General features: G+C 71.9%; 50 protein-coding genes (1 of these 50 running past the window's edge). 35 read left to right on the forward strand and 15 right to left on the reverse strand.

The window, feature by feature from the left end; all coding sequences use genetic code 11:
- The first annotated feature begins 65 nt into the window (after window positions 1–65).
- The 9 genes from ACZ6QO_RS03855 to dapB all read left to right on the forward strand — a co-directional run bounded on the left by ACZ6QO_RS03855 (window position 66) and on the right by dapB (window position 9,519).
- Window positions 66–365, forward strand: coding sequence for a DUF503 domain-containing protein (locus ACZ6QO_RS03855; RefSeq protein ID WP_465847392.1), 300 nt, complete (start codon window positions 66–68; stop codon window positions 363–365).
- Between the two features lie 67 nt (window positions 366–432).
- Window positions 433–930 carry a 30S ribosome-binding factor RbfA gene (rbfA, locus tag ACZ6QO_RS03860; protein WP_465848067.1) on the forward strand — a complete coding sequence of 166 codons (498 nt, stop codon included), beginning with the start codon at window positions 433–435 and terminating at the stop codon, window positions 928–930.
- Window positions 927–1,952, forward strand: a complete 1,026-nt coding sequence (locus ACZ6QO_RS03865) for a DHH family phosphoesterase (RefSeq protein ID WP_465847393.1) — start codon at window positions 927–929, stop codon at window positions 1,950–1,952. Before rbfA ends, ACZ6QO_RS03865 begins: the two co-directional genes overlap by 4 nt.
- Window positions 1,953–2,000: 48 nt before the next feature.
- Window positions 2,001–3,032, forward strand: a complete 1,032-nt coding sequence (gene truB / locus ACZ6QO_RS03870; RefSeq protein ID WP_465847395.1) for a tRNA pseudouridine(55) synthase TruB — start codon at window positions 2,001–2,003, stop codon at window positions 3,030–3,032.
- A 211-nt stretch (window positions 3,033–3,243) separates the two neighbouring features.
- Window positions 3,244–4,197 (forward strand): bifunctional riboflavin kinase/FAD synthetase, encoded by a 954-nt coding sequence (locus ACZ6QO_RS03875; RefSeq protein ID WP_465848069.1) that lies wholly within the window; start codon window positions 3,244–3,246, stop codon window positions 4,195–4,197.
- A gap of 178 nt (window positions 4,198–4,375) precedes the next feature.
- On the forward strand, window positions 4,376–4,645 hold the full coding sequence (rpsO, locus tag ACZ6QO_RS03880) for a 30S ribosomal protein S15 (protein ID WP_189163363.1): 270 nt from the start codon (window positions 4,376–4,378) through the stop codon (window positions 4,643–4,645).
- A 406-nt stretch (window positions 4,646–5,051) separates the two neighbouring features.
- The gene (locus tag ACZ6QO_RS03885; protein WP_465847397.1) at window positions 5,052–7,385 is read left to right on the forward strand and encodes a polyribonucleotide nucleotidyltransferase; all 2,334 of its coding nucleotides are present in this window, start codon (window positions 5,052–5,054) and stop codon (window positions 7,383–7,385) included.
- A complete protein-coding gene (locus tag ACZ6QO_RS03890; protein ID WP_465847398.1) occupies window positions 7,382–8,692 on the forward strand; it encodes a M16 family metallopeptidase in 1,311 nt (436 codons plus the stop codon). The genes ACZ6QO_RS03885 and ACZ6QO_RS03890 overlap by 4 nt, the downstream gene beginning before the upstream one ends.
- A gap of 89 nt (window positions 8,693–8,781) precedes the next feature.
- Window positions 8,782–9,519: a 4-hydroxy-tetrahydrodipicolinate reductase gene (dapB, locus tag ACZ6QO_RS03895; protein ID WP_465847399.1), complete on the forward strand. Its 738-nt coding sequence runs from the start codon at window positions 8,782–8,784 to the stop codon at window positions 9,517–9,519.
- A 96-nt stretch (window positions 9,520–9,615) separates the two neighbouring features.
- On the opposite strand, the gene ACZ6QO_RS03900 is transcribed toward dapB, so the two are convergent.
- The 4 genes from ACZ6QO_RS03900 to ACZ6QO_RS03915 all read right to left on the reverse strand — a co-directional run bounded on the left by ACZ6QO_RS03900 (window position 9,616) and on the right by ACZ6QO_RS03915 (window position 13,579).
- Window positions 9,616–10,485: a 1,4-dihydroxy-2-naphthoate polyprenyltransferase gene (locus tag ACZ6QO_RS03900; protein WP_465847401.1), complete on the reverse strand. Its 870-nt coding sequence runs from the start codon at window positions 10,483–10,485 to the stop codon at window positions 9,616–9,618.
- Window positions 10,486–10,775: 290 nt separating this feature from the next.
- Window positions 10,776–11,396 carry a GNAT family N-acetyltransferase gene (locus ACZ6QO_RS03905; RefSeq protein WP_465847403.1) on the reverse strand — a complete coding sequence of 207 codons (621 nt, stop codon included), beginning with the start codon at window positions 11,394–11,396 and terminating at the stop codon, window positions 10,776–10,778.
- A 157-nt stretch (window positions 11,397–11,553) separates the two neighbouring features.
- Complete coding sequence (locus tag ACZ6QO_RS03910; RefSeq protein WP_465847405.1) at window positions 11,554–12,114, reverse strand: CGNR zinc finger domain-containing protein; 561 nt, start codon at window positions 12,112–12,114, stop codon at window positions 11,554–11,556.
- Window positions 12,115–12,160: 46 nt separating this feature from the next.
- Window positions 12,161–13,579: an aminotransferase-like domain-containing protein gene (locus tag ACZ6QO_RS03915; RefSeq protein ID WP_465847406.1), complete on the reverse strand. Its 1,419-nt coding sequence runs from the start codon at window positions 13,577–13,579 to the stop codon at window positions 12,161–12,163.
- A gap of 217 nt (window positions 13,580–13,796) precedes the next feature.
- Between ACZ6QO_RS03915 and ACZ6QO_RS03920 the strand changes: the two genes are divergently transcribed.
- Entirely contained in the window at window positions 13,797–14,666 is an 870-nt protein-coding gene (locus ACZ6QO_RS03920; protein WP_465847408.1) for an EamA family transporter, read from the forward strand.
- A gap of 229 nt (window positions 14,667–14,895) precedes the next feature.
- Here ACZ6QO_RS03920 and ACZ6QO_RS03925 read toward each other — a convergent pair whose 3' ends face one another.
- A complete protein-coding gene (locus tag ACZ6QO_RS03925) occupies window positions 14,896–15,636 on the reverse strand; it encodes a GntR family transcriptional regulator (protein ID WP_465847409.1) in 741 nt (246 codons plus the stop codon).
- A gap of 484 nt (window positions 15,637–16,120) precedes the next feature.
- Here ACZ6QO_RS03925 and dapA point away from each other — a divergent pair, with 484 nt between their 5' ends.
- Window positions 16,121–17,035 carry a 4-hydroxy-tetrahydrodipicolinate synthase gene (gene dapA / locus ACZ6QO_RS03930; protein ID WP_465847411.1) on the forward strand — a complete coding sequence of 305 codons (915 nt, stop codon included), beginning with the start codon at window positions 16,121–16,123 and terminating at the stop codon, window positions 17,033–17,035.
- 253 nt (window positions 17,036–17,288) lie between these two features.
- The gene (locus tag ACZ6QO_RS03935; protein ID WP_465847412.1) at window positions 17,289–18,974 is read left to right on the forward strand and encodes a ribonuclease J; all 1,686 of its coding nucleotides are present in this window, start codon (window positions 17,289–17,291) and stop codon (window positions 18,972–18,974) included.
- A gap of 87 nt (window positions 18,975–19,061) precedes the next feature.
- Here the strand turns inward: ACZ6QO_RS03935 and ACZ6QO_RS03940 are convergent, their stop codons facing one another.
- The gene (locus ACZ6QO_RS03940; RefSeq protein ID WP_465847414.1) at window positions 19,062–20,444 is read right to left on the reverse strand and encodes a pectate lyase family protein; all 1,383 of its coding nucleotides are present in this window, start codon (window positions 20,442–20,444) and stop codon (window positions 19,062–19,064) included.
- Window positions 20,445–20,564: 120 nt separating this feature from the next.
- Window positions 20,565–21,485, reverse strand: a complete 921-nt coding sequence (locus tag ACZ6QO_RS03945) for a 5-dehydro-4-deoxyglucarate dehydratase (RefSeq protein WP_465847416.1) — start codon at window positions 21,483–21,485, stop codon at window positions 20,565–20,567.
- A 248-nt stretch (window positions 21,486–21,733) separates the two neighbouring features.
- On the opposite strand from ACZ6QO_RS03945, the gene ACZ6QO_RS03950 reads away from it, so the two are divergent.
- The 9 genes from ACZ6QO_RS03950 to ACZ6QO_RS03990 all read left to right on the forward strand — a co-directional run bounded on the left by ACZ6QO_RS03950 (window position 21,734) and on the right by ACZ6QO_RS03990 (window position 30,333).
- A complete protein-coding gene (locus ACZ6QO_RS03950; RefSeq protein WP_465847418.1) occupies window positions 21,734–22,636 on the forward strand; it encodes a carbohydrate ABC transporter permease in 903 nt (300 codons plus the stop codon).
- A gap of 11 nt (window positions 22,637–22,647) precedes the next feature.
- Window positions 22,648–23,529, forward strand: coding sequence for a carbohydrate ABC transporter permease (locus ACZ6QO_RS03955; protein WP_465847419.1), 882 nt, complete (start codon window positions 22,648–22,650; stop codon window positions 23,527–23,529).
- A gap of 27 nt (window positions 23,530–23,556) precedes the next feature.
- Window positions 23,557–24,873: an ABC transporter substrate-binding protein gene (locus tag ACZ6QO_RS03960; protein WP_465847420.1), complete on the forward strand. Its 1,317-nt coding sequence runs from the start codon at window positions 23,557–23,559 to the stop codon at window positions 24,871–24,873.
- Window positions 24,874–24,981: 108 nt separating this feature from the next.
- Window positions 24,982–26,133, forward strand: a complete 1,152-nt coding sequence (locus ACZ6QO_RS03965; protein ID WP_465847422.1) for an enolase C-terminal domain-like protein — start codon at window positions 24,982–24,984, stop codon at window positions 26,131–26,133.
- Complete coding sequence (locus tag ACZ6QO_RS03970; protein ID WP_465847423.1) at window positions 26,127–26,894, forward strand: NAD-dependent epimerase/dehydratase family protein; 768 nt, start codon at window positions 26,127–26,129, stop codon at window positions 26,892–26,894. Before ACZ6QO_RS03965 ends, ACZ6QO_RS03970 begins: the two co-directional genes overlap by 7 nt.
- 41 nt (window positions 26,895–26,935) lie before the next feature.
- The gene (locus ACZ6QO_RS03975) at window positions 26,936–27,739 is read left to right on the forward strand and encodes an IclR family transcriptional regulator (protein ID WP_465847425.1); all 804 of its coding nucleotides are present in this window, start codon (window positions 26,936–26,938) and stop codon (window positions 27,737–27,739) included.
- Between the two features lie 109 nt (window positions 27,740–27,848).
- The gene (kduI, locus tag ACZ6QO_RS03980; protein ID WP_465847427.1) at window positions 27,849–28,667 is read left to right on the forward strand and encodes a 5-dehydro-4-deoxy-D-glucuronate isomerase; all 819 of its coding nucleotides are present in this window, start codon (window positions 27,849–27,851) and stop codon (window positions 28,665–28,667) included.
- Complete coding sequence (kduD, locus tag ACZ6QO_RS03985) at window positions 28,667–29,413, forward strand: 2-dehydro-3-deoxy-D-gluconate 5-dehydrogenase KduD (RefSeq protein ID WP_465847429.1); 747 nt, start codon at window positions 28,667–28,669, stop codon at window positions 29,411–29,413. Before kduI ends, kduD begins: the two co-directional genes overlap by 1 nt.
- Before the next feature lie 155 nt (window positions 29,414–29,568).
- Window positions 29,569–30,333: an IclR family transcriptional regulator gene (locus ACZ6QO_RS03990; RefSeq protein WP_465847431.1), complete on the forward strand. Its 765-nt coding sequence runs from the start codon at window positions 29,569–29,571 to the stop codon at window positions 30,331–30,333.
- A 47-nt stretch (window positions 30,334–30,380) separates the two neighbouring features.
- On the opposite strand, the gene ACZ6QO_RS03995 is transcribed toward ACZ6QO_RS03990, so the two are convergent.
- Window positions 30,381–31,367 (reverse strand): sugar kinase, encoded by a 987-nt coding sequence (locus ACZ6QO_RS03995; protein WP_465847433.1) that lies wholly within the window; start codon window positions 31,365–31,367, stop codon window positions 30,381–30,383.
- Between the two features lie 57 nt (window positions 31,368–31,424).
- On the opposite strand from ACZ6QO_RS03995, the gene ACZ6QO_RS04000 reads away from it, so the two are divergent.
- Window positions 31,425–31,628 carry a tautomerase family protein gene (locus tag ACZ6QO_RS04000; protein WP_465847434.1) on the forward strand — a complete coding sequence of 68 codons (204 nt, stop codon included), beginning with the start codon at window positions 31,425–31,427 and terminating at the stop codon, window positions 31,626–31,628.
- An 81-nt stretch (window positions 31,629–31,709) separates the two neighbouring features.
- Here ACZ6QO_RS04000 and ACZ6QO_RS04005 read toward each other — a convergent pair whose 3' ends face one another.
- Entirely contained in the window at window positions 31,710–33,221 is a 1,512-nt protein-coding gene (locus ACZ6QO_RS04005; protein WP_465847436.1) for a sodium:solute symporter family protein, read from the reverse strand.
- Between the two features lie 276 nt (window positions 33,222–33,497).
- On the opposite strand from ACZ6QO_RS04005, the gene ACZ6QO_RS04010 reads away from it, so the two are divergent.
- From ACZ6QO_RS04010 to ACZ6QO_RS04035, 6 genes are all read left to right on the forward strand, one after another.
- Complete coding sequence (locus ACZ6QO_RS04010; RefSeq protein WP_465847437.1) at window positions 33,498–36,050, forward strand: FtsK/SpoIIIE family DNA translocase; 2,553 nt, start codon at window positions 33,498–33,500, stop codon at window positions 36,048–36,050.
- A gap of 99 nt (window positions 36,051–36,149) precedes the next feature.
- On the forward strand, window positions 36,150–36,896 hold the full coding sequence (locus ACZ6QO_RS04015; protein WP_465847439.1) for a helix-turn-helix domain-containing protein: 747 nt from the start codon (window positions 36,150–36,152) through the stop codon (window positions 36,894–36,896).
- Window positions 36,897–37,022: 126 nt separating this feature from the next.
- Complete coding sequence (gene rimO, locus ACZ6QO_RS04020) at window positions 37,023–38,435, forward strand: 30S ribosomal protein S12 methylthiotransferase RimO (protein WP_465847441.1); 1,413 nt, start codon at window positions 37,023–37,025, stop codon at window positions 38,433–38,435.
- Window positions 38,432–39,037 carry a CDP-diacylglycerol--glycerol-3-phosphate 3-phosphatidyltransferase gene (gene pgsA / locus ACZ6QO_RS04025; RefSeq protein WP_465847443.1) on the forward strand — a complete coding sequence of 202 codons (606 nt, stop codon included), beginning with the start codon at window positions 38,432–38,434 and terminating at the stop codon, window positions 39,035–39,037. Before rimO ends, pgsA begins: the two co-directional genes overlap by 4 nt.
- Window positions 39,034–39,531: a CinA family protein gene (locus ACZ6QO_RS04030; protein WP_465847444.1), complete on the forward strand. Its 498-nt coding sequence runs from the start codon at window positions 39,034–39,036 to the stop codon at window positions 39,529–39,531. Before pgsA ends, ACZ6QO_RS04030 begins: the two co-directional genes overlap by 4 nt.
- Before the next feature lie 253 nt (window positions 39,532–39,784).
- Complete coding sequence (locus ACZ6QO_RS04035) at window positions 39,785–40,150, forward strand: helix-turn-helix domain-containing protein (RefSeq protein WP_465847446.1); 366 nt, start codon at window positions 39,785–39,787, stop codon at window positions 40,148–40,150.
- 93 nt (window positions 40,151–40,243) lie between these two features.
- On the opposite strand, the gene ACZ6QO_RS04040 is transcribed toward ACZ6QO_RS04035, so the two are convergent.
- From ACZ6QO_RS04040 to ACZ6QO_RS04050, 3 genes are read right to left on the reverse strand one after another with little or no spacing between them, the layout of a single operon-like run.
- Window positions 40,244–41,035, reverse strand: coding sequence for a DNA-formamidopyrimidine glycosylase family protein (locus tag ACZ6QO_RS04040; RefSeq protein ID WP_465847448.1), 792 nt, complete (start codon window positions 41,033–41,035; stop codon window positions 40,244–40,246).
- Between the two features lie 7 nt (window positions 41,036–41,042).
- Entirely contained in the window at window positions 41,043–41,492 is a 450-nt protein-coding gene (locus ACZ6QO_RS04045) for an RrF2 family transcriptional regulator (RefSeq protein ID WP_465847450.1), read from the reverse strand.
- A gap of 20 nt (window positions 41,493–41,512) precedes the next feature.
- Window positions 41,513–43,396 (reverse strand): endonuclease/exonuclease/phosphatase family protein, encoded by a 1,884-nt coding sequence (locus tag ACZ6QO_RS04050; protein WP_465847452.1) that lies wholly within the window; start codon window positions 43,394–43,396, stop codon window positions 41,513–41,515.
- Between the two features lie 234 nt (window positions 43,397–43,630).
- Between ACZ6QO_RS04050 and ACZ6QO_RS04055 the strand changes: the two genes are divergently transcribed.
- On the forward strand, window positions 43,631–44,809 hold the full coding sequence (locus ACZ6QO_RS04055; RefSeq protein WP_465847454.1) for an ROK family transcriptional regulator: 1,179 nt from the start codon (window positions 43,631–43,633) through the stop codon (window positions 44,807–44,809).
- Window positions 44,810–44,976: 167 nt separating this feature from the next.
- Here the strand turns inward: ACZ6QO_RS04055 and ACZ6QO_RS04060 are convergent, their stop codons facing one another.
- Window positions 44,977–46,455, reverse strand: a complete 1,479-nt coding sequence (locus ACZ6QO_RS04060) for a glycoside hydrolase family 3 protein (protein ID WP_465847456.1) — start codon at window positions 46,453–46,455, stop codon at window positions 44,977–44,979.
- A 404-nt stretch (window positions 46,456–46,859) separates the two neighbouring features.
- Here ACZ6QO_RS04060 and ACZ6QO_RS04065 point away from each other — a divergent pair, with 404 nt between their 5' ends.
- A complete protein-coding gene (locus tag ACZ6QO_RS04065; RefSeq protein ID WP_465847458.1) occupies window positions 46,860–47,525 on the forward strand; it encodes a M15 family metallopeptidase in 666 nt (221 codons plus the stop codon).
- Between the two features lie 359 nt (window positions 47,526–47,884).
- Here ACZ6QO_RS04065 and ACZ6QO_RS04070 read toward each other — a convergent pair whose 3' ends face one another.
- Window positions 47,885–52,762: an ATP-dependent helicase gene (locus ACZ6QO_RS04070; protein ID WP_465847460.1), complete on the reverse strand. Its 4,878-nt coding sequence runs from the start codon at window positions 52,760–52,762 to the stop codon at window positions 47,885–47,887.
- A 152-nt stretch (window positions 52,763–52,914) separates the two neighbouring features.
- Here ACZ6QO_RS04070 and ACZ6QO_RS04075 point away from each other — a divergent pair, with 152 nt between their 5' ends.
- The 5 genes from ACZ6QO_RS04075 (at window position 52,915) to ACZ6QO_RS04095 (ending at window position 57,082) form a co-directional block, all read left to right on the forward strand.
- Entirely contained in the window at window positions 52,915–53,403 is a 489-nt protein-coding gene (locus ACZ6QO_RS04075; protein WP_465847461.1) for a VOC family protein, read from the forward strand.
- Window positions 53,404–53,500: 97 nt separating this feature from the next.
- A complete protein-coding gene (locus ACZ6QO_RS04080) occupies window positions 53,501–53,695 on the forward strand; it encodes a DUF3046 domain-containing protein (protein WP_465847463.1) in 195 nt (64 codons plus the stop codon).
- Between the two features lie 465 nt (window positions 53,696–54,160).
- Window positions 54,161–55,249 carry a recombinase RecA gene (gene recA / locus ACZ6QO_RS04085; RefSeq protein WP_465847465.1) on the forward strand — a complete coding sequence of 363 codons (1,089 nt, stop codon included), beginning with the start codon at window positions 54,161–54,163 and terminating at the stop codon, window positions 55,247–55,249.
- 16 nt (window positions 55,250–55,265) lie between these two features.
- Complete coding sequence (recX, locus tag ACZ6QO_RS04090; RefSeq protein WP_465847467.1) at window positions 55,266–56,267, forward strand: recombination regulator RecX; 1,002 nt, start codon at window positions 55,266–55,268, stop codon at window positions 56,265–56,267.
- A gap of 236 nt (window positions 56,268–56,503) precedes the next feature.
- The gene (locus ACZ6QO_RS04095) at window positions 56,504–57,082 is read left to right on the forward strand and encodes a Uma2 family endonuclease (RefSeq protein ID WP_465847469.1); all 579 of its coding nucleotides are present in this window, start codon (window positions 56,504–56,506) and stop codon (window positions 57,080–57,082) included.
- Here the strand turns inward: ACZ6QO_RS04095 and ACZ6QO_RS04100 are convergent.
- Window positions 57,075–57,091 carry the final stretch of an LLM class F420-dependent oxidoreductase gene (locus ACZ6QO_RS04100; protein WP_465847470.1) on the reverse strand. It continues 952 nt past the right edge of the window, so the window shows 17 of its 969 coding nt (coding positions 953–969); the start codon falls outside the window, past its right edge — the gene reads right to left on this strand; it ends in the stop codon at window positions 57,075–57,077. The genes ACZ6QO_RS04095 and ACZ6QO_RS04100 overlap by 8 nt on opposite strands.

Below are 57,091 nucleotides of genomic sequence, written 5' to 3' on the forward strand. Positions count from 1 at the left end.
GGTGTCCGCGGGTACGACCCGCGGACACCCCCGGCTTTCCATCGCCCCCGGCCGCGACGACAGCCATGTACATAGGTGCTCTGACTCTGGACATCCTGCTCGGCGACGTTCACTCGCTGAAGCAGAAGCGCTCAGTGGTGCGTCCTCTCATCGCCGAGGTGCGCCGCCGGTTCCCGGCGGTCGCGGTGGCCGAGACCGGCCATCTCGACCTGCACCGGCGCACCGAGATCGGCGTCGCCGTGGTCTCGGCCACGGCGGTCAACTGCGGTGAGGTGCTCGAAGCCTGCGAGCGGCTCGTGGCGTTCCATCCGGAAATCGAGCTGCTGTCCGCGAGGCGGCGGCTGTACAACGAGGACGAAGATTAGAGGCCCGCGGGAAGTAGTGTTTCCCGCGGGCCGTTAAGCGATTAAAGCGACAAAGAGGGGGAGCGCGATCGTGGACGCAGCACGCGCCCGTAAACTTGCGGACCGCATTCAGCAGATCGTCGCCGAGATGCTGGAGCGCCGGATCAAGGATCCGCGCCTCGGCTTCGTGACGGTGACCGACACCCGCATCACCGCCGACCTTCGAGACGCGACGGTCTTCTACACGGTGTTCGGCTCCGAGGCCGAGCGCGCCGACACCGCCGCCGCCCTTGAGAGCGCCAAGGGGATCATCCGTGCCGAGGTGGGGCGCCAGACCGGCGTGCGGTTCACCCCGACCCTCACCTTCAGCCACGACCCGCTCCCCGACAGCGCCCGCCACCTCGACGAGCTGCTCGCCGAGGCCAAGGCCCGCGACGAGGAGATCGCCGAGCGGGCGCGCAACGCCGTGCACGCCGGCGAGCCCGACCCCTACCGCAAGCCGGGCGACGAGAGCCCCGACGGCCAGGAGCCGCCAGGGGGGTTGGAGACCGAGTCGCACGACCGGGCGGGACGTTCCGCACAGTGACCCCCACCACCCCCACCGAGCCTCCCGCGCTCGCCGTGCACGAGGACGACTGGCGCCGCGCCGTCCGGCTCGTCCAGGACGCGCGGGAGGTGGCGCTGGTGTGCCACGTGGCGCCCGACGGCGACGCCCTGGGGTCCATGCTCGGCTTCGGCATGGCGCTGCGGCGGGCCGGCAAGCACGTCGCGGCCTCCTTCGGCGACCGCCGGTTCGCCGTGCCCCGCCTGCTGCGCTTCCTGCCCGGCCAAGATCTGCTGGTCGAGCCGGCGTCCTACCCCGCCGAGCCCGACCTGATGATCAGCTTCGACGTGCCGACGATCGACCGTCTCGGCCTGCTCGCCCCCCACGCGGGCAAGGCCACCGAGCTGATCGTCATCGACCACCACCCCTCCAACACCGGGTTCGGCAGCGTCCCCATCGTCGACCCCCACGCCGCGTCGACGTCCATGCTGGTGGAGGCGCTGATGGCCCGGCTCGGCTACGAGGTCGACCGCGACATCGCCACCTGCCTGTACACCGGCCTGGTCACCGACACCGGCTCGTTCAAGCACTCTTCGACCACGCCGGCGGTGCACGAGATGGCGGCGCGGCTGGTGGCGACCGGCCTGCGCACCGACGAGATCGCCCGCGAGCTGTGGGACCGCTCCCCGTTCTGCTACCTGAAGCTTCTCGGCACGGTTCTCGGCCGCGTCCGGCTCGACCAGGAGGCCGCCGGCGGCGCGGGCGTGGTGTGGACGTACGTGTCCCACGCCGACCGCGCGGCGCACTGCCTGCCGTACGAGGAGGTCGAGGGCATCATCGACGTCATCCGCCGCACCGACGAGCCGGACGTCGCGGTCGTGCTCAAGGAGGACGACGACGGGGCGTGGCAGGTCTCCACCCGGTCCAAGGGGCGGGTCGACGTCGGCCGGGCCTGCACGGCCATGGGCGGCGGCGGGCACGTGCGCGCGGCGGGCTTCACCTCCCACGACACTCCCGAGGTGACCGTCGCCAAGTTCTGCGCCCTCCTCGGCCCGCCGTGCTGAGCGGCGCCTTTCCCGTCCACCCGCAGACCAGACTTCGAGGATGTGCCGATGAGTACGGCCGGCAGTGAGCCGAGCGCCCCGGCGGACAGCGATCGCGGCACCGCCACGAACGGCGAGCCCGGCGCCGGGACGAACGGCGAGCCGAGCGTCGAGGACGCCCCCGGGCAGGGAACCCGGGCCGGAGGCGGGACGCGGGTGAGGCGTCCGGCGCCGCCCAGCGGGCTGATCATCGTGGACAAGCCGTCCGGCTGGACCTCCCACGACGTCGTCGGCAAGCTGCGGCGCCTGGCCGGCACCCGCCGCGTCGGCCACGCCGGCACCCTGGACCCGATGGCGACCGGGGTGCTGGTCGTGGGCGTCGAGAAGGCCACCCGGCTGCTCGGCCACCTGGCGCTCACCGTGAAGGGCTACGACGCCACGATCCGCCTCGGGGTCACCACCAACACCGACGACGCCGAGGGCGAGATCCTCGCCGAGGTGCCGGCGGGCCAGGTGGGCGACGAGGCCGTTCGCGCGGGCGTGGCCGCGCTCACCGGCCGCATCGAGCAGGTCCCCCCGCAGGTCAGCGCCATCAAGGTGAACGGCGAGCGCGCCTACAAGCGGGCCAGGGCCGGCGAGGAGGTCGAGCTGCGGGCCCGGCCGGTCACCGTGCACGCCTTCGAGGTCACCGCCGTGCGCCGCGACGGCGACGCGGTCGAGGTGGACGCCTCGGTGAGCTGCTCCAGCGGCACCTACATCCGCTCGCTGGCCCGCGACCTCGGCGCCGCGCTCGGCGTCGGCGGCCACCTGACCCGCCTGCGCCGCACCCGCGTCGGCCCGTACGACCTGTCGGCGGCGCGCACCATCGACGAGCTCGCGCAGGACTGCGCGATCCTGCCGATGGCCGAGGCGGTGGCGGCGGCGTTCCCCCGCATGGACGTCTCGGCGGAGGACGCCAAGCTGATCGGCCACGGCGGACGGCTGGCCTCGGCCGGCCTGGGAAGCGGTCCCATCGGCGTCTTCGGCCCCGACGGCGCCCTCCTCGCCCTCGTCGAGGAGCGCGGCCGCTCGGTCAAGCCCCTGGCCGTCTTCGTCCCCTGAGGCGCCCCCTTGACGCCCGGCCTCCCCGACCCCACATGTGCGCCCGCGGGCACCCCGTGGCGCCCGGGTTCGCGGCCGCCCGCGGCGGCCGGGGCCGGGGCCCGCGCCCGGCGGGCCCGTCGCTGGGCTACCCTCGTCCCCGTACGGGGAAAAGGCCGCCGCATGGCAGGCTTGGATGAGCGCGACCATCACCACAAGGAGCGAGGTCGAGGTGCAGGGCTGGCACGGACTCGACGACGTGCCCACTGACTGGGGCAGGTCCGTCGTCACGATCGGGGTGTTCGACGGTGTGCACCAAGGTCATCAGCGCATGGTCGAACGCGCCGTCGCGATGGCGGCCGACCTGGGGGTGGCCTCCGTGGCGATCACCTTCGACCCCCATCCGGACGAGGTGGTCAGGCCGGGCGCCCACCCTCCCAAGCTGACCACGGCGCGGCACCGCATCGAGCTGCTCGGCGCGCTGGGCGTGGACGCCGTCTGCGTGCTGCCGTTCACGCTGGAGTTCTCCCAGATGACCCCGGACGAGTTCGTCCAGGCGGTCCTGGTCGACCGGCTGCACGCCGCCGGGGTCGTGGTGGGGGAGAACTTCCGGTTCGGCCACAAGGCGGCGGGCGACGTCGAGACCCTGCGCCAGCTCGGCGAGAAGTACGACTTCGTGGCCGAGGGGGTCCCGCTGGTGAGCAACGGTGAGGCCATCTCGTCGAGCATGATCCGCGAGCTGCTCGCGGCGGGCGACGTCGAGGGCGCCGCGACGGCGCTCGGCCGCCCGCACCGCGTCGAGGGCGTCGTCGTCCGCGGCCACCAGCGGGGCAGGGCGCTGCTCGGCTTCCCGACGGCGAACGTCGAGTCGCCGGCGTTCAGCGCCATCCCGGCCGACGGGGTCTACGCGGGCTGGCTCCAGTGCACCCAGTCGCCCTCCCCCTACGAGGGCGAGCGGTGGCCCGCGGCGATCTCCATCGGCACCAACCCGACGTTCGAGGGCGTCGAGCGCACCGTCGAGGCGTACGCGCTCGACCGCGACGACCTCGACCTGTACGGGGCGCACGTCGTGGTCGACTTCACCGACCGCCTGCGCGACACGCTGAAGTTCGACTCCATCGAGGCGCTCATCGTCCAGATGCGCCACGACGTCGACGAGGCCCGCCGCCTGCTGGCCGGAGCCTGACCCCGCGCGCGAGGCCCGTCGGCGCATTGAGCGCGCCGGCCTCGCGGCGATGGTAACCTGACGTGTCGGTTCGGTATCGGCTTCGCGCTGCCGCCGACCTGTTACGGCGACTGTAGGCACACACGGTCGTGCGTAGTCCACCATCTGATGTGTGCCCGTAGACAGTTGAAGGAGAGCCGTGTCGCTCGACACCGCCGCCAAGAAGCAGATCATCGACGAGTACGGGACCGGAGACGGTGACACCGGATCCCCCGAGGTGCAGATCGCGCTGCTCAGCAAGCGCATCAGCGAGCTCACCGAGCACCTCAAGACCCACAAGCACGACCACCACAGCCGCCGAGGGCTGCTGCTGCTGGTCGGCCGCCGCCGCCGCCTGCTCAAGTACCTCATGAGCAAGGACATCACGCGCTACCGCACCCTGATCGAGCGGCTCGGCCTGCGCCGATAGTCTGGGAGGGAGCGGCTCGGCGCCGCTCCCTCTCTCATATCAGGGCAAAGGCCGCCTGATATGGAGAAACGGGTCGGCGCGTCCCGCGCGACGCGCGCCGTTTCCGAGCACACTGGCCTGACAGACAACTGAACAGCCGAGAAAGTGCCCCGCGTCCGCACAGCACAGCAACGCGCGTCCCGTGACGCCTGCGGGCCGGTCCTCGGTAGTGGCTTCCGGATGCCGACGGCGAGTACGCCGCGCAGTCCGGGTGCTTCGATCGAAGACCGGCGCTGCACATGACGGGGAGCCGGCATAACGGAGCCGGGCACGAGCCCGCCGATCGCGACGAGTACCCGGTCGGCCGGTGAGTGCCCGAGCAGTGCGACAACAGCACGGACGCGGGCGACCGAAGAGGAGGTCCCCCGTGGAGGGTGTCCACAGCACGGAAGCCGTGATCGACAACGGCTCTTTCGGCACGCGTACCATCCGGTTCGAAACCGGACGGCTCGCGCGCCAGGCGGCCGGAAGCGCCGTCGTCTACCTCGACGACGACACGATGGTCCTGTCCGCCACCACCGCGTCCAAGCATCCCAAGGAGAGCCTGGACTTCTTCCCGCTCACCGTCGACGTCGAGGAGCGGATGTACGCGGCGGGCCGCATCCCCGGCTCGTTCTTCCGGCGTGAGGGCCGGCCGTCCGAGGACGCCATCCTCACCTGCCGCCTGATCGACCGCCCGCTGCGCCCGTCCTTCGTCAAGGGCCTGCGCAACGAGGTGCAGGTCGTCGCGACGATCATGGCGCTGAACCCCGACCACCTGTACGACGTGGTGGCGATCAACGCGGCCAGCCTGTCCACCCAGCTCGCCGGGCTGCCGTTCTCCGGCCCGATCGGCGGCGTGCGCGTCGCGCTGATCAACGGCCAGTGGGTGGCGTTCCCGACCCACTCCGAGCTGGAGGGCGCGACCTTCGACATGGTCGTGGCCGGCCGGGTGCTGCCCGACGGCGACGTCGCGATCATGATGGTCGAGGCCGAGTCCACCCGCGACACCCTCAAGCTCGTCGGCGACGGCGCCGTCGCGCCGACCGAGGAGACCGTCGCCGAGGGCCTTGAGGCCGCCAAGCCGTTCATCAAGGTGCTCTGCGAGGCGCAGGCCAAGATCGCTCAGGTCGCCGCCAAGGAGACCGCGCAGTTCCCGATCTTCTTGGACTACCAGGAGGACGCCTACGAGGCCGTCACCGGGGCCGTGAAGAGCGAGCTCGCCTCGGCGCTGACGATCGCCGGCAAGAAGGAGCGCGAGACCGAGCTCGACCGGGTCAAGGCCCTCGCGCTGGAGAAGGTCGGCCCCGACTTCGAGGGGCGCGAGAAGGAGATCTCCGCGGCGTTCCGCTCGCTGACCAAGAAGCTCATGCGCGAGCGGGTCATCAGCGAGGGCGTCCGCATCGACGGCCGGGGCACCAAGGACATCCGCCAGCTCAGCGCCGAGGTCCACGTGGTCCCGCGGGTCCACGGCTCGGCCCTGTTCGAGCGCGGCGAGACCCAGATCCTGGGCATCACCACGCTGAACATGCTGCGCATGGAGCAGATGATCGACACGCTCAACCCCGAGCGCACCAAGCGGTACATGCACAACTACAACTTCCCGCCCTACTCCACCGGTGAGACCGGCCGCGTGGGCTCGCCCAAGCGCCGCGAGATCGGCCACGGCGCGCTCGCCGAGCGGGCGCTGCTGCCGGTGCTGCCCACCCGCGAGGAGTTCCCGTACGCCATCCGGCAGGTGTCGGAGGCGCTCGGCTCCAACGGGTCGACCAGCATGGGCTCGGTCTGCGCCTCCACCATGGCGCTGCTGGACGCCGGCGTCCCGCTGAAGGAGATGGTCGCGGGCATCGCCATGGGTCTCATCGGCGAGGGCGACCAGTTCGTCACGCTGACCGACATCCTCGGCGCCGAGGACGCCATGGGCGACATGGACTTCAAGGTCGCCGGCACGCGTGAGCTCATCACCGCCCTGCAGCTCGACACCAAGCTCGACGGCATCCCCGCCTCGGTGCTGGCCGGCGCGCTCAAGCAGGCCAGGGCGGCGCGGCTGGCGATCCTCGACGTGATGCAAGAGGCGATCGACTCCCCGGCGGAGATGAACCCGACCGCGCCGCGCATCATCACCATCAAGGTCCCGGTCGACAAGATCGGCGAGGTCATCGGCCCGAAGGGCAAGATGATCAACCAGATCCAGGACGACACCGGCGCCGAGATCACCATCGAGGACGACGGCACGATCTACATCGGGGCGACCGACGGCCCGTCGGCCGAGGCGGCGCGCACGACGATCAACTCGATCGCCAACCCGCACATGCCCGAGATCGGCGAGCGCTACCTGGGCACGGTCGTCAAGATCGCCGCCTTCGGCGCGTTCATCAGCCTGCTGCCCGGCAAGGACGGCCTGCTGCACGTCTCCCAGATCCGCAAGCTGCACGGCGGCAAGCGCATCGAGAACGTCGAGGACGTCATGAACGTCGGCGACAAGATCCAGGTGGAGATCGCCGAGATCGACTCGCGCGGCAAGCTGTCGCTGGTGCCCGTCGAGGTCATCGAGAAGGAGGCCGCGGCCAAGGTCGAGAGCGGCGGCGACGCCGAGGACGCTCCTCAGGCCGACGCCGAGCCGCGCGAGGAGCGTGCGGAGCGCGGCGAGCGGTCCGAGCGCTCCGGCGACCGGCCGCGCCGTTCCCGCACCCGAGGCGGACGGGACGACCGCAACTCGTGACGACCACCACTGTGCACCCCGGCAGGGACGGCGCCGGGGTCGTGCGGCGCACCGTCCTCCCAGGTGGGCTCCGGGTGGTGACCGAGACCATGCCGACCGTGCGTTCCGTCGCGGTCGGCATGTGGGTCGGCGTCGGCTCGCGCGACGAGGCCCCCGAGCACACGGGGGCCACCCACTTCCTCGAGCACCTGCTGTTCAAGGGCACCCCCACGCGTGACGCGCTGGAGATCTCCGCCGCCATCGAGGGCATCGGCGGCGAGATCAACGCGTTCACCGCCAAGGAGTACACCTGCTACTACGCGCGGGTGCTCGACGAGGACCTCCCGCTGGCCATCGACGTGCTGGCCGACGTGGTCACCTCCTCCCTGGTCACCGCCGAGGACGTCGAGTCCGAGCGCGGGGTGATCCTGGAGGAGATCGCCATGCACGACGACGACCCGTCGGACGTCGTGCACGAGCAGTTCTCCGCGGAGCTGTACGGCGACACCCCGATCGGCCGGCCCATCCTCGGTTCGGTCGAGTCGATCAACGAGCTGTCGCGCGACCGCATCGCCGAGTACTACCAGAGCTACTACCTGCCCCCGCACACCGTCGTCTCGGTGTGCGGCAACGTCACCCACGAGCGGGTGGTCGAACTGGTGGCCGCGGCCTACCAGCGGGCGGGCGCGCTGGGCGGCTCCGCCGAGCCGGTACCGCCGCGCCTGACCGGCCCGGGGGCCGCGCCGCGCGCGGGCGTCCGGGTGGTCGACCGGCCGACCGAGCAGGCCAACCTGGTGCTCGGCACCACGGCCTACTCCCGCACCGACGACCGCCGCTTCGCCCTGGGCGTCCTCAACGCCGCCCTCGGCGGTGGCATGTCGTCGCGGCTGTTCCAGGAGATCCGCGAGAAGCGGGGCCTGGCCTACTCGGCGTACAGCTACACGGCCCAGTACGCCGACACCGGCCAGTTCGGCATCTACGTCGGCTGCCTGCCCGGCAAGATCGACGACGTGCTGAAGATCTGCCGCGAGGAGATCACCCGGGTGGTCGCCGACGGCATCACCGAGGAGGAGATCCAGCGCGGCAAGGGCCAGATGCGCGGCGGCCTCGTCCTCGGCCTGGAGGACACCGGCTCGCGCATGTCGCGCATCGGCAAGAGCGAGCTGGTGTACGACACGCTGATGCCGGTGGACGAGGTGCTGGCCCGCATCGAGGCCGTCACCCCCGACCAGATCGACGCGGTGGCCAAGGAGATCCTGACCCAGCCGCTGGCCCTCGCCGTCATCGGCCCCTACGGCGACAAGGACTTCACCTCCTTCATCGCCTAGCACCGGCCACACGAGGATGCCCCGCCCGCACACCGCGGACGGGGCATCCTCGTCATTGCTCAGCGAGGTTGGCGCTACGCTTGGGGGTCGTGATCAGGGTTGGGGTTCTGGGCGCCCGCGGGCGCGTCGGTGTGGAAGTCTGCAAGGCCGTGCACGCGGCCGACGACATGGAGCTCGTCGCCGCCGTCGACGCCGGCGACGACATAGAGGCACTCTCGGCCGCTGAGGTGGTCGTCGACTTCACCCATCCCGACGTGGTCATGGGCAATCTCAAGTGGTGCGTCGAGCACGGCGTCCACCCGGTCGTCGGCACGACCGGCTTCGACGCCGCCCGCCTGGCGACCGTCCAAGGCTGGCTCGACGCCAACCCCGGCGTCAACGCCCTGATCGCTCCCAACTTCGGCATCGCCGCCGTGCTGATGATGCACTTCGCCCAGCAGGCCGCGCGCTACTTCGAATCCGTCGAGATCGTCGAGCTGCACCACCCCAACAAGGCCGACGCCCCCTCCGGCACCGCCCGGCGCACGGCCGAGCTGGTCGCCGCCGCCCGGCGCGAGGCGGGTCTGGACGCCATGCCGGACGCCACGACCGCCGAGCTTCCCGGCGCGCGCGGGGCCGACGTCGACGGGGTGCGGGTGCACGGGGTCCGGCTGGCGGGCCTGATCGCCCACCAGGAGGTCCTGCTCGGTGGCGACGGCGAGATCCTGACGATCCGCCACGACACCATGAACCGCTCGTCGTTCACCCCGGGCGTCCTGCTCGGCGTGCGCCGCGTCCGCGAGCTGCCGGGCCTCACCGTCGGCCTGGAGCATCTGCTCGACCTCTGAGACCGGCCTGCGTGGCCCTCCAGGCGGCCCACAGGGGCATTTGTCCCTTGAGTGATGAATGACGGCCCATGGCGGGCCATACGCCGTTGAGAGGGCTTACAGCGCGAGCCCGATCGTGAACAGCAGGCCGAAGGCCAGCTGGAGGCGCCCGGTCTGCTGCAGCGTGGTGATCAGCGCCGGCCCCGTCGCGCCGCCGCGCACCGCCCGCGCCGGTCCGAGCGCGAGCGGCAGCGCCAGCACCGTCAGCGCCGCGTACGGGCGCACGAACGCCAGGGCGAGCGCGATGACGAACGGCAGCAGCAGGCAGCCGACGTACAGGACGCGGGTGCGCGCGTCGCCGAGCACGACGGCGAGTGTGCGCTTGCCGGCCGGGCCGTCGGTGGCGATGTCGCGCAGGTTGTTCACCACCAGCAGCGCGCACGCGAGCAGCCCCACCGGCACGGCCGCCGCGACCGCCGGCCACGGCAGGTCCTCCAGCTGCACGTACGTCGTGCCGGCGACCGCCACCAGGCCGAAGAAGACGAACACCGAGATCTCGCCGAACGCCCGGTAGCCGTACGGGCGCGAGCCGCCGGTGTAGAACCACGCGGCGGCGATCGCCAGCGCCCCGACGGCGAGCAGCCACCAGGCGCCGGTCGCCACGACGAGCACCAGGCCGGCGACGGCCGCCGTCAGGAAGCATCCGAGCGCGGCGAGCAGCACCGACCGCGGCGCGGCGACGCGGGAGCCGACGAGCCGGAGCGGGCCGACGCGCCGCTCGTCGGTGCCGCGCACACCGTCGCTGTAGTCGTTGGCGTAGTTGACGCCCACCTGGAGGATCAGGGCGACGAACAGGGCCACCAGGGCCCGCCACCAGACCGCTCCACCGTAGGAGATCGCCACGCCCGTGCCGACGGCGACGGGGACCACCGCCGCGGGGAGGGTGCGGGGCCGTGCCCCCGCGAGCCACTGAGCGGGTGTCGCCAACGTCGCCTCTTCCACGAATCCGGTCCTGCGCGGCTCCGGCGGTACACGGTGGTACACGCTCGGCTCGGACGCCCAGGAAATTGCCTATGCAGGGTAAGTCATGACCGCCCCATGACCCGACCCGGGGCCACCGGCCGGACACGCACCGCGCGCCGGCCGACGCCGGTATCAGGCAGATGTCCATGTCCGCTCTGCGCCGGTGCCGGGCCGGCGTCCGAAGGCAGTGGACTTCGGTGGTCGAGCCGCTGCCCGCGAACGGCCGGCGCCCTGTGGACGCCCGGCGCCTGAGGTCAGCCGGCCGGAGGCGGGGTGATGTCGGTGGTCAGGCGGATCATGCGCACGGCGCGGTCCATGTCAAGGATGCGCTCGGCGTCGTCCGGACCCCAGCCCGCCGAGGTGAGGAAGTCGACCATCGCCTTGTCCTCGGCGAAGACCCAGGTGACGACCGTGGCGAAGCCGTCCTCGCGGAGATGGTCCACGGTGGCGTTCAGCAGCCTGCTGCCGTGCCCGCGGCGGGTGTGGCCGGGGTCGACGAGCAGCGTGAGCAGTTCGGCGGTGGTCTCGGCGTCGAGGTCGTCATCGTCGGCGGGCGCGTGGGAGGCCAGCCCCACCACGCGCTGGACCCCCGGCTCGCCGTGCCCCTCGGCCAGCGACGTCAGCGGGTCCGCCATGGAGGTCGCCGGGTCGTCGCTCTCGACGGCGACCAGGAGACGGTGGTGCGGCGAGGGAGGCGTCGCGATGGCCTGCTCCCATTGGCGGCTCCAGACCTCCCGCGCGGACGGGTCGGTCATCTGCTCCAGCGGCCCCTCGGGCAGGACGTCGCGGTAGGCGGCCTTCCACGCCCGGATCTGGGTGGCCGTCACCGCCGGGACGTCCTCGCGCCGTGCCGCGCGCACCCCCACGTCAGCCATCTGGCCGCCCCCTTCCGCTGTGGTCCCCAACACCGTATCGGGACCCGCGTCCGCCGCTGACCCACAGGCACCCTCTGACGACGCGACGTCCCAGAACCGCGAGCCGCCCCAGGCTTCAGGAAGGAGCAGCAGGGGCTCAGGAAGGGGCGGCCGGGGCTCAGGAGGGGAGTGGGACGTGCCGGCGGCGCCTGGCCCGGTAGGCGCGGGTCTTGGTGCGGTTGCCGCAGACGCGCATCGAGCACCACGACCGCGACCGGTTCTTGGAGGAGTCGATGAACGCCCACTGGCAGGAGTCCTCCGCGCAGACCTTCAGGCGCGGCCAGACGCCCTCGGCGTGGGCGGCAAGGATGGCCGCGGCGAGCAGGCCGACTCCCCTGGCAGCGCCGGTGCCGAACGGCTCTGGGACGGGTGTGCGCCCCGCCATCAGCCTGACCCGCAACGGCAGCGCGGCCAGGGCTGCGTCCAACTCGGTGGCCGTGCCCGCCGGGCCGGAGGTCCCGTCCACCGTGGCGGACCTCTGGCGCAGCGCCGAGCGCAGCCCTTCACGGAGGTTGATCGCCAGAGCCCAGTCGTCGTCCACCGCGCGGTCGGTCGCGGAGATCAGCTCGCGTTCGCGCAGCCAGACGGCGAGTTCGGCGGGAGAGGCCAGCTCGTCCGTGTCCCCTTCGACGTCGTAGGTGTTCACGAAGTCGCGGAGCAGCTCCGCCGGCCCGTCCATGTCACCACTGTAGGGCAGTCGGGGGTTCGCGTCGCGGTCGTCGGCCTCAGCCCGGCCCCGGTCCGAGCTGGGCCTCCAGGGCCGCGCCGAGGCGGCGTGCGCCCTCGGCGAGCTCGGCGACATGGGTCGCGGCGATGTGCGTGACGCGGATGTGGGGCGCGGGCGGTTCGGCGGGGTGGTAGATCGCACCCGGGCTGACCAGGACGCCGGCGCGCTGGGCCCCCTCCACCAGCGCGGTCTCGTCGACCTCGCCAGGGAGTCGCACCCACACGTGCAGCCCGCCCACGGGCATGAACGGCACCCGCCCGGCGGGCAGGTGGCGGGCCAGGGCGGCCGCGAGCGCGTCCCGTCGGGCCGCGAGCTCGGCCGTCACCGTGGCGCGGTGGCGCCGCCAGGCCGGCGAGCCCAGGAACTCCAGCGCGGTCTCCTGCAGAGGGCGGGCGACGAAGAACGACTCCACGAGCTGGACCGCCCGCAGCCGCCGCGCCGCGGGACCCCTGGCGATCACCCCGGCCACCCGCATGCTCGGTGCGGTGATCTTGCTGAGCGAGTTGACGTGGACGACGGTGCCATGGGTGTCCAGGCTGACCATTGACGGCGGGACGGGGCCCGTCGCCAGGTAGCGCGCGTAGTCGTCCTCCACCACGAACGCCCCGGCCGCCCTGGCCACGGCGAGGACCTGTTCGCGGCGCCCGGCCGACAGCGTGACGCCGGTGGGGTTCTGCAGGGTGGGCTGGCAGTAGAAGACCCGTGCGCCGGTGACGGCGAACGCCTCGGCGAGCAGGTCGGGCCGTACGCCGTCGTGGTCCACCGGCACCGCGACCGCGCGCAGCCCGGCCGCGCGGGCGGCGGCCAGCGCCCCGGGGTAGGTCGGCGTCTCGACCAGCATCGCGGCGCCGGGGGCGGACAGCGCGCGGAACGCGTGGGTGAGCGCGGCCTGGCCGCCGCTGACGACGAGCACGTCCGCGTGCGTGACGCCGCCGCCCACCTCGGCCGCGAACCAGCGCCGCAGCTCGGCCAGGCCGTTCAGCGGCGGCAGGGCCCAGGCGTCCGGGCGGCGCACGGCGCGGGAGGCGGCGTCGGACAGGGCCTTGGACGGGCGCAGGCCCGGGTGGAGATAGCCGCCGGCGAGCGGGATGACGCCCTCGGGCGGCGGGGTGAGCAGCCCGCCCACCGCGGAGTCGTCTGTCGACCGGTCGCCGAGGGCCACCGTCTGCCAGGAAAGGTCGGCCGCCTCACGGGTCGCCGTGGCGACAGAGGGCGCGACGAAGGCGCCGCTGCCCGGACGGGTGATCACCCTGCCTTCGGCGGCCAGTGCCGCGAGCGCCCGAGACACGGTGACCGGGCTGACGCCGTGCCGCCGCACGAGCTCCCGGCTGGACGGCAGCCGGTCGCCCGGCCGCAGCCGCGCGGCCTCCTCGCGCAGCGATGCCGCGATGCGGACGATACTGCTATCGTCATTCATGAAAGATGACAGTAGCGCTACTGTCCGCTGGACGGTAGCGGTCCCCCTCACCCGCAGATTCCGGCCCCGTCCTCGGCCCGGGGCTGCCGTCGCCCCAGTGCCCGACACCGCCGCGCACGACGCCTCCGACAGAACCCCCAGGGCGACTGCGGGGATCGGCCGTCCTGCCGGCGACTCCACGCGGGTCGGTCCCTCCGGAGGCTCCCACGCGCAGGCTGTGGGCGAGGGGCGATGGGCGGGCACGCTGCTGGCCGGGGTCGGCGTTCTCGCCTTCTCAGGGACCTTCCCCGCGACCGCTCTGGCTCTGCGGGGCTTCGACCCCTATCTGCTGGCGGTCGGGCGGGCGGCCGTGGCCGTGTTCGCGGCGGCGGCCTGCCTGCTCGCCGCCGGCGCTCCACTGCTGCCGCCCCGCGCCCACCTGCGGTCGTACGCCGCCATCGCGCTGGGCGTGGTGTTCGGCTTCCCGCTGTTCAGCGGGCTGGCGCTGGACGCAGGAGCGAGCGTCTCGCACGCGGCCGTCGTGGTCGGGCTGCTGCCGGCCGCCACCGCCGTCTTCGCCGTCCTGCGGGCGGGGGAGCGGCCTCGTCCGCTGTTCTGGGCCGCGAGCGCGGCCGGGGCCGTCGCCGTCACGGTGTTCACGGTCACCAGGGGAGGCGGGCGGCTCGCCGCCGCGGACCTGCTCATGCTCGCCGCGCTGGTGTGCGCGGCGGTCGGCTACACCGAGGGCGGACGGCTCGCGCGGCACACTCCCGGGTGGAAGGTCATCTCGTACGCCCTCGTGGTCGCGGCCCCGGTCTCCGTGCCCGTCGCCGTCGTCCTGGGGTTCACGACCGCCCACCAGGTGACGCCGGGGGCCGTGGCGGGGTTCGCCTACGTCTCGCTGGTGTCGATGTTCCTGGGCTTCATCCCGTGGTACGCGGGCCTGGCCAAGGGCGGCATCGCCCGTGCCGGGCAGACGCAGCTGCTCCAGCCGCTGCTGGCGCTCGGGCTGGCCTGGCTGCTGCTCGCCGAGACCGTGGACGCCGCCACCCTGGCCGGCGCACTCGCCGTTTTGGTCTGCGTGGCCCTCACCCAACGCACCCGCTGACCGACCCCGCGCGCCCAACCTGCGCGCCGTACGGCGGCGCCGGTTTCACCGTCCCACTCCCCGCCGACGCGGTGCCGAATGGGAGGAGTCCCCCGGAGGGAAGGCCGGATGGGCGGAGGCCTACGGCGGGATGAGGGGCTCCGCTCGCCGGGGGGTGGTACGGCTCGTGCCGGAGTTGGGGCGGGCGTCAGGGGGGTGGGGTTGGGGCGGGCGCCGGGAGGATGGTGGGTCAGGCGCCTAGGGGGACGGAGTAGACGAGGCGGAAGCGGTCGCCGGGGACGACTGTGTCGCTGGTCTCGACGGGGCGGTCGCCGGACCAGTGGGTGCGCTCGATGTGCAGGACGTGGACGCCGGTGGGCAGATCGAGCAGATCGCTCTCGATCGGCTGGGGCACGCGGGTGTGGACGCTCTCGCGGATGTCGGTGATCTTGATGCCGGCGGCGGACATGCGGGCCAGGAGGCTCTTGCGCCCGTTGGTGCCCTCCTCGGGCAGGGTGTGGACGCGGCCGAACTCGACGGGCTCGTAGGAGGTGGCGAGCTGCATCGGCTTGCCGTCGGTGCGGAACACGTAGCGCGTGCGGACGACCGGGTCGGCCGTTTCAAGCCGGAGGCGGCGGGCGATCTCGGGCCCGGCCTTGACCGGCTCGCTGCGCCAGTCCCACGTGGCGCGGCGGCCGCCGGCCTGCATGTCGGCGGCGAACGGGGCGTCGTGGTCGGTGTTGCGGCAGCGCTGCAAGGGATAGAGCACGGACTTCTCGCGGACGTAGTGGCCAGAGCCGACCCTGCCGATGATCAGGCCTTCGGCGGCGAGGACGCGCAGGGCGTGCCGGGCGGCGGTCTCGCCGACGCGGAAGCGCTGGGTGAGCTGCGCGCGAGACGGGATGGGCGCGCCGGGCGGCAGGGTGCCGTCGACTATCTGCGCCCGCAGCTCTTCGACCACACGGAGGTACACCGGGTCGTTGCCAGTCATCCGTCCAGTCCATCCCTCAGGGTGTTCGAGATCGTTTCCTTATCTTGCCGTAATCGAAGGACAACTAGGAGTAATGGACAAGACTTGGAGTCCCAACTTTACGAAACGTGATTCTACGGCGACATTGCGTTCTGTTCGACGGACGGCGGGCCGGGAGCGGTCCAGAGGACAGGCCCGCCACCTGGGCCGGTATGCGAAGAGGTGAGACGGGGGACGCCCGGAGGGCGTGGCCGGAACCCCCGCCGGCGCCGCCCGCGCGGACGATCGGAAAATTCTTCTCAGATGTGTGTAACGCCTTCGTAAGCGGGGCCGATTGCACGGATAGAGGTCGTCGATGTGTGTACCCCCGAGCACATATCGACGGCCTCTATCCATGTCCGGCGATCTCCGCCGCAACCGGGACGCACCCGGATCGGCCGCCGTGCCATCATGAACCGGGGTGGCGGGGTCCACCGTCCACGCGGATCCGGGTACCGTTCCGTCTATGGCATCGCCGACCGGAACCTCCGACGCGCCCTTCGGGCGCATGCTGACCGCGATGGTCACGCCGTTCACCGCCGACGGCGCCGTGGACACCGAAGGTGTTCAGCGCCTGGCCACCTATCTCGTCGACGAGCAACGCAACGACGGCCTCGTCGTGAGCGGCACGACGGGAGAGTCCGCCACGACCTCCGATGCCGAGAAAGACGTCATCCTGCGAGCGGTGCTGGAGGCGGTCGGCGACCGGGCCACCGTCGTGGCCGGGGCGGGCACCAACGACACCCGCCACTCGGTCGAGCTCGCCAAGGCGGCCGAGCGCGCCGGCGCCCACGGCCTGCTCCTGGTGACGCCGTACTACAACAAGCCACCCCAAGAGGGCCTGTACCGGCACTTCACCGCGGTCGCCGACGCCACCGGCCTGCCCGTCATGCTCTATGACATCCCAGGACGCACGGGCACGCCGATCGCCGCCGAGACGCTGCTGCGCCTGAGCGCCCACCCGCGCATCGCCGCCGTGAAGGACGCCAAGGGCGACCTGTTCGACGGCTCGCGGGTCATGGCCTCCACCGATCTCGTCTATTACTCGGGGGACGACGCGCTCAACCTGCCCTGGCTGTCGGTCGGCGCCGCGGGCTTCGTCAGCGTGGTCGGCCACGTGGTCGGCGCCGAGCTGGCCTCCATGATCCAGCTCTTCCAGTCCGGCCATGTCGAGGGCGCCCGTTCCGTGCACCAGCGCCTGCTGCCGGTGGTCACCGGCATCATGACCCGCACCCAGGGCGTGATCATGACGAAGGCCGCGCTCGGCCTCCTCGGCAGGCCCGTGGGCCCGGTGCGCGCGCCGCTGGTCGACGCCACCGAGCAGCAGACCGCGACCCTGCGCGAAGACCTGGTCGCGGGCGGCGTGAAGTTGTCCGACTGACATGCCGCACGCACCCGGTCCCCTGAGAATGCCGCGCGTCCTGCCGGACGCGCGAGAATTGCCTGACTTGCCCGTCGCGCGTCCATCGTGAGCGGCGGAGAAACCCACCCGGACCTATCGCCGCGCTCTGTCCGCGGCGGGGAGGAACAGAGAGTTTGAGAGAGAGATACGACGATTTCGGCACGCGACGCGCCGGACGGCTCGGCGAGGGAGCCGTCCAGGCGCGGCGGGCCGACGCACACGGGGGTAGAGCATGAGTCATCCGCATCCCGAGCTCGGGCCGCCTCCGGCACTGCCGGAGCACGGCCTGCGCATCGTCGCGCTCGGCGGGCTGGGTGAGATCGGCCGCAACATGGCGGTCTTCGAGTTCGACGGCCGGCTGCTCGTGGTCGACTGCGGCGTGCTGTTCCCAGAGCCCGACCAGCCCGGCGTGGACCTGATCCTGCCGGACTTCGAGTACATCCGCGGCCGGCTCGACGACATCGAGGCGGTCGTGCTCACCCACGCCCACGAAGACCACATCGGCGCCGTGCCGTACCTGCTGCGCGAGCGCCGCGACATCCCGCTGGTCGGCTCGCGGCTGACCCTCGGCATGATCGAGAGCAAGCTCACCGAGCACCGCATCCAGCCGGTCAAGGTCGAGGTGGCCGAGGGCCAGAGGCAGCGGTTCGGGCCGTTCGAGTGCGAGTTCTTCGCGGTCAACCACTCCATCCCCGACGCCCTCGCCGTCGCCATCAGGACGCCCGCCGGCCTCGTGCTGCACACCGGCGACTTCAAGATGGACCAGCTCCCGCTCGACGGGCGGCTGACCGACCTCGGCGGGTTCGCCAGGCTCGGCGCCGAGGGCGTCGACCTGCTGATGTCCGACTCCACCAACTCCGAGGTGCCCGGCTTCGTGCCGAGCGAGGCCACCATCGGACCGGTGATCGACGAGGTCTTCCGCAGCGCCAGCAAGCGCATCATCATGGCCTGTTTCGCCTCGCACGTGCACCGCGTGCAGCAGGTGTTCGACGCCGCCGAGCAGAACGGCCGCAAGGTCGCGCTCATCGGGCGCTCGATGGTCAGGAACATGGGCGTGGCGCGCGAGCTCGGCTACCTGCGGGTGCCGCCGGGCCTGCTGGTGGACGCCCGCGAGATCGAGGAGTGGCCGCCGGAGGACGTCGTGCTGATCTGCACGGGGTCGCAGGGCGAGCCCATGGCGGCGCTGTCGCGCATGGCCAACCGCGACCACCCCATCCGGGTCGCCGAGGGGGACACGGTCGTGCTGGCGTCCTCGCTGGTGCCCGGCAACGAGACGGCCGTCAACAAGGTCATCAACGGGCTCACCCGCTGGGGCGCCCGCGTGGTCCACAAGGGCAACGCGCTGGTGCACGTCTCCGGTCACGCCGCCGCGGGCGAGCTGCTGTACGTCCTGAACGCGACCAAGCCGTCCAACTTCATGCCCGTGCACGGAGAGTGGCGCCACCTGCGGGCCCATGCCAAGCTGGCGGCGCTCACCGGCGTGCCCGACGACCACATCGTCATCGCCGAGGACGGCGTGGCGGTCGACCTGGTCGACGGCAGGGCGCGCATCGTCGGCGCGGTGCCGTGCGGCTACGTCTACGTGGACGGCTCGTCGGTCGGCGGCATCACCGACGTGGCGCTGAAGGACCGCCGCATCCTCGGTGACGAGGGTTTCATCTCGGTGGTCGTGGTCGTCGACTCCACCACGGGCAAGGTCAGCGGCGGCCCCGAGGTGTACGCGCGGGGCTCCGGCATCGAGATCGACGCCTTCGACGCGGTGATCCCGCTGATCGAGAAGGCGCTGCAGGACTCCGCGGCCGACGGCGTGGCGGACATCCAGCAGATGCGCCGCGTGACCCGCCGCATCGTCGGGCGCTGGGTCAACGAGACCTACCGCCGCCGCCCGATGATCGTCCCGGTCATCGTCGAGGTCTGACGGGCGCCCCCGCGAGGGGACGCGGGGACCGCCCCGCCGCCGGCGCCGGCGGCGGGGCGGTCCTTCTCCGGTGGGCGGCCGTCCCCGTCAGCGCAGGCGGCCGGCCCCCGCCAGCAGGGGCACCTTCACCGGCACCAGCACGGTGGGGTCCACCCGCGTGTGCAGGACCGGCGTCCACCCCACGTCGCCCGACAGGTCGGGGTCGTGGGTGGCGTTGTGCGCGGCGAGGAGGTCCACCGGCCTGATCCTGCCGCCGGCGCTCACCAGCGTGCCGGTCGCGTGCAGGGCGGTGCCGCCCCAGTTGTAGATGATCGTGCCGGGGTCCACCCCGTCGCCGAGGCGGAAGAAGTTGTTCTCGGCGTAGATCTTCGACTGCACGCCCGCGCCGAAACTGTAGACGTAGTCGCCGCCGGCCGGGATGTCGTAGAAGTTGTCGTACACGTGCACCTGGCCGAACCGCACGCGCGGCGCCCGCTGCAAGATGGTGTCGAACACGTTGTGGTGGACGGTCACGTTCAGCTTGCCGCTGTCGGTCGCCGGGTTGTTGGTCGAGCCGATCAGCATCGTCTTGTCGTGGTCGGCGAAGCGGTTCCACGAGACGGTGGCGAGGTCGGAGCCGCTGGTGATGTCGAGCTCGCCGTCGTGCACCTGGTACGGCCGTCCGAAGTACAGCGGCTGGGCGGAGTCGGGGTTGCCGCCGTCGTCGAAGCTGTTGTGGTCCACCCAGATGTGCGTGGAGCCGGTGACCGAGATGTTGTCGTACAGCGAGTTCCAGTTGCCCGTGTCGCCGTCGGTCGGGTCCCACTGCGGGAAGCAGTCGTGGGCGTCCTGGAACCTGATGTTCCTGATGATGACGTTGTCGGCCTTGTCGACGTGCAGGTTCAAGCCCCTGATCACCGCGTTGCCGATGCCCGCGATGGTGGTGTTGGAGCCGACCTTCGGCTTGATCCGGGCGGTCTGCCGCGCGGCCGAGGCGGCGCGCGCGTTCTCCAGCGGCCCGGACGGCTCGGCGTCGCGGCCCCACACCGCGGGGTCGTAGGCGGCCAGGTAGGCCGGCAGCGTGTAGCCGTCCACGGCGTAGTCGTCGCAGTCGAGCCGGGCGCCGGTGTCGTCGGTGTCGCCGTCGATGACGCCCCTGACATAGATGATCTTGGGGGTGGGGTCGGCGTCGCCGAGGGCGGCGATGAGTCCCTTACGGTCGCGGACGGTGTACACGTGGGCGGCGTCGGCGGCGGATCCGCCGGTGGTGCCGGTGGTCGCGGACGCCCAGCCGTCGCCGGCGGGCAGCGTGCGCCGGCCGAGGGGGACGTCGTGGCCGGTCGTGGTCGTGTTCGCCACCGAAGCCGAAGCCGAAGCCGAAGCCGAAACCGGGGCGGACGCGGCGGCTGAGGCCGAGGCCGGGGCCGTGGTCAGCGTCGCGGCGCACAGGGCCGCGGCCAGGACGGCCGCGGTCGTGGAAGGTGCTGGCAAGGGGATACCTCCTGGGTCAGGGAGGCTCCCGCTCCGGCTGAGCGGAGCCTCCAGGGGGTCCGGGCTTACGCGGACGCGCCGCCGCCGGGCGGGCGCCTCCCCGACGCGGTGCCGGTCGGGTCACCTGCCCTCGGTGATCTCCAGCCCGCGCTCGATCAGCTCGCCGAGCCGCTTGACGTGCTCGGGCGCGGGCTCGCACAGCGGGGCGCGCACAGGGCCGACGTCCAGGCCGCGCAGCCGCACGCCGGCCTTGACCAGCGACACCGCGTACCCGGCGCCCTGGCGGCGCAGCTCGACCAGCGGCCGGTAGAACTCGTCGATCAACCGGTCGGTCACCGCGTCGTCCCCGCTGAGCAGGGCCTTGTGGAAGGCCATGGCGACGCCGGGGACGAAGCAGAACACCGCCGAGGAGTAGCGCGTGACGCCGAGGCCGCGGTAGGCGAGCGCGGACATCTCGGCCGTGGGCAGGCCGTTGAAGTAGAGCAGCTCGGCCGAGGCGGACCGCGTCGCGCTGATGATGCGCTGGAGCAGGTCGAGGTCGCCGTGGCCGTCCTTGACGCCGATGATGCCGGGATGGCGGGCCAGTTCGACGACGGTCCGCGGTTCGAAGATCGCGTTGTCGCGCTGGTAGAGGATCACCGGCAGCCGGGTGCCGTCGGCGAGCGCCTGGTAGTGCCGCCGCAGGCCCTCCTGGTCGGCCTGCACCAGGTAGGGCGGCAGGGCGAGGAGCCCGTCCGCGCCCGCCTCCTCGGCCGCAGCGCAGAACCCGGCGGCCAGCGCCGTGGCGTAACCGGTGCCGGCGATCACGGGCACCCGCCCGGCCGTCTCCTCGACGGCGGCGGCGACGCACGCCGCGTAGTCCGCGAGGCTCAGCGAGGGGAACTCGCCCGTCCCGCAGCAGGCGAAGACCGCGCCGCATCCCGCGGCCACGCCTTCGCGGACGTGCTCGCGGAAGGCTTCGAGGTTGAGCCGCTCCCGGTCGTCGCAGGGGGTGACGGGAAAGAAGAGCGGCCCGTCGAGCCGATCCACCAGCGAAGTCATACGGTCCTCTCTCGCGTACACATGCCAGGACTGTATTCACGTATATGAACAAGGGGAACGTACGGCGACCACGCCCCGCCGGTCAAGGGAGCGGCGGGAACCTGTGCGGCCTGCGGCCGAAATGCTTTGGTTACCTGGCGAAGGGTTGACATCGCGCGTGCCGCCTTCCTACGTTGACGGCGCGTCCACAAGTGTGAACCTTGTTCAAGAATGTGTCACTCACGACGGCCGACCGAACGGAGCGCGAGGTGGCTTTCGCCAGGACAGCGGCGCCGAGGGGACGTCCCCGCGCCCTGCGCTGGGCCCCGTACCTGCTGATCTCCCCGACCGTCCTGCTGATCACGGTATTTCTCGTCTACCCGATCGGCAGCGTCCTGTACTACAGCCTCCAGCACTACAACCTGACCAAGCCCTGGGCCAACGGCTTCGCGGGTCTGTCCAACTTCCGGGAGATGCTGTTCGAGGACCCGCTGTTCTGGACGAGCCTGGGTTTCACCGCCAAATGGGTGATCGTGGAGATCGGGCTTCAGCTCCTGCTCGGGCTCGCGCTGGCGCTCATGGTGAATGAAAGTTTCATCGGCCGCGGCCTCGCCCGCTCGATGGTGTTCTCCCCGTGGGCGGTGTCGGGAGTGCTCACCACCGGCATCTGGATCCTGCTCTACAACCCGACGACCGGCGTCGTCCGCTACCTCGGCGCGCCGGAGGCCGCCGTCCTCGGCAACCCGGACACCGTCTTCGGCGCGGTGGTCATCACCGAGCTGTGGCGCGGCGTGCCGTTCTTCGCGATCCTGCTGCTCGCCGGTCTGCAGGGCATCCCCGGCGAGCTGTACGAGGCGGCGGCGGTCGACGGCGCGGGCCGGACGCGGCGGTTCCTGCACGTCACCCTGCCCCACCTGCGCGACGCCATCGTGCTGGCCACGCTGCTGCGCTCGGTGTGGGAGTTCAACAACGTCGACCTGCTCTACACGCTCACCGGCGGCGGACCGGCCCAGGTCACCACCACGCTGCCGCTGTACGTGGCCCAGCGCGCGATCGACTCCAAGGACTTCGGGTACGGCTCGGCGCTCACCACGGCCGGCTTCCTGATCCTGCTGTTCTGCTCGCTGCTGTACCTGCGGCTGAGCAGGTTCGGCGCGGACCACAAGGGATGAGGGACGCTTCCATGGCGACACAGACCATCGCGCGGCGCCCCGAGAAGGTCCGGGCCGAGCCGGCCCCCGGCCCGCGGCGGCGGAAGGACCCGGGCCGGGTGCTGCGGCTGTACGTCCCCCTGGGCCTGTATCTGCTCTTCACGCTGGTGCCGTTCTACTGGATGATCGTCTTCGCGCTCCGCCCCGCCGGCTCGACCGCGCCGGTGCCGTGGCCGATCACCTTCGAGCACTTCGAGACCGTCTGGAACGACATCGGCTACGCCGTCTTCTTCAGAAACAGCGTGATCGTGGGCGTGCTGTCGCTGTTCTTCACGACGGTGATCGCGCTCATGGGCGGGTACGCGCTGGCGCGCTTCCGCTTCCGCGGCCGGACGCTGTTCATGGTGGCCCTGCTGTGCACCCAGTTCATCCCCGGCGCCATGATGCTGATCCCGCTGTTCACGATCTTCCGCGGCCTCGGGCTGATCAACTCGCTGTGGAGCCTGGTGGTCGCGGACACGGTGTTCAACCTCCCGCTGTCGATCATCCTGATGAGCGGGTTCGTCACCGCGGTGCCCTTCCAGGTGGAGGAGGCGGCGATGGTGGACGGCTGCACGCGCGTCCGGGCCTTCTTCGCGGTCGTGCTGCCGCAGCTGCGTCCCGGCCTCATCGCGGTCGGCTCGTTCGCCTTCATCCACACCTGGAACAACTTCCTGTTCGCCCTGATGTTCATCAGCAAACAGGGCAACTTCACCATCCCCGTCGGCCTGAGCTACACGATCGGGGAGTACAGCGCCGACTTCGGGGCCCTGGCGGCGGGCGGCGTCGTGGCGGCCGTCCCTGTCGTCTGCGTCTTCGCAGTGATTCAGCGCTATCTCGTGCACGGCATCAGCGCCGGTGCCGTGAAGGGATAGCACCCCCCGCCTGGAGGACACCACACCATGAGAACCATCGCCAAGGTCTGCACGGCGGCCGTCGCCGTCCTCGCCCTGTCGGTCACCGTCTCGGCCTGCGGGTCGGACTCCGGTGGCGGCGGCGGGGCGTCGGACGGCAAGACGACGATCACCTTCTGGGACAACAACGGAGGCGTGCGAACCCCGGTCTACCAGGAGCTGATCAAGCGGTTCGAGCAGGCCAACCCCACCATCCACGTCGAGTACGTGGGCATCCCGATCGCCTCGGTGCAGCAGAAGTACGACACCGCGATCGCCGGCGGCGAGACCCCCGACGTGGGCGGCGTGACCACGAGCTATCTGGCGAACCTGACCGGCCAGCAGGCGCTCGAACCGGCCGACGACTGGCTGGCCAAGAGCGCGGCGAACGGCAGGCTGCTGGACAGCATGCTGGCCTCGGTCAAGCAGACCAACCCCGACGGCAAGCTGTACATGGTGCCGGCCACCTCCAACCTCGACGTCGTCTGGTACCAGAAGGACAAGCTGTCGGCCGCCGGGGTGGAGGCGCCCGAGACCTGGGACGAGTTCTTCGCCGCGGTGGACAAGCTCACCAAGACCCCCGACCAGTACGGCTGGACCATCCGCGGCGGCGCCGGGTCGATCTTCCAGCTCCTGGCCGAGGCGTACGCCTACTCCGGGGTCACCGAGTTCTTCGACGCCTCGGGCAAGAGCACCGTCAACGACCCCAAGAACGTCGAGCTGGTCACCAAGATCGCCGCGCTGTACAAGAAGAACACGCCCGAGGCGGACGTCACCAACGACTTCCCCAAGATGGTGGCGCAGTTCACCAGCGGCAAGGTCGCGATGATGCACCACAACCTCGGCTCCTACAACGACCACGTGAAGGCGTTCGGCGCCGGCGAGGTCGACGCCTTCCCGATGCCGGTCGGGGCCTCCGGCAAGCGCACCATCGTGGCCAACCCGGTCGACGGCTTCGCGGTGTTCAAGAACAGCGAGCACAAGGACGCGGCCTGGAAGTTCGTCGACTTCCTGGTGTCCAAGGAGAGCAACAGCTACTGGAACCAGCGGACCGGCCAGATCCCGGCGAACAAGGACGCCCAGTCCGACGCCTGGCTGGACGAGCGGCCGTACCTGAAGAACGCCGTGAAGGTGCTCGGCGACCCGGCCACCACGGTGGTCTCGCCGCCGTACTACCTGCCGCAGTTCTCCTCCATCACCAAGGCCGACACCGAGCCGCTGTTCCAGAAGGTCCTCCTCGGCCGGATGAAGCCGCAGGAGTTCCTCGACACCATGGCCCAGAAGCTCACCGAGGCCCAGGCGGAGTGGAAGCAGTCCCACTCCTGACCCGGCCGGGCACGACCCCGGGGCCGGCGCCTGTGACCTGACCGCGGGCGCCGGTCCCGGCTCCGCCCGGAGCGAGCCGGGCGGACGGATTCGAGCGAAGGAGAGGTCATGGCCGTCATCGAGCGCGTCAACGTCACGGTGTTCGTGACCGTCGCCAGGTCGGTGGTCGACGGGCACGGTCACCGGCATCCCGGGCCGCCGCGGGAGGTCAAGGAGGCGCTGCTGGAGATCACCGACAGCGACGGCGTCAAGGGGTACTGCCTCGGCCGGCCCGAGACGCTGCGCGAGAGCATGATCCAGACGCACGTGCGCCCGGTGCTGACCGGCCAGGACGGCCTGGACCGCGAACGGCTGTGGCACGCGCTCGCGCGCCGCCAGCGCGGCGCCCACGGCCACCTCACCGACCGCCTGCTCAGCACCGTGGACCAGGCGCTCTGGGACCTGGCGGGCCGCAAGCTGGGGCTGCCCGTCTGGAGGCTCCTGGGCGGCGCCCGGTCCACGATCCCCGCGTACGCCAGCACCATGTGCGGCGACGACATCCCCGGGGGGCTCGCCACGCTGGACGACTACGCGGGCTTCGCCAAGGAACTGGTGGCGCGCGGCTACCGCGGCATCAAGCTGCACACCTGGATGCCGCCGATGCGGCACGGCGTCGACCTGGACATCAAGGCGTGTGCGGCCGTGCGGGACGCGGTCGGGCCCGACGTCGCCCTGATGCTCGACAGCAACCACTGGTACAGCCGCACCGAGGCCCTCAGGCTCGGCCGTGCGCTGGACGAGCTGGACTTCGCCTGGTACGAGGAGCCGATGGAGGAGGCGTCGGTGCAGTCCTACCGCTGGCTGGCCGACCAGCTCGCGACCCCGATCCTCGGGCCGGAGACCTCCTGGGGCAAGCACATGGCGCGGGCCGAGTGGGTGGCGGCGGGGGCGTGCGACATCCTGCGCGTCGGCGTCGTCGGCTCCGGCGGCGTCATCCCGGCGCTGAAGGCCGTGCACACCGCGGAGTCGTTCGGGATGGGCTGCGAGATCCACGGCAACGGGTCGGGGGCGCTCGCGGTCATCGGGGCGACGCTGTGCGGTGAGTGGTACGAACGCGGCCTGCTGCACCCGCACTCGGATTACGACACCCCGCCGCCGCATCTCCGGTCGATCATCGATCCAATGGACGATTCAGGAAATGTCACCCTTCCGACCCGTCCGGGACTGGGTGACGATCTTGACGTGGACTACATCGCCGCCCATACGGTTGCCACATGGTGAAGAACGTTCTCGTTACCGGCGCCGCCGGCAGCATCGGCGCCTGCCTGACCGCGGGCCTGCCCGGATACGGACACACGTTGCGGCTGCTCGACCGGGCCCCGATCGAGCATGAGCGCTTCGAGGCGATCTGCGGCGACATCCTGGACCCGGCGGTGCTGGAAAGGGCCATGAAAGGGGTGTCCGCGGTCGTCCACCTGGCCGGCGTCCCCTCGACGGGCGCGACCTTCGAGGAACTGCTCGCGGCCAACATCGAGGGCACCTACCGCGTCATCGAGGCCGCCCGTCAGGCGGGCGTCGAGCGGTTCGTGTACGCGAGCAGCAACCACGCCGCCGGCTTCACCCCACGCCAGGAGGTGGTGGCCGCCGACACCCCGGTGGCGCCCGACTCGCACTACGGGGTGTCGAAGGCCTACGGCGAGGCCCTGGGCCGCTACTACTCCGACAGGTACGGCATGCGCGTGGCGTGCCTGCGCATCGGCACGTTCGAGCAGCGGCCGCCCGGCCCGCGCGCCCTGTCCACCTGGCTCAGCCCGGGGGACATGGTGCGGCTCGCCCACGCCTGCCTGACGGCGCCGGACCTCACATACGCCCTGGTCTGGGGCGTGTCGGCCAACACGCGCAACTGGTGGGACCTGTCGGCCGGGCGGGCGCTCGGCTACGAGCCGGAGGACGACGCCGAGGCCTTCGTGGCCGGCATGCCCGAGCTCGACCCGGCCGATCCCGAGTACGCCTGGATCGGCGGTCGCGTCGTCGAGTCGTGACCGGGTGACAATGGAGGTAACGTGCGGCAGGGAGGGCGCAGATGACGGAGCAGGGAACCGCGGTGCCGCAAGAGGGGGCCGCGGCGCCGCACGTCAAATCCGCCGTGCGCACCGTCGAGCTGCTCGACTTCTTCGCCCAGTATCCCGGCCTGCACAGCCTGTCCGACCTGCAGGGCAAGCTCGGGTACCCCAAGAGCAGCCTGCACGCCCTGCTGCGCACGCTGGTGGGGCTGGGGTGGATCGAGACCGACGTCACCGGCACCCTCTACCGCATCGGCATGCGGGCGCTGCTGGTCGGCGCCACCTACATCGACGGTGACCCGGTGGTCCAGATCGCGCGCGAGGCGCTCGACTGGCTCGCCGAGATCACGGGCGAGACCGTCCACCTCGCGCGGCTCGACCACTTCGACGTGGTGTACCTCGCGACGCGGGCCTCCCGCCACTACCTGCGGCCCTTCACCCGGGTCGGCCGGCGCCTGCCGGCCAGCACGACCTCGCTCGGCAAGGCCATCCTCGCCACGCGCGACGACGCGGAGGTGGCGCGCATGCTGCCGGCCGAGCTGCCCAGGCTCACCAAGAACACCGTCGTCGACCAGGCCCAGCTCATGGCCGACCTGCGGCGCATCCGCAAGCGGGGCTACTCCATCGACCGCGAGGAGAACACCGAGGGCCTGCGCTGCTTCGGGGTCGCGCTCGACATCGCCTATCCGCCGCGCGACGCGGTGAGCGTCTCGGTCCCGGTGCCCCGTCTGACGGCGGGCCGCGACCGCGAGATCGCCGCCTGCCTGCTGGAGGCGCGCGACCGCATCGAGGTGGCCGCCCGCGGCGTGCGCCGCACGTACTGAGCCCCCCTGCGGGTTCCCGTTACGTCGCCTCCCCGGCGGCTTGACCTCGCATGCCCAAGAGTTGTTTCATATAGCGATATGGCATTTTATGTAACGGAATAGGAGGGCGATGGTGGAGGTACGGTACGCGACGGCGCCGGACCAGGTGCCGGGCATGTCCACCGACCGGCTCAGGAGCCGCTTCCTCGCGGAGGACCTCTTCGTCCCCGGCGAGATCCGCCTGGTGTACTCCCACGAGGACCGCATCGTCATCGGGGGAGCGGCGCCGACCGGCGGCGCGCCGCTGGAGCTTCCCTGCCCTGACCAGCTCCGCGCCGAGTACTTCCTGGAGCGCCGCGAGCTCGGCGTCGTCAACCTCGGGGAGCCCGGCGCGGTCACCGTCGACGGCGAGGAGTACCCGCTGGCGAACAAGGAATGCCTGTACGTGGGCATGGGCTCGCGCGCGGTGTCGTTCAGCGGCGGCGCCTTCTACCTGGTGTCCACCCCCGCGCACGCCGGGCGCCCGACCGCCAGGGCCGGCCTCGCGGACGCCGAACCGGTGCGGCTCGGCTCCCAGGAGGGCTCCAACGACCGCACGATCTACAAGTACATCCACGCCAAGGGCATCCAGAGCTGCCAGCTCGTCCTCGGCGTCACCGTGCTCGAACCCGGCAGCATGTGGAACACCATGCCCTGCCACACCCACGAGCGGCGCACCGAGGTCTACCTGTACTTCGACGTGCCGGAGGACGCCCGGGTCGTCCACCTCATGGGCAGGCCGGACGAGACGCGCAACCTGATCGTCGCCGACCGCCAGGCCGTCATCTCGCCGCCCTGGTCGGTGCACTGCGGGTTCGGCACCCGCAACTACGCCTTCGTCTGGGCGATGGGCGGGGAGAACCAGGCGTACGACGACATGGAACAGGTCGCGATCGGCGAGATGCGGTGATGTTCTCCCTCGAAGGCAGGACGGCGCTGGTCACGGGCACCCGCGCCGGCATCGGCCGGGCGATCGCGGCCGGCCTCGCCAGGGCGGGCGCCGACGTCGTCCTGCACGGCCACCGCGACGACCTCGACGAGGTGGAGGCCGAGGTACGCGAGGCCGGCCGGGAGTCCTGGCGGTGGATCCTCGACCTGTCCGACCTCGCCCGGCTGCCCGAGGCCGCCGAGGAACTGCTCGCCCGGCACCGCGTCGACATCCTGGTCAACAACGCCGGCGTCATCCGCAGGGCTCCGGCCGCCGAGCACGACCACGCCGACTGGCGGGCCGTCCTCGACGTCAACCTCGACGCGGTCTTCCTGCTCAGCAAGGCCGTCGGCGGCCCCATGCTCGACCGCGGCCAGGGGAAGATCATCATGATCGCGTCGATGCTGTCGTACCAGGGCGGCATCAACGTGGCCGCGTACACCGCCGCCAAGCACGGCGTCGCCGGCCTCACCCGCTCGCTGGCCTGCGAGTGGGCCGCCCACGGCGTGCAGGTCAACGCGATCGCGCCCGGGTACATCGCCACCGGCAACACCCAGGCGCTGCGCGCCGACCCTGAGCGCGAGCCCGCCATCAGGGCCCGCATCCCGGCCGGCCGCTGGGGCACCCCCGACGACCTCGCCGGCGCGGCGGTCTTCCTCGCCTCGTCCGCGTCCGACTACGTCAACGGCCACATCCTCGCCGTCGATGGCGGCTGGCTGGCCCGCTGACCCGCCAGCCGGCCCGCCGGCCCCACCGTCCGGTCAGCCCGCCCCACCGCCCGGCTCGCCCGGAACCCATCCCTTGACGCCCCCCGGTGCCCCGCCACACCGCCTCCGTCGCCATGCGAAGCGTGCCGCCTCGTCGCTATTAGTAGGCTCAGGACGTGGTCAGGGAAGGCAGCTCCATCGACAAGGCGCTGGCGGTGCTAGAGGCGATCGCCGAGCACCACCGCGTCACCGACATCGCCGCGGCGACCGGCGTCTCCAAGTCGACCGTTCACCGCATCCTGCAGTCGCTCGTCGACTGGGGCTTCGCCCGCGCCGACGGCGCCGGCGGCTACGAGCCGGGGCCGCGCATCCTCACTCTGGCCGGCAGGGTCATGACCAGGTTCGACCCGTCGCGGCAGGCGTCGGCGGCGCTGCGGGCCCTGCACGAGCGCACCGGCTACACCACCCACTTCGCCATCCGCAGCGGCGACGAGGCGGTCTACGTGGACAAACTTGAGGGCCGCAGGCCCTACCAGATGCCCTCCCGGGTCGGCATGAGCCTGCGCCTGCACACCACGGCCATCGGCAAGGCCATCCTCGCCGAGCTCGGCGACGACGAGGTCCGGGCCATCGCGGCACGCACCGGCCTGGTCCGGCTCACCCCCGCCACTCTGACCGGCGTGGACGAACTGCTCGCCCACCTTTCCAAGATCCGCGCCCTGGGCTACGCCGTGGACGACGAAGAGAACGAGCCGGGCATCCGCTGCGTCGGCGCGGCCGTCTTCGACCACACCGGCCAGGTGCTGGGCGGCATCTCCATCTCCACCCTCGCCATGGACATGGGACGCACCGCCCTGGAGGAGTTCGCCCCCGTCGTCACCGCCGCCGCCCACGACGTCTCCCAAGCCCTGGGCGCCCCCACCACCACCCCCACCCGCTGACCCGCCCACCTGTTACGGCGGGCGGGGTCGTCGTTCCGCTGACCAGGTCAGGTTTCGTGGGGGCGGGTGAGGAGTTCGTCGATCTCTTCGGGGGTGGGGACGCGGCCGGTGCCGCCCTGGCCTTCGAGGGTGATGGCGGCGGCGGCCGTCCCCGCTCGTACGGCGTCGCGCAGGGACGCGTCCGCGGCGAGCCGGGCGGCCACGGTGCCGGCGAACGCGTCCCCGGCCCCGGTCTGGTCCACGACCGTCCGAGCGGGGATCGCCGGGATGGTCTCGAACGGCTCGCCGTCCCAGCCCGTGGAGCCCTCCCGGTCCTTTCGGTGGTCGCGGTCGGTTCTGGTGCCCAGTAGGACGCCGTTCGCTCCTTGGGTGACGGCCACCGCGCGGGCGCCGAGGTTCAGGCAGGCGCGTACGGTCTCGGCCGGGTCGGCGGTGCCGAGGAGAGGGAGGCCGTCGCCGGGGGAGGACGGGGTGACCAGCGCGGCGAGCGGGGCGATGTCCGCGAGCATCGCGGCGGCCCGCTCGGGCGTGGTGAGCCGGGAGCGGAAGTTGGGGTCGTAGACGACCTTGCCCCCGGCATCGCGCACGACCTCGGCGGCGTGGCGTACGGCGTGCGCGCACGAGGCGGACAGGGCGGCGGTGACGCCGCTGACGAGCAGGACGGCGGTCTCGGCCAGCGGCGCGTCCGCGACGTCGGAGGGGCCCATCCTGGAGGCGGCGCTGCACCCCCGCAGGTACGCGAATGCCCGCTCGCCGTCCGGGTCGGCGCCCACGGCGTAGGCGCCCGTGGACCCGGGGCCCCGCAGCATCCAGCGGGTGTCCACGCCGTGCGCCGCCGCGAACCGGATCAGCCGCTCCCCGAACTCGTCCTCGCCCACCCGCGTCACCAGGGCGACGTGCGCGCCCGCGGCCGCCGCGGCGACGGCGGCGTTGAGCGCGTCGCCGGAGAAGGACAGGCGGAAGGCCTCGGCCTCGGTCAGGGGAGCGGACGCCGAGAACTCGACCAGCGGCTCGCCGATCACTATCACGTCCACGACGTCTTGCTCCTTCTTGGTTCATGTAACGGAATTTGATTTTATGTGATGCAACACATGGAACCGGAGGACATCATGCCGAACATCACTGTGGAACTGCTCTCGGGGCGCACCATGGATCAGCGCCGCGAGTTCGTGGCGGCGGTGACCGATGCCGCCGTGGGCATCCTCAAGGCGCGCCCGGAGTCCGTGCGCATCGTGTTCACCGAGATCGAGAAGTCCGACGTCGCCAACGGCGGCATCCTGGAGTCGGACAAATAGCAACAAGCGCTACAAGCTTATGAACACCGGGGAGGGACCGTCCCCTCCCCGGTGTTCTCACTCACTCCCCGGCCTCGCGGCTCAGGGGCGTCCGAGCACCGCAGGAGCGGAGCGAGCGCCCTGGTCGCCGTCGTCGTTCAGGGAGTCGACCAGTTCGTCGCGGTCCGGGGTGTTCTCCGGGCGCAGCAGCCCGATGACGATGTACAGGATCAGGGACGTCACCAGCGGTGCGGCCACGACGAGCGTCTGGTCCGTCGAGGCGATCACCCACTTGATCGCCGCCCACACCCCCAGCCCCGCCGCCCAGGAGACGATGGCCGCCGTGGGGCCGCTGCGCTTGAACCAGGGGAGCAGGCCCAGCATCAGCGGGATCGAGATCGGCCCCATCGTGGCGGCCACCACGTCCACGACGATCTTCAGCACCACGCCCTGTCCCTGAGTGGTGATCGCGATGGTCATGCTGACGGCCACGAAGACGAAGGTGGTCACGCGGGCCAGCCGCAGCGCGCCCGCCGCCGACAGGTTCCGCAGCCGCCGGACGAACACCGGCAGGATGTCGCGGGTGATCACCGCCGAGATCACGTTGGCGTCGGAGGAGACCATCGCCATCGTGTGGGAGAAGAACCCGGCCAGCACCAGGCCGATGAGGCCCGTGGGCAGCAGCTCCTGCGCGAGCCGCACGTAGGACTGGTCGGAGTTCGTCAAACCCGGCACGATCAGCGGGGCGGCGAACATCGGGATGAACAGCACCAGCGGCCAGAGCAGCCACAGGGCGCTGGACAGCAGCGCGGCGCGCCTGGCCTGCGTGCCCGACGGGGCGCCCATGTAGCGCTGCGCGAGGTTCCACATGCCGCCGTTGTACTCGAAGGTCTTGATCAGCAGGAACGCGAAGAAGTAGGTCGTGGTGTAGGGCCCGGTCAGCGGGTCCCCGTGCCCTTCGGGCAGGTCGCCCCACATGGTCCACAGCGCCGAGACGCCGCCGAGGTGCCCGAGGACCGCGACGAACATCACGACGCCGGCCACCGCCTGGATGACGAACTGCCCGAAGTCGGTGAGCACGTCGGCCCACAGCCCGCCGACCGTCACGTAGATCACGGTGACCGCGCCGGTGATGGCGATGCCGTACTGGATGGGGATGCCGGCGAAGCCCTTCAGCAGCACCGAGATGGCGACCCACTTGGCGGCGATGTCCACGACCTTCAGCAGCGCGCCGCTGTAGGCCATCACCTGCTGGGTGGGCAGGTTGTACCGCTTGGTGAGGTACTCCAGCGGCGAGACGACGCCGTGCCGGGCCCTGAGCCGGTTCCACCGGGCGGCGAACACGAAGGCGCCGATGCCCACGCCGATGCCGATGGTCATCGCCCACCAGACGTACACGGTGAGCCCGTAGTCGTAGGCGACGGCCGCGAACGCCACGAACATGACCGCGCTGTAACCCGACATGTGGTGAGAGATCCCCGACAGCCACCAGGGGATCTTCCCGCCGGCCGTGAAGTAGTCGATGACGGTCCTGATGCGGTTCTTCGACCAAACACCGATGACGATCATCACGACGAAGTAGGCGCCCAGCACGGACCAGTCGAGTGCGGACATCACTTCTCCTTCCAACGTCCCGTTGGATGGAGGTTCCATTACATGAAACATGATGTCAATACATAGAACGCAATCCCATTGAGTGGTCGCGTTGAGCCCGCGTCCGCCTCGCCCGCGAAGCCCTGCCCCCGCCGCGTCTTCTGATTTCCCTGGTGCGTTCTACGCCCCCGTGCCCGGTGCCGTCCTGTCTGGGGCGACCGGTGTGGACCGTGACGATCGCGGCGATCCCGGCGCGCCTCCCGTCGGCTCCGGCGCATCATGCGTACCCTCGGTACCATGGCCACCCGTACGTCGAAAAGCACCCCGAAGGGGTCGGCGAAGCGGTCCACGTCATCGCGCCCGTCCTCCGCCAAGCGGCCCACCGGCGCGCGGTCCGCGGGCGCGCGCGCGGGCGGCCGCCGGCCCGCCCGCCGCCCGGCGGCCCAGCAGCCCGACCCGATCGGCTGGGTCTTCCTGGCCATCGGCAAGCTGTTCGTCGGCGTGTGGCTGCTGTTCGCCAACGGCATCGGCACCGCCGCGCGGGCCTTCGGTCAGCAGGCGCGCGAGCTCGACCCCGCCCACCGCCGCGACGGCCTCGGCCTGGCCGTGCTCGGCGGGGCGATCATCCTGGCGGCCATGACCTGGCGCACCACCAAGGGCACGGTCGCCGCCGTGGTGGACGCGGTGCTGCGCGGGTCGTTCGGCTCCCTGGCCTGGTCGGTGCCCATCCTGCTCGCGCTGGTCGCCTGGCGCCTGCTGCGGCATCCCGACCAGAACGCCGACACCGGACGCATGATCATCGGCTGGACGGCCCTGCTGGCCGGCCTGCTCGGCATCATCCACGTCGCGCACGCCACGCCGTACCCGTCCGGTCCCGCCGCGACCGACGGCATGGACAAGGTGTCGGCGGCGGGCGGCATGGTCGGGTTCATCGTCTCCGCGCCGCCGTCCAGCATCCTGCCGGCGTTCATCACGATCCCGCTGTTGTTGCTGCTGTCCGGTTTCGGCGTCCTGGTGATCACCGCGACTCCGGTGCACCGCGTGCCCGAGCGGCTGGCCGAGATCCAGCACATGCTCTTCCAGAAGGGCGAGACCCCGTCCGAGGGCAAGCCCGGCAAGTCCGGCGAGCGCGCCGCTCGCGCCCCCCGCAAGACCCGCGGGCGCGCCGGCAAGGGCGGCGACGCCGACGCCGACGTGGGCGAGCACGTCAAGCCCTACGACACCCCCGTCATCGCCGACACGCCCCGCAGGGCCTCCGACCACTCGCCCGAGATCGTCCCCGGCCTGGTGGACGAGGAGCCGCCCGAGCCGCCGCGAGCCCCCGAGCCGCCCCAGCCCACCCCGGCCCCGCGCAAGGTCGAGCAGCTCGTCCTGTCGCCGCAGGCCGGCCCGTACTCCCTGCCCGACCTGCAGGTGCTGCGGCCGGGCACTCCGCCCAAGCCGCAGACCAAGGCCAACACCACCGTGGTGAACGCCCTCACCAGCGTGCTGGAGCAGTTCGCCATCGACGCCCAGGTGATCGGCTTCACCCGCGGCCCGACGGTCACCCGGTACGAGATCGAGCTGGGCCCGGCGGTCAAGGTCGAGAAGGTCACCGCGCTCACCAAGAACATCGCCTACGCGGTGAAGTCGGCGGACGTACGCATCCTGTCGCCGATCCCCGGCAAGTCGGCCATCGGCGTCGAGATCCCCAACACCGACAAAGACCTGGTCAGCCTCGGCGACGTGCTGCGCTCCCAGGTGGCGCAGGCCGACCACCACCCGATGATCGTGGGGCTGGGCAAGGACGTCGAGGGTCGCACCATCGTCGCCAACCTGGCCAAGATGCCCCACCTGCTCATCGCCGGCGCCACCGGCGCGGGCAAGTCGGTCTGCGTCAACGGGCTGATCTCGTCGATCCTCATGCGCGCCACGCCCGACGAGGTCCGCATGGTGCTCGTCGACCCCAAGCGGGTCGAGCTGAACACCTACGAGGGCATCCCCCACCTGATCACGCCGATCATCACCAACCCCAAGAAGGCCGCCGAGGCCCTCGAATGGGTCGTCGGCGAGATGGACCGCCGCTACGACGACCTGGCCGCCAGCGGCTTCCGGCACGTCGACGAGTTCAACAAGGCCGTGCGCGCCGGCAAGCTCGTGCCCCCGCCCGGCAGCGAGCGCGTCTACCAGCCCTACCCCTACCTGCTGGTGATCATCGACGAGCTCGCCGACCTGATGATGGTCGCCCCGCGCGACGTCGAGGACTCCATCGTCCGCATCACCCAGCTCGCCCGCGCCGCGGGCATCCACCTGGTCATCGCCACCCAGCGCCCGTCGGTCGACGTGGTCACCGGCCTGATCAAGGCCAACGTGCCCTCCCGGCTGGCGTTCGCCACCTCCTCGCTCGCCGACTCGCGGGTCATCCTCGACCAGCCCGGCGCGGAGAAGCTCGTCGGGCAGGGCGACGCGCTGTTCCTGCCGATGGGCGCGAGCAAGCCCATGCGCCTGCAGAACGCGTTCCTCTCCGAGAAGGAGATCAACGAGATCGTCGGCCACTGCAAGGCGCAGATGCAGGTCGAGTACCGCGACGACGTGGCCGCCGTGGCGACCGCCAAGCGCGAGATCGACGAGGAGATCGGCGACGACCTCGACCTTCTCGTCCAGGCCGCCGAGCTGATCGTCACCACCCAGTTCGGCTCCACCTCCATGCTCCAGCGGAAGCTCCGCGTGGGCTTCGCCAAGGCCGGACGCCTGATGGACCTGCTGGAGAGCAGGAACGTCGTCGGTCCCAGCGAGGGTTCCAAGGCCCGCGAGGTGATGGTGAAACCCGACGAACTGCCCGGCCTGCTCGCCGACTTGCGGGGAGAGTGACCCCTCCGCTACCGATCCCCTCGGTTACTGGTTGAATGTGAATGACTACGCATCGTCGGATTACGGGCGCGTAGCGTAGGTGCACGGCGAGGGGGACGTATGAGCATTGGAGTGACGCTGGCCGCGGCACGGAACGCGGCGGGGATGACGGTCGCTCAGCTGAGCGGCCGCACGCGGATAAGGGAGACGGTCATCTACGCCATCGAGCGAGACGACTTCTCGCTCTGCGGGGGCGACTTCTACGCCAGGGGTCACGTTCGCAACATCGCCAAGACGCTCGGGCTCGATCCCGACGCCGTGGTGCACCAATTCGACGAAGAGCACGGCGGCGTCCCCCTCCCCGTGCGGGCCGCGGCCGTCTTCCAGGCCGAGAGCCCGATCAAGCTGCGCGAGCGCCGCAGCCCCAACTGGTCCACGGCTATGGCCATCGCGCTGGCGATCGTCGCCGTCTTCGGGGTGGCGCGCGTGATGAGCCGGCCCGGCGAGACCGTCGCCACCGGCGCCGACCTCAAGCCGGCGACGGCGGTGCCCAAGCCCAGCGCCACGGTGACACCGTCCACCCACCCGAAGGCCAAACCGGCCGCCGCCGACCTGGTGACGCTGCGGGTGAAGGCCAACAAGACGTCCTGGCTGGAGGTCAGCGACAACAAGGGCAAGGCGATGTTCCGCGGCACCATGCGGGCGGGCGACGCCTCGACGTGGAAGGCCCGCAAGCAGTTGAAGGTCACCATCGGCAACGCCGGCGGCGTCGACCTGGAGGTCAACGGCAAGCACATCGGCGTTCCCGGCAAGCCCGGCCAGCTCGTGCGCAAGTCTTTCGGCCCAGAGGCGGCCGGTTCGCGGTGAGCCGCGAAGCCCTGTGACGGCGCGCCCCGGGGACGATGCCCGGGGCGCGGTTCACCCGGGCCCGGCGTGGAAGTACGGGGGGAGTGCGTCACGCGGTGGCCAACTCCCGATACCGTAGAGCCCATCATGTCTTCCCGCCGAACCGCATCGCTGATCACACTGGGTTGCGCGCGCAACGAGGTCGACTCCGAGGAGCTCGCCGCGCGCATGGAGGCTGCCGGGTGGCGGCTCGACGATGGCGATCCCGACGTCGTCATCGTCAACACCTGCGGCTTCATCGAGTCGGCGAAGAAGGACTCCATCGACACGCTGCTCGCGGCGGCCGACTCCGGCGCCAAGGTGGTCGCCGCGGGGTGCATGGCCGAGCGATACGGCAAAGAGCTGGCCCAGGCGCTGCCCGAGGCCTCCGCCGTCATCTCCTTCGACGACTACACCGACATCGGGGCGCGGCTGGACGACGTCCTGGCCGGCCGGCCGCTGGTACCGCACAGCCCGCGCGACCGGCGCACGCTGCTGCCCATCAGCCCGGTGGAGCGGTCCGCGGGCGCGGCGCACGGCCACATCCCCGGCCACGGCGAGCTGCCCGAGGGCCTGGCGCCCGCGAGCGGCCCGCGGACGCTGCGCAGGCGCCTGTCCGGCGGCCCGGTGGCCTCGCTCAAGCTCGCCTCCGGGTGCGACCGGCGGTGCACGTTCTGCGCCATCCCCGCCTTCCGCGGCGCGTACGTCTCGCGGCGGCCCGAGGAGGTCCTCGCCGAGGCCGCCTGGCTCGCGGGCCAGGGCGTCAAAGAGCTCGTGCTCGTCAGCGAGAACTCCACCTCCTACGGTAAGGACCTCGGCGACCTGCGCGCCCTGGAGGGTCTTCTGCCGCGGCTGGCCGCCACCGACGGCATCGAGCGGGTCCGGGTCAGCTATCTGCAGCCGGCCGAGCTGCGCCCCGGCCTCATCGAGGTGATCGCCGGCACCGAGGGCGTCGCCCCGTACTTCGACCTGTCCTTCCAGCACGCCAGCGGGCCGGTGCTGCGCCGGATGCGCCGGTTCGGCGACCCGCGCCGCTTCCTCGACCTTCTCGCGGCCATCCGCGAGCGCGCCCCGGAAGCCGGGGTGCGGTCCAACTTCATCGTCGGCTTCCCGGGCGAGACCGAGGCCGAGTTCGGCGAGCTGGCCGGCTTCCTGGAGGAGGCCCGGCTGGACGTCATCGGCGTCTTCGGCTACTCCGACGAGGACGGCACCGAGGCCGCCAAACTGGGCGGCAAGCTCGACCAGGACACCATCGACGAGCGGGTGGCCGTGCTCACCGAGCTGGCCGAGGAGCTCACCACCCAGCGCGCCGAAGACCGCATCGGCACCGACATCGAGATGCTCGTCGAGGAAGACCTCGGCGACGGCGGCTACGAGGGCCGCGCCGCCCACCAGGGTCCCGAGGTGGACGGCTCGGTGACCGTTCAGGGCATCGGCCTTGAACCCGGGCAGATCGTGCGGGCGACCGTCGTCGACGCCGAGGGGGTCGACCTGATCGCCCGCATCAAGGCCGGGCCATGATGAACACGCCGGAGACCGGGACCGAGCCGATGACCACGCCGGTGGCCCGCGGGGTCAGCCCGTGGAACATCGCCAACGTGCTCACCGTCCTCCGGCTGGTGGTCGTCCCCTTCTTCGTGGCCTGCCTGCTCTTCGACGGGCCCGGCTGGCGCTGGACGGCCTTGGTCGTGTTCCTGCTGGCCTCGCTGACCGACCAGCTCGACGGCTGGCTGGCCCGGCGCTACGGGTTGATCACCGACTTCGGCAAGATCGCCGACCCGATCGCCGACAAGGCGCTCATCGGGGCGGCGCTGGTCACGCTGTCGGCCGCGGGCGAGCTGCCCTGGTGGGTGACCGTCGCGATCCTCGGCAGGGAGGTCGGCGTCACGGCCCTGCGGGTGGCGGTGATCCGCCACGGCGTCATCCCGGCCAGCTACGGCGGCAAGGTCAAGACCGTGCTGCAGATCGCGGCGATCGCCCTGTACATCCTGCCCGGCGTGCCACAGCCGCTGAGGTGGGTGCTGATCGGCCTCGCGCTGGCGGTGACGCTGGTGACCGGGGTCGACTACGTCATCCGGGCGCTGCGGCTGCGCAAGGTCGCCGAGAAGGCGCGCGGCGGGTGAGCGCGGGGCTCGCCGCCGACGTGCTGGCCCTCCTGGTGCGCCGGGGGGCCACGGTCGCCGTGGCGGAGTCCCTGACGGCCGGGCTGATCGGCGCGGCGCTCACCGTGCCGAGCGGGGCGTCCGCCGCGTTCCGCGGCGGGGTGATCGTGTACGCGACCGATCTCAAGGCCCGCCTGCTCGGCGTCCCAGAAGATCTGCTCGACCGCGTGGGCGCGGTCCATCCGGACGTGGCGGCGGCCATGGCGGCCGGGGTGCGGCGGGTCACCGGGTCGTCGTTCGGGCTCGCGGTGACCGGCGTGGCCGGTCCCGACGAGCAGGACGGCCGGCCCGTCGGCACCGTCCACATCGCCGTGGCCGGGGCGGACGGCGACATATGGCACCGTGATGTCCTCTTGCGAGGTTCAAGGGAAGACATCCGCAAAAGTACTGTGACGGAGGGTTTGGATCTCCTGAGAGGTGTGCTGGAGGCTCTTGTGGGGGAACAATCAGGATGATTACCGCGTTACGTCACCAGCGAACATGCTCCCCACGGTCTGCCGTCCCGTTGGCCTATGCAGGTACGGTGGAGCTGTGAGCGAGGTTCGTGACCCATCGGTGAGGAGCAGGTCCGGCGTACGCCCGGCAAAGGGGCCGAGCGAACCAACGATGACGGCGAGGAGTATGTACGAAGGGCACCCGAAGAACGGGCGATACGAACCGACCGCGCGGAGCGTAGTGAAGACGCCTGCGCCGGGGAGGGAGCGACAGATGATCCTGCTGCGTCAGCTGCTCGGTGACGTGCTGCGGCGGCTGCGGGTGCGGCAGGCGCGCACCCTGCGTGAGGTCTCCACGCTGGCACGTGTCTCCCTTGGCTACTTGTCCGAGGTAGAGCGTGGTCAGAAGGAGGCGTCGTCGGAGCTGCTCGCCTCGATTTGCGGCGCCCTGGGCGTTCCGCTTTCGCAGGTGCTCCGTGAAGTGTCCGACCAGTTCGCGCTGGCCGAGCTTCAACACGCGCCCGTGCTGGCCGATGCGCCCGAGCACGAGCGTCTGCCCATGGCCGAGACCGTGTCCAGCACGATCTCTGGTCCCGAGTTCGATGGTTTTCCCGAAGTCAAGGACATGGTCGCCGCGTAGGTCGCGGTTGCCGCGTTCGTCCTTCACGATCGGACCGTCCCGCGTCGTCACGCGTGATGGCCTGTGTTCGTCGCTGTCCGGTGACCGTGCCCGTCAACGGGGTTGGCACCAGGGACAGTAGAAGACCGCTCTTTCGTATGGCCGCGCCCCGAGCTCGCCGCCGATCACTCTGTTGCCGCAGCGAAGACAGGGCCGCCCGGCCCGGCCGTACGCCCAGAGCCGCCGTCCGGGGCGCCTGTCGCCGGTGGTGACCGGACCGCCCGTTTCGTTCTTTCCCGCGTCCATCAGCCGGTGGGCCAGCCCCATCATTCCCGTCAGGTCGGCCACCTCTCCGACCGGCCGGAACGGCGAGACCCCCGACAGGAACAGCGTCTCGGCCCGCCAGATGGTGCCGATGCCCGCCACGTTGCGCTGGTCGAGCAGCGCCTCCCCGATCGTCGTCTCCGGCCGCGCCGCGATGTTGCGCGCCGCTCGCGCCGCCATCTCCTGGTCCCAGCCGGGGTCGAGGAGGTCGGGGCCGAGGTGCCCGACGACCTGGTCCTCCTGGTCGGTGCGCAGCAGGTCGACCATGCCGAGCCGGATGCCGACCGCCTGCCAGCGTTCGTTGGCGAGGATCAGCCTGATCAGGTGTCCCGCGCGCAGCGGCGCCCCGGCGCGCTCGACCCGCCAGCTGCCGTCCATGCGCAGGTGGGTGTGGACGGTGAGGCCGCCCGCCACCCTGGTCAGCAGGTGCTTGCCCCGGGAGGCGGTGGTGAGCACCGCGCGGCCGGACAGATCGGCCGTGGCGTGCCGGGGGACCCGGAAGTCCGAACGGGTCAGCACCCGCCCGTCGAGCGCGGCGCGCAGCCTGGCCGCGGTGCGGTAGACGGCGTCCCCCTCGGGCATCGCGCCGTCAGTCCCAGGCGGCGGGGTCGGCGACCAGCTCCATCACGCGCTCGGGCAGGGTGTCGGAGGCGATCTGGTCGAGGGTGACCTCCTCCAGGATGGCGCGCTCGCTGGCGCGCAGCGCGATCCACACCTGCTGGAGCGAGCGGGCCGCTCCCCGGTAACCGACGTGCTCGGGCCGCTCGCCGCGGACGTTGGCCAGCGGGCCGTCCACGGCGCGGATCACGTCGGCCAGGGTGATCTCGGCCGCCGGCCGGGCGAGGACGTACCCCCCTTCGGGGCCGCGCTGGCCGCGGACCAGCCCGGCCCGGCGCATCTGGAGCAGAATGTTCTCCAGGTATTTCGGGGGCATTTCCTGTTCCTTGGCCAGTTCGCCCACCGTGGTGGGGCCGCTGCCGGCGGCGGCCAGCTCGGCGGCGGCGCGAAGGGCGTAGTCGACACGGGCGGAGAGACGCATGTTGTCGATTATCCCGCCTGCTAAACCCCGGTTACGCGCAACCGGACCACTATCGGCCGATGATCTGAGAACCCGACCCCCGGCGCGCGGGCCGCGGTCACCGTCAGGCCCGGGCTCACCAGCACGTGGTCGATGCGTTCCACCGGGGCGTCGGCGGGGGAGGTGAGCGGGTTTCCGAGCGCCGTGAGCGGGTCCGACAGGCCCGCCGCCTCAAGGACGCGCATCGCGGGATCGCCCGGCCTGGTGTTCAGATCGCCCGCCAGCAGCACCGGCCGGCCCCTGGCCAGATCCCGGGCGATGGCGGCCACCTCGGGCGCCTGGCCGGGCGGCGCCTGCAGGTGGGTGCCGATGACGCCTACCTCCTTGCCCGCCACCTCGACGACGGCCGCCTGCGCCTGGGCACCGGTGGGGTAGTCGTGCCTGCCCAGCGGGTGGGAGGTGACCCACCGGACCGGCAGGTTCGTGATGATCGCGTCGCCCCACAGCGGGTCGGCCGCGGGCGCGAAGTGATAGCGCATGCCGAGCCCCTGGGCGACGCGCGCCAGGTCGTCGTGGCCGCCGTTGAGCAGCCACCCCCGGTCCACCTCGCTGAGCAGGACGACGTCGGGCCGCTCGCCGCGCGCCCAGGCGGCCACCCGGTCCAGGTCCAGGGTGCCCTTCAGCCCGAACCCCATGCGGATGTTGTAGGCGATCAGCGTGAACTCGTCCGTGGTGGCCGGCCGTACCTGCGGCAGGGGCCGCCAGGTGAGCGCGGCCACCACGGCCGCCGTGACCAGCGCCGCGACCGCGGGCAACCGGGGTCTCGGGCGGCCGGTGTGCTGGACGGCGCGACCGCGCACGGCCGCGCCCGCGACCGCGGCGACCGCCGCGGCGAGCAGCACGGGGATGACCCCGTTGGGGAAGCCGAGATCGGCGTCGTAACCGGCGTAGTAGAGGAAGACGGCGACCAGGAACACCAGCATCCCGCCCAGCAGCGCGATCCCGCCCCGCCGGGCGGGCGCGGGCGGCCGGGGCAGGCCGGCCAGTCCCAGGCACCCGCCGAGCGCGACCGCGGTGAGCAGGGCGAACGGCAGGGCCGAGGAGACGGCCAGCGACACCGCGCCGGCCGGCAGCAGCGCGATGACGACCCAGCGCCGGTAGGGGGGACGCGCGGCGTAGGAGGCCATCATGAACTGGCCGCAGACCAGCGCGGCCGCGACGACGGCGATCCGCCACGGGCCCGCCTGCTCCCCGCCCGGGTGCTCGGCCAGCCCGATCGTCGCCAGGTACATGCCGTGCAGCGCCACCGCAGGACCGAACGCGAACCACACCCCCGCCGGGGCGGGGTCGCCGGCCGGCGGCTGCCGCCGCATGAGCCACAGGAAGGCCGCTCCCAGCGCGATGACGGCGAGCCAGGGCAGGACGCCGTCCCGCCAGACGAGGTCGACCTGCCCGAGGGCGAGGTGGGCGATGGCCGAGGCGGCGAGCCCGGCGGCCAGGCCGGCCGGGACGGCCCTGCGGGGCGCGGTGAGCGCGCACCCGTACAGGAGGACCAGGCCGCACGAGACGCCGGCGCTGGACAGATAGAGCTGGGGGGTTCCGCCGTCGGTCGCCTGGAGCGCCAGCCGGGCCGCCACGAGCGCGACGGCGCCGCCGAGCGCGACCGGCCGCGCCCCCCATCGGCGGGCGACGGGCGCCGCGGCGAACGGGATCACGAACCACAGCGCCGCGTACAGTCCCATCCGCTCGGGAGGGGTGTCGCCCGCCCGGCCGAACAGGGTGATCAGCGACGGCAGGAAGACCCTGAGCAGGTCGGCGAACAGCACGACGCCGAGGGCCAGGGCGATCACCGTTCTGTGGTGCGCGGTGAGCGGGCGGAGCGGGATCCGGGAGGCGGGGGAGGTGTCGGTGGTGGCGGCGCCCATGAATGCTCCTCAGAAAGACATGAGTGATCCTCGGGTCAATGCCGCCGCGAACGCAAGGGGGAGCGGCACCGCACAGCGGAGGGCGGTGCCGGAGTGACACCGGAGGCGCGGCGGCCTTTCACGCGGAGACCCTGCCGCTAAACTGGCAGGAAGCTTTACTGAGCACTGGTTGTTCAACGCCGCTCGCGTGTTCTGTGATGAGACCAACGGGGACCGACGACAAGAAAGCCTGTGATGGAGCGACGTCCTGGCGTGCCCAGGTTGCTACGGGAGATCAACGACCGGGCCGCGCTGGAGCTGCTGCTCGCCTCCGGCCCGCTGACCAGGGGCCAGATCGGCGAGATGACCGGCCTGTCGAAGGTCACCGCCTCCCAGACGCTGTCGAGGCTGGAAGAGCGAGGCCTGGTCGAGGTGGTCGGGGAGCAGGCCGGTAACCGGGGGCCCAATGCCGCCCTTTACGGGGTGATTCCGTCGTCGGCCTATGTGGCCGGGCTCGATGTCGGACCCGAAAGGGTGACCACCGCCATCGCCGATATCAATGGCGAAATCGTGGCGGAGTCGAGTCTTTCCCCCAATGGGCACGACGATCCGGTCGCGCTGGTGCACAACGCGGTGGTGAAGGCCTGCCGCTCGGGCAAGGTCGCGCTTTCCCGCCTCAAGGCCATCGTGATCGGCACCCCTGGCGTGGTCGACCCCCGCACCGGCGACGTCCGGTTCTCCTTCGACCTGCCGGGCTGGCACGAGGGCAGCCACCAGGCCCTGGCCCAGGACCTGCGGCGGCCGGTCTCCATAGAGAACGACGTGAACCTCGCGGCGATCGCCGAGCGCGCCGAGGGAGCGGCAAAGGGCGTCGACGACTTCGTCCTGCTGTGGGTCGAACGCGGCGTCGGCCTGGCCGTCGTGCTCGGCGGCAGGCTGCACCGCGGGCGTTCGGGCAGCGCGGGCGAGATCGGCTACCTGCCGGTCCCCGGGGTGCCGCTGGCCGAGGACGTCAAGGCCGTCCCCGGCAGGATGCCCGCGCTCGCCGGCGGCCTGCACGCGCTGATCAGCGCCGAGGCCGTGGCCGAGTTGGCCGGGCCGTACGGCTTCGCGGGCGGGTCGGCGGCCGACGCCGTCCGCGCGGCCGTCGAGGACGGGGACGCCGGCGCGGCGTTCCTGGACGAGCTGGCCCACCGCCTGGCCCTCGGTGTCGCCTCGGTGTGCGTGGTCCTCGACCCGGCCCTCGTCGTGCTCAACGGCGAGATCGGCCGGGCCGGCGGAGCCGCGCTCACCCACCGCGTCGAGGAGGCGGTGGCGCGCATCTGCCCGATCAGGCCGGAGGTCGTGGCCAGCGAGGTGAAGGGCCGCCCCGTGCTGCGCGGCGCCGTCCTCGCCGCCCTCGACCAGGCCCGCGAAGAGATCTTCACCTCCTGAGCCCCTTCCCCTTTCCGGTCGCCGCCGGAGGCCGCCCGTCGCGCTGAGCCCCTTCCCGTTCTGATCGCCGCCGGAGGCCGCCCGTCGTGTTCCGGCGGCCGAGTTCCCGGTGTGATCCGTCATGCCGGAGCCGCGCGACCCGCGCCGGCCGCCCGGTGGCGGGGGCGTCAGGCGGTGAGCAGCTCGGCGGCGGCCTGGGCGTTGGCCCGGGCGGCGCCGTACGTCGCGATGTACGCCCCGGCCGAGGGCCGCCAGATCGGCAGGCCCATCTCCACGACGATCGCGTCCGGACGGCCCGCGAGCAGCGCCGAGACGATCTCCTGGCTCGCCCGGTGGCGGTGGGCGTCCTTCACCACGATCACCAGCGACCGGCCGCGGGCGCGTTCGAGCAGGCCGGCCGCGTCGGCGGCGTCCGGCTTGACCCGGGCGATCTCGGCCTCCGGCAGCCAGGGCGCGAACCCCCAGGGCACGTCGCCGACGGCGATCGTGGGCGGGGTGTCCACCTCGACGACGAACGGGTCGACCAGCGGGGCCGCGGTGCCCGACAGCCGCACCGCCCGGCGGGCCGCGGTCAGGCCGATGACGTTGCCGTCCCTGGCCTCCTCGCGGGGCGCGCCGAACCAGCCGCGCAGCCGGGCGACCCGTTCGGCGGCCTCCTCCAGGCGGGCGAGCGGCAGCCGGCCGTCGCGCACCGCCGCGACGATCTCGTCCTTGATGGCCTCGATCTGCTCGCGCGTCGGCAGCGGGCCGAGGCACAGCAGGTCGGAGCCCGCCGCGAGCGACAGCACGGCGCCGCCGCCGAGCCCGAAGCTCTCGGTGATCGCGTGCATGTCGAGGGCGTCGGAGACGACGACCCCGGAGTAACCGAGCTCACCCCTGAGCAGCTCGGTCAGTGCGGGCGCCGAGAGCGTGGCGGGCGCCGTGCCGGTCAGGAACGGGACCCGCACGTGCGCCGTCATGATCGACTTTGTGCCGGCCTCGATGGCGGCGCGGAAGGGGACGAGCTCACGCTCCCACAGCACCTCGCGCGAGACGTCCACCACGGGGATCTCCAGGTGGGAGTCCTGCCGGGTGGCTCCGTGCCCGGGGAAGTGCTTGACGCAGGCGGCCACGCCCGCGGCCTGCAGCCCGGCGACGGCCGCCACGGTGTGCCGCGCCACCAGGGCCGCGTCCGAGCCGAACGAACGGGTGCCGATGACCGGGTTGTCGTCGGCGGTGTTGACGTCCGCGTCGGGGGCCATGTCCAGGTTGACGCCGCAGCGCGCCAGGTCGCCGCCGATCGACCGGTACACCCGGCGGGTCAGCTCCACGTCGTCCACCGCGCCGAGCGCCGCGTTGCCCGGGTAGGGGCTGCCGACGTGGTAGGCGAGCCGCGTGACGTCGCCGCCCTCCTCGTCCAGGCTGACGACCGGGTCGCCCGCCTCGCGCAGACGCGCCGTGAGGTCCGCGAGCTGCTCGGCTCCCGCGACGTTGAAGCCGAAGAGCGTCACCCCGCCCAGGCCGTCCTCCAGATCGCGCAGGATCCAGTCGGGGGCGATGGTCCCGGGGAAGGCGGCGAGGAGCGTGCCGGCCGCGAGGCGGCGCAGCCCCCGGTCGCCGCCCACGGGAGACGCGCCCTGGGACGCGCCCGCGGAGAACTCAGACATGGTTGTACTCGACTCCTTCGTTGCGACGAGCGGGCAGGCCGCTGACGTCAGCCTTTCACGGCGCCGGCGACCAGGCCCGAGACCATGCCGGGTTCTCCATTCCCGGCTTCCCGTCGGGACCGCGCCCCTCCTGCCCGGGGGTGACTGCAGACAAACTAACAAGAAACTTTCTTAAAAAAAACCCCGCGAGCGGATCGTGACGAGAGGGACGGCCGCGCGCGGCCGCCGAGACCGGCAAGGGCGTCCTCCTGGACGAGGTGGCGCCGCGGCCCGCCATCGGGTCGCCGCGGTGACCATCGTCTGGACCCGGGCTGGTCGTGCGTCAGCGGCGACGCGGGAAGGGGCGGCGGTCAGGCGCCCGCCGGGCGTGAGGGGGACCACCAAGAAAAGGCAAGAAGCCGGTCATGTCAGACTTGCTGGTCATGCGCAATATCGTGCTCATCTCTGACCCCCGAGTGACCTCCATCCCCGTCGAGGAGAACGGTGAGGCGCTGGCCGACGCGCGCGGCGTGCTGAGTGTGGACGGCAGGCTCGCCGACCCCGCCGGCGCCTACGCCCACCTGCGCGAGGGGCTGCTGCGGCGGCTGGAGGACGCGCAGCGGCAGCTCCCGTTCGGCTACCGGCTGCTCGTGGTCGAGGGCTACCGGCCTCCCGCGCTGCAGCGGCGGTACTTCGAGGAGTACAAGGACGAACTGCGGACGGCGTTCCCGCGGATGTCACCCGAGGAACTGCACGTCGCGGCCAGCCGGTACGTGTCGCCCATCGAAGTCGCGCCGCACACGGCGGGCGCGGCGGTCGACCTCACCCTAGCCGCCGACGACGGCGCCGAGCTGGACATGGGCACCCCGGTCAACGCCAACCCCGAGCAGAGCGACGGCGCCTGCTACACCGACGCCCCGAACATCTCGGCGGCCGCGCGCCAGAACCGCAAGATCCTCGGTACGGCCCTGGAGTCGGCGGGCCTGGTCAACTACCCGACCGAGTGGTGGCACTGGTCCTACGGCGACCGCTACTGGGCCATGACCACCGGCGCCCCCACCGCCCTCTACGGCCCCCGCCCCCTCGCCTGACGCGCTTGGTCCGAGGTGTTCACGCCTCAGGTCCCGCCGTAGTGGAACGGTGAGATGATCAGCGCTCGGACGGTCTCGCGATACTGATCAAGGACGGGGACGAAGGCGTTCGGACCTTCCCGCTTCTATGAGTGACAAACGACGAGGTCTTCGGTCACAGTAGGTGATCAGGTCGCAGCCCGGACATGGTCACTGCCGGCAGGTCCGTCCAGTCGACGGAGATGTCTCTTTCATGACCGAACTGCCCCGCCATGGTGCCCGTCGCACGGAGCTGGGCCGGCGGGGGTGAGGAACGGCGCCGCCGTATCCGGGCGACGACGCCGTATGCCGGGCGAACCGGTAAACCTTCGTGGCCCCCCTCAGGCGCGCAGGCGGAGGCCGCGGGGGGTGGGGTGGAAGCCGGCCGCTTCCAGGGCGGTGGCGAGGGGGGAGTCGACGATCGCGGCGCCGTCGGCCTTCTCCACCGTCAGCTTCCCGAGCGCCCCGTCGCGCACGGCCAGTGCCAGGGCGTCGACGGCCGGCTGCAGACGGTCGTCGTCGGCGAAGGACAACAGGGTTTTTCCGCCGCGCTCGACGTACAGGACGAGGCGGCCGTCCACCAGCACCACCAGCGCTCCGGCCTTGCGGCCGGGCTTGTGCGTCGAGTCGCCCGGATGCGCCGGCCACGGCAGCGCCGCCCCGTATGGGCTGGCCGGGTCGGTGGCCGCCAGCACCACCGCCCGCCGCTCCACCGCCGCACGACTCGGCGGAGGTGAACCGTAAGGGCTTCCGCCCTGACCGGGCGAGCCGTACGGGCTTTCCCCCTGATCGGATGGGCCGTAAGGGCTTCCGCCGCCACCCGACCGGCCGTAAGGGCTTCCGGCTTCACCCGGAGGGACGGACGAGGCGGTGCCGGTGCTCCATTCGCTGGTGTCGGGGAACGAGGGAGGGGGGACGGGCGGCGCGTCGCCGAAGTCGGCGGGGGTGAGCCGCGCGAGGGTGGCGGCGGAGGCGCGCATGCGGTCGACGGCGCCGGCGAGGGCGAACTGGGCGCCGCCCAGGCCCTCCACGAAGTAGCCGCGGCGGCACCGGCCGGTCTCTTCGAACGCGCGGAACACCGGGTAGACGCCGGCGAACCCGCCGGTGAGGCGCTCGGCCGCCACCGCGCCCTTGGTGACCACGCCGTGCCGTTCGAGCAGCACCTCGGCCTGCGCGTGGGCGCGCTCGGTGACGTCGCCCGCGACCTCGGGCAGCAGCCACCAGCGGCCGCTCACCGTAGGTGGGCCCGCCCGCGTCGGCAGCACGGGCCTTCGCCGGCGGGTCGCCGTGGGCCGGTGCGCGGGCCGGCCGGAGCCGAGCGCCGCGCGCAGCGGCGCGAGGGTGTCCCCCGAGACCTGCCCGGACCACACGAGATCCCACAGGGCGCCCGCGAGCGCGGTGTCGTCGAGCGAACCCGCGCGCGCCGAAAGATCGCGGAAGAACAGCGCGCCGCCGCCGCCCAGCGCCGTGAGGATCTCTTCGTGCAAGGGGGTCAGCGTGATCGCGGCCGGCGCGGGCAGCAGCAGCGGGGCGGTGTCGGCGAAGAACAGGGCGACCCAGCCGTCGCCGCCGGGCAGCGCCCCCTGACCGGACCACAGGACCTCGCCCGAGGCGGTCAGCTCGTCCAGCAGAGCCGTCTCGTAACCGGGCACCCGGCTCGGCAGGACCAGCGTCTCCAGCGCCGACGCGGGCACGGCGGCGCCCTGCAACCGCTCGATGGCGTGCACCAGGGCGTCCATGCCGCGAGCGGAGCGGCCCTCGGTGATGCCGTGCCAGGCCGCGGAGAAGGCGGCCAGCGCCTCCGGAGGGACCGGCTCGACCTCCTTGCGGAGCCGGGCCAGCGACCGGCGGCGCAGCAGCCGCAGCACCCCCGCGTCACACCACTCTTCGCCCCAGCCGCCCGGCCGGAACTCGCCGGAGACCACCCGGCCGGAGGACGCCAGCCGCCGCAGCGTGTCGGCCACGACGGCGACGCCCAGGCCGAACCGGCCCGCGGCCGTGGCGGCGGCGAAGGGACCTCGCGTGCGGGCGTGCCGGGCGAGCAGGTCGCCCAGCGGGTCGGCCGCCGGCTCGAGGAACACGTGCGGCACCCCCATCGGCAGCGGCGCGCCGAGCGCGTCGCGCAGCCGGGCGGCGTCCTCGATGGCCGCCCACTGCTCGGCTCCTGCGACCCGGACGCGGATCGCCCGCCGGGCCGCTTCGAGATCGGCCGCCCAGCCTGGGTCGCCGCCCCGCACGGCGATGTCCTCAGGCCGCAGCGGGCCGTGGGTGCGCAGCAGGTCGGCGAGGTCTTCGGCGTCCCGCAGCGGACGGTCCAGCCGTGCCAGCTCGCGTTCGGTGTCGGCCACGATGTCGGGATCGAGCAGCTCGCGAAGATCGGCCTCGCCCAGCAGCTCGGCGAGCAGGTGGGTGTCCAGCGACAGCGCCTGGGCGCGGCGTTCGGCGAGCGGCGCGTCCCCCTCGTACATGAACGCGCCGACGTAGGCGAACAGCAACGAGGCCGCGAACGGCGAGGCCTGGGTGGTCTCGACCTCGACCACGCGCACCCGGCGGGCGGCGACGTCGCGCATGAGACGCACAAGACCCGGCACGTCGAAGACGTCCTGCAGGCACTCGCGCATGGTCTCGAGAACCACGGGGAACGAGCCGTACTGGCTGGCGACCTTGAGCAGGCCGGCGGCGCGCTGGCGCTGCTGCCACAGCGGCGAGCGCCTGCCGGGGTTGCGGCGGGGCAGCAGCAGGGCGCGGCCCGCGCACTCGCGGAACCGGGAGGCGAACAGCGCGGACCCGCCGAGCTCCTCGGTGACGATCTGCTCGATCTCGTCGGCGTCGAACACCGCCACATCGGTGGGCGCGCCGTCGAGCGTGTCGGGGATGCGCAGCACGATGCCGTCGTCGGAGTGCAGGGCCTGGACGTCCACGCCGTAGCGCTCGCGCAGCCGCCTGCCGATGGCCAGGGCCCAGGGCGCGTGGACGCGGGCGCCGAAGGGGCTGTGCACGACGACCCGCCAGTCGCCGAGCTCGTCGTGGAAGCGCTCGATGAGCAGAGTGCGGTCGTCGGGGACGTAACCGGTGGCCTCGCGCTGCTCGGCCAGGTAGGACAGCAGGTTGGCGGTGGCGAAGGCGTCGAGCCCCGCCTCGGTGAGGCGGTCGGTCCTGCCCTCGGACAGCTCGCGGGTGAACGCGCCGAGGGCCCGGCCCAGCTCGGCGGGACGGCCCGGGGTGTCGCCGTGCCAGAACGGCAGCTTGCCCGGCTGGCCGGGCGCGGGGGAGACGAGCACGCGATCGGCCGTGATGTCTTCGATGCGCCAGGAGGTGGCCCCGAGGACGAAGACGTCGCCCACCCTGGACTCGTACACCATCTCTTCGTCCAGCTCGCCGACCCGCCTGCCGCCGCGTCCGGTGTCGCCTCCGGCGAGGAAGACGCCGAACATGCCGCGGTCAGGGATGGTGCCGGCGTTGGTCACCGCCAGGCGCTGGGCGCCGGGACGGCCGGTGACCCGGCCGGTCACGCGATCCCACACGACGCGCGGGCGCAGCTCGGCGAACTCTTCGCTGGGATAGCGGCCGGCCAGCATGTCGAGGGTGGCCTCCAGCGCGCTGCGCGGCAGCGTGGCGTACGGGGCGGCCCGTCTGACCAGGGCCTCCAGCTCGTCGACGGTCCACTCGTCCAGCGAGCACATGGCCACGATGTGCTGCGCGAGCACATCGAGGGGGTTGCGCGGATAGCGCATCTCCTCGATCTCGCCGGTCTTCATGCGCTCGGAGACGACGGCCGTCTGCAGCAGGTCGCCGCGGTACTTGGGGAAGATCACGCCTTTGGAGACCGCGCCCACCTGGTGGCCGGCCCGGCCGATGCGCTGCAGGCCGCTGGCCACGCTCGGCGGCGCCTCGACGCAGGCCACCAGGTCGACCGACCCCATGTCGATGCCCAGTTCGAGGCTGGAGGTGGCGACCACGGCGGGCAGGCGCCCGGACTTCAAGGCCTCTTCGATCTGGGCGCGCTCTTCTTTGGAGACCGACCCGTGGTGGGCGCGGACGATCTCTGGGACCACGCCGGCGGACGCGCCGGCCTGCGCCATCATCTCGGCGGGAGCGGCGGACGACGCCGACGGCCCCGGCGGGATGCCCGGCCGTGCGCCGGCGGGGGACGCGGGCGCGCCGCCGGGCGTGGTCGTCCACAGGTCGTCGGGAGGCAGGGGCGCGGGGCCGCCGCCGGTCGCCTGTTCGAAGGCCAGCTCGTTGAGGCGGGCGCACAGGCGCTCGGCCAGGCGGCGGGAGTTGGCGAAGACGATCGTCGAACGGTGGGCCTGGATGAGGCCGAGCAGGTGCTCCTCCACGTGAGGCCAGATGGACCGCCGCGCCGGAGGCTCCAGCAAGGACGCCTCGGGATCGGCCGGAGGCCCCTGCCGGGGGGCGGTGTCGAGCTCGGTCATGTCCTCCACGGGGACGACCACGTCGACCTCGATGACCTTCTCTGAAGGCGGCTGGACGACCGTCGTCGGCCGGGCGCCGCCCAGGAACGTCGCCACCTCGCTCACGGGACGCACCGTGGCGGACAGGCCGATGCGCTGCGCCGGCCGGGCCAGCAGGGCGTCGAGCCGTTCGAGGGTCAGCGCGAGATGGACGCCGCGCTTGGTGGCCGCCACCGCGTGCACCTCGTCGACGATGACCGTCTCGACGTCGCGCAGCGCGTCACGGGCCCTGCTGGTCAGGATGAGGTAGAGCGACTCGGGCGTGGTGATCAGGATGTCCGCCGGGGCGGCGGCGAAGCGCCGGCGGTCCTCCGCCGCCGTGTCGCCCGACCGGATGGCCACCGAGATCTCGGGGGCGGGAAGCCCCATGCGCCGCGAGGTCTGCTTGATGCCGGTGAGGGGAGCCCGCAGGTTGCGCTCGACGTCGACGGCCAGCGCTTTCAGCGGCGAGACGTACACGACCCGGCACCGCCGCGCGGTGCCCTGCTCTCGTGCCCGCCGCCCCTTCGCCCCCGGCGCGGCCTGCGGCGGGCCGGCGGCCACGCGCTCGGCGGCGAGACGGTCGAGCGACCACAGGAACGCGGCGAGCGTCTTGCCCGACCCGGTGGGGGCGACGACGAGGGTGTTGTCACCGCGGGCGATCGACCGCCACGCCCCCTCTTGCGCGGACGTGGGTGTGGCGAAGGCGTCGGTGAACCACTGCCGGGTCACCGGAGAGAAGTGGTCGAGCGCGGATCCGGTCACCGCTTCATCATGCAACCCGCCACCGACAGAACGCGCCACCCGTCCACCTGACGTGCGCGAACGCGGACGAGCGGCACGCCAGGACACATATCACCGGCACGCCGCGCCGCCCGGACTTGACATGGCGCACGCCAGGAACGTCACCTGGGGTTATGGGCATCGACTACGCGGCCATCGAGGCGACTCGAGAGCGGATCCGCGGGCAGTACCTCCAAGCACGACGGCCAGAGAGCAGCGCACGTGGCCTGCACCATTTCGCACTGATCTGCTCGGACGTCGAGCGGACCATCGAGTTCTACCAGGGTCTCCTGGAGTTCCCGCTCACCGAGATCTTCGAGAACCGCGACTACAAGGGTTCCAACCACTTCTTCTTCGACATCGGCAACGGCAACCTGCTGGCCTTCTTCGACCTCCCCGGGCTCGACCTGGGGCCCTATCAGGAGGTGCTGGGCGGCCTGCACCACATCGCGATCTCGGTCGAGCGCGGCAAGTGGCAGAGGCTCAAGGACAAGATGGACGCCGCGGGCGTGCCCTACCAGCTCGAAAGCGACGCCTCGATCTACTTCCGCGACCCCGACGGGGCACGTCTGGAGTTACTGGCCGACCCGCTCGGAGAGATGTACGGCTCTCGCATCCTCTGAGCCGCCCGCCGGGCCGCGCACAGGGCCGGGTGACGGGCCTGTGCGCCGGGCCGGGCGCGGGGACGGCGCACGCCGGGCCGGGCACCATACTGAGAGCATGCGCTTGACGGACTTCTGGAGCCGGATGAACCGCCACTTCGGCGAGAGGTACGCCGAGTCCTGGGCGCGTGACTACGTCATCGCCGAGCTGGGCGGCCGCACCGTGGTCCAGGCTCTCGCCGACGGCGAGTCCGCCAAGGACGTGTGGCGCGCGGTGTGCGGGGTCACCGAGGTCGACTCCCGGCTGCGCTGACCCGCCGCGTCCCCTTCCCCGATGCGAGGGCGCCGGAGCCGACGCCCGCCGGTGAACCGTCCCGCACCGTGCTTTGAGGGTCATGGCGGAGCGGATAGCGCGGTCACGACAGGTGCCGCGCTCACACCAGGTAGCGGTCGCCGTCCTGCCGGGTAGCGGTCGCGCGCACGACGGATGGCGGGCGCGGTCGCGCGGAGCAGCGGTCGTGGTCACGACAGTGTCGGTCGTGGTCACGACAGGTGTCGGGCGCGGTCACGACGGATGGCGGGCTCACGACGGGCGGTCTGCGCGGGCTTCGGCGGTGGGGTCAGTGGCTGTGCCGTTGAGCTGTGATCGAACAGCCGTTCGGCTATATTGGGCATGCCGACGCCGGCGCCCTGGGCCCGTTCCGGGAAATTGTCGGTGGCACCCCGTAGCTTGCTAGCGACGGAAACGACTTCGACTCAACCCTCCAGGGGGCACCCCATGGCAGCCAACGACCGCGAGAAGGCCCTTGAGACCGCGCTCGCTCAAATCGAGCGGCAGTTCGGCAAGGGCTCTGTCATGCGCCTCGGCGATGACGCACGAGCCCCCATCGAGGTGATCCCCACCGGGGCCATCGCCCTCGATGTCGCCCTCGGCATCGGCGGTTTCCCCCGCGGGCGCATCGTCGAGATCTACGGCCCCGAGTCCAGCGGTAAGACCACCGTGGCGCTCCACGCCGTGGCCAACGCCCAGCGCGCCGGCGGCATCGCGGCGTTCGTCGACGCCGAGCATGCCCTCGACCCCGAGTACGCCCGCAAGCTCGGCGTCGACACCGACGCGCTGCTGGTCTCCCAGCCCGACACCGGTGAGCAGGCGCTCGAGATCGCCGACATGCTGATCCGCTCCGGCGCGATCGACCTCGTCGTCATCGACTCGGTGGCGGCCCTCGTGCCCAAGGCCGAGATCGAGGGCGAGATGGGCGACAGCCACGTCGGCCTGCAGGCCCGCCTCATGTCCCAGGCCCTGCGAAAGGTGGCCGGCGCGCTCAACAACACCGGCACGACCGCCATCTTCATCAACCAGCTCCGCGAGAAGATCGGCGTCATGTTCGGCTCGCCCGAGACCACGACCGGTGGCAAGGCGCTGAAGTTCTACGCCTCGGTGCGCCTGGACGTCCGTCGCATCGAGACGCTCAAGGACGGCACCGAGCCGGTCGGCAACCGCACCCGCGTCAAGGTCGTCAAGAACAAGATGGCCCCGCCCTTCCGCGTGGCCGACTTCGACATCCTCTACGGCTTCGGCATCTCCCGCGAGGGCGGCCTGATCGACATGGGCGTCGAGCAGGGCTTCGTCCGCAAGGCCGGCGCCTGGTACACCTACGAGGGCGACCAGCTCGGCCAGGGCAAGGAGAACGCCCGCAACTTCCTGAAGAACAACCCCGACATCGCCAACGAGATCGAGAAGAAGATCAAGGAGAAGCTCGGCGTCGGGCCTCGCCTCGACAGCCCCGTCGAGCCCGCCGCGCCTCCGGCCGCCGCCGCCGCTCCCTCCGGGCGTGGCGCCAAGGCCCCCAAGCCGGGCGACGTCTGATTCGGGCCGCTCTCTGATGCCCTCCAGCGACGACGCCCCCGGCCGCCTACGGCAAGGAGATTGGGGAGCCTGGATCGAGGAGCCGGGCGAAGGTCCACCGACCTCGCCCGGCCCGCGCCGACATGGCCCCCGTCCCGGCGACCCGGCTTCGCCGACCTTTCCACGTCGAGGTGACCCCGCCTCGCCGGCTTCCCCGCGTCGAAGTGACCCCGCCTCGCCGGCCTTCCCGCGTCCCGGTGACCCGGCCTCGCCGGCTTCCCCGCGTCGCGGTGACCCTGCTTCGCCCGCCTTTCCGCCCGATGCCCCCGTTGACCGTCACTGGGCGCCGGGCGGCGACGAGTCCGCCTTCCCCGAGCCGTCGGCCGCCGCGCCCGGCGGTCGCGGCGGCGGCCGTCCGGGCCGGGGGTCGGCCCGGCGGCGGGCGGGCGGCGCGGCTCGTGGCGCGCGTGGCCGGTCCGCTGAGGGGTGGGGGCTCGACGGCCCGGTCGAGGGCTCACCGGCGGCCGAGGCGCCTCCGGCCGACCCTGAGGCGGTCGCGCGGGCGGTCTGCCTGCGGTTGCTGACCCTGGCGCCCCGCACGCGCGCTCAGCTCGCCGACGCCCTACGCAAGCGGAACATCCCCGACGAGGCGGCCGAGGCCGTCCTCGCCCGCTTCTCCGATGTCGGGCTCATCGACGACGAGGCGTTCGCCGAGGCGTGGGTCACCTCGCGGCACGCCGGGCGAGGGCTGGCGCGGCGGGCGCTCGCCGCCGAGCTGCGCACCCGCGGCGTCGACGAGGACACCGTGCGCGACGCCGTCGACCAGCTCGACCCCGACCAAGAACTGGACACCGCGCGCCGGCTCGTCGCCCGCAAGCTGGCAGGCACCCGCCATCTCGAACCCGCCGCCCGGGTCCGGCGGCTCGCCGGCATGCTCGCCCGCAAGGGCTACTCGGGCGGCCTGGCCTACCGCGTCGTCCGCGAGGCCCTAGAAGCCGAAGGCCAGCCCACGGAAAACCTCCCCGACACCTTCGAGTGACGTCCAGGACAATCCAAAGCCCGGTCCAGGCGAGACCTCTCCCCGGCACCTTCGGGTGACGTTCTTCGCAAATCGAAAGCCAGCCCACAGAAGGTGTCCCGGCGCCTTCGAGTGGCGTTCGGGGCTGACTGGAGGGCTGGTCCAGGGTGACCTCCCGGCGCCTTTGGGTGACGTTCTGTTACGAGGCGTGGCACGATGGTGATGTCACCTGATCGTGCAGGGGAGGAGGGAGCCAGATGACGGCGGCGTTCCCCGACTGGTTCTATCCAGGACCGCCCGGCGGCTGGACGGCCGACATGCTCGATCGCCTTCCCCCCGACGCGCCCCGGCACGTCGAACTGATCGACGGATCACTCATCATGATGTCGCCGCAGAGCGCCTTTCACATGCTCACGCTCAGGCTGCTCGAACGTGAACTCGACCCGCCCGCCGACCTGGCCGTGGTCCGCGAGATGAGCGTGACCCTCGGGCTCCGGCAGCGTCCAGAGCCCGACATTCTCCTGGTGAGGCGTGCGGCGATGGCGAATCTCGCGACCACGTCGTTCAAGCCCGAGGACGTTCACCTGGTCGTCGAGGTGGTCTCACCGGAGTCGGCCGAGCGTGACCGCACCACCAAGCCGATCAAGTACTCCGATGCCGGCATCCCATTCCTGTGGCGGGTCGAGCAGGAGGACGAGGCGCCGGTCGTCTACACCTTCGAACTCGAGCCGAGTGTGAAAGCGTATGTCCCGACCGGCATTCACCGTAAGCGGCTGCGAACGGTGATCGGGTTCGAGGTCGATCTTGATCTTGATCTTGGGCGGGTCGTCAGGTGAGGTCGCGGA

The sequence above is a fragment of the Sphaerisporangium sp. NPDC049457 genome (assembly GCF_055586705.1).

Coding starts and splice junctions, on each gene's coding strand:
- ACZ6QO_RS04065 (WP_465847458.1), top strand. CDS start 46,860: ATGTCAGACTTGCTGGTCATGCGCAATATCGTGCTCATCTCTGACCCC.
- ACZ6QO_RS04075 (WP_465847461.1), top strand. CDS start 52,915: ATGGGCATCGACTACGCGGCCATCGAGGCGACTCGAGAGCGGATCCGC.
- ACZ6QO_RS04055 (WP_465847454.1), top strand. CDS start 43,631: ATGGAGCGACGTCCTGGCGTGCCCAGGTTGCTACGGGAGATCAACGAC.
- ACZ6QO_RS04060 (WP_465847456.1), bottom strand. CDS start 46,455: ATGTCTGAGTTCTCCGCGGGCGCGTCCCAGGGCGCGTCTCCCGTGGGC.
- ACZ6QO_RS04035 (WP_465847446.1), top strand. CDS start 39,785: ATGATCCTGCTGCGTCAGCTGCTCGGTGACGTGCTGCGGCGGCTGCGG.
- ACZ6QO_RS03935 (WP_465847412.1), top strand. CDS start 17,289: ATGAGTCATCCGCATCCCGAGCTCGGGCCGCCTCCGGCACTGCCGGAG.
- truB (WP_465847395.1), top strand. CDS start 2,001: ATGAGTACGGCCGGCAGTGAGCCGAGCGCCCCGGCGGACAGCGATCGC.
- recX (WP_465847467.1), top strand. CDS start 55,266: ATGCCCTCCAGCGACGACGCCCCCGGCCGCCTACGGCAAGGAGATTGG.
- ACZ6QO_RS04010 (WP_465847437.1), top strand. CDS start 33,498: ATGGCCACCCGTACGTCGAAAAGCACCCCGAAGGGGTCGGCGAAGCGG.
- kduD (WP_465847429.1), top strand. CDS start 28,667: ATGTTCTCCCTCGAAGGCAGGACGGCGCTGGTCACGGGCACCCGCGCC.
- ACZ6QO_RS03915 (WP_465847406.1), bottom strand. CDS start 13,579: ATGAATGACGATAGCAGTATCGTCCGCATCGCGGCATCGCTGCGCGAG.
- ACZ6QO_RS03945 (WP_465847416.1), bottom strand. CDS start 21,485: ATGACTTCGCTGGTGGATCGGCTCGACGGGCCGCTCTTCTTTCCCGTC.
- dapA (WP_465847411.1), top strand. CDS start 16,121: ATGGCATCGCCGACCGGAACCTCCGACGCGCCCTTCGGGCGCATGCTG.
- ACZ6QO_RS03970 (WP_465847423.1), top strand. CDS start 26,127: ATGGTGAAGAACGTTCTCGTTACCGGCGCCGCCGGCAGCATCGGCGCC.
- ACZ6QO_RS03955 (WP_465847419.1), top strand. CDS start 22,648: ATGGCGACACAGACCATCGCGCGGCGCCCCGAGAAGGTCCGGGCCGAG.
- pgsA (WP_465847443.1), top strand. CDS start 38,432: ATGATGAACACGCCGGAGACCGGGACCGAGCCGATGACCACGCCGGTG.
- kduI (WP_465847427.1), top strand. CDS start 27,849: ATGGTGGAGGTACGGTACGCGACGGCGCCGGACCAGGTGCCGGGCATG.
- ACZ6QO_RS03905 (WP_465847403.1), bottom strand. CDS start 11,396: ATGGCTGACGTGGGGGTGCGCGCGGCACGGCGCGAGGACGTCCCGGCG.
- ACZ6QO_RS03975 (WP_465847425.1), top strand. CDS start 26,936: ATGACGGAGCAGGGAACCGCGGTGCCGCAAGAGGGGGCCGCGGCGCCG.
- rimO (WP_465847441.1), top strand. CDS start 37,023: ATGTCTTCCCGCCGAACCGCATCGCTGATCACACTGGGTTGCGCGCGC.
- ACZ6QO_RS03965 (WP_465847422.1), top strand. CDS start 24,982: ATGGCCGTCATCGAGCGCGTCAACGTCACGGTGTTCGTGACCGTCGCC.
- ACZ6QO_RS03855 (WP_465847392.1), top strand. CDS start 66: ATGTACATAGGTGCTCTGACTCTGGACATCCTGCTCGGCGACGTTCAC.
- ACZ6QO_RS03925 (WP_465847409.1), bottom strand. CDS start 15,636: ATGACTGGCAACGACCCGGTGTACCTCCGTGTGGTCGAAGAGCTGCGG.
- ACZ6QO_RS03910 (WP_465847405.1), bottom strand. CDS start 12,114: ATGGACGGGCCGGCGGAGCTGCTCCGCGACTTCGTGAACACCTACGAC.
- recA (WP_465847465.1), top strand. CDS start 54,161: ATGGCAGCCAACGACCGCGAGAAGGCCCTTGAGACCGCGCTCGCTCAA.
- ACZ6QO_RS04095 (WP_465847469.1), top strand. CDS start 56,504: ATGACGGCGGCGTTCCCCGACTGGTTCTATCCAGGACCGCCCGGCGGC.
- ACZ6QO_RS04050 (WP_465847452.1), bottom strand. CDS start 43,396: ATGGGCGCCGCCACCACCGACACCTCCCCCGCCTCCCGGATCCCGCTC.
- ACZ6QO_RS04045 (WP_465847450.1), bottom strand. CDS start 41,492: ATGCGTCTCTCCGCCCGTGTCGACTACGCCCTTCGCGCCGCCGCCGAG.
- ACZ6QO_RS03960 (WP_465847420.1), top strand. CDS start 23,557: ATGAGAACCATCGCCAAGGTCTGCACGGCGGCCGTCGCCGTCCTCGCC.
- ACZ6QO_RS04005 (WP_465847436.1), bottom strand. CDS start 33,221: ATGTCCGCACTCGACTGGTCCGTGCTGGGCGCCTACTTCGTCGTGATG.
- ACZ6QO_RS04040 (WP_465847448.1), bottom strand. CDS start 41,035: ATGCCCGAGGGGGACGCCGTCTACCGCACCGCGGCCAGGCTGCGCGCC.
- ACZ6QO_RS04000 (WP_465847434.1), top strand. CDS start 31,425: ATGGAACCGGAGGACATCATGCCGAACATCACTGTGGAACTGCTCTCG.
- ACZ6QO_RS04080 (WP_465847463.1), top strand. CDS start 53,501: ATGCGCTTGACGGACTTCTGGAGCCGGATGAACCGCCACTTCGGCGAG.
- ACZ6QO_RS04015 (WP_465847439.1), top strand. CDS start 36,150: ATGAGCATTGGAGTGACGCTGGCCGCGGCACGGAACGCGGCGGGGATG.